Source organism: Mycoavidus cysteinexigens (assembly GCF_003966915.1).
In the GTDB taxonomy this organism is placed as follows: domain Bacteria; phylum Pseudomonadota; class Gammaproteobacteria; order Burkholderiales; family Burkholderiaceae; genus Mycoavidus; species Mycoavidus cysteinexigens.
The window spans coordinates 2,249,189-2,306,859 of record NZ_AP018150.1 but is presented as its reverse complement, the minus strand read 5'-3'; the positions used below and the strand labels follow the sequence as shown (position 1 = coordinate 2,306,859).

The window sequence follows — 57,671 nt, the reverse complement described above, 5'->3', positions numbered from 1 at the left end:
AACAGTCAGGACCTTTTTTTTCTGTTGTTCGCGCAAAAATTTGGCCAGTTTACCCGCGGTAGTGGTTTTACCCGCTCCTTGCAAGCCAGCCATTAAAATGATTGCAGGCGCTTTGACGGCAAGCTGCAACTCGGCCGTCTGGCTGGCATCATCACCGCCCATGATCGCCGTGAGCTCACGCTGCACCACGCCAACTAACGCTTGGCCTGGGGTTAAGCTGTCAAGCACCTCGGCGCCTAGGGCTTTTTCTTTAATGCGGGCGGTTAAGGCGCGCACAACGGGCAGCGCAACGTCGGCTTCAAGTAAAGCCAGGCGCACCTCGCGCAGCATTTGCTGGGTATTGGCTTCGGTTAAACGGGCTTCGCCGCGCAGCGTTTTAACAATGCGCGTCATGCGCTGAGTAAGGGTATCGAACATAGAAGCTAAGTGAGCAGTAGTGTTACAAACAACTTTTGAGAAATGAGCGACTCGGGTAAACTTAAGTTATGACTATTGTACTGTACGTATTGACAGCGGCCCTCTATGGTGGCCTAGCATCTGTAGCTTGGCGCCGGCATTGGCGTCAAGGGGGCGGCGCTGCTTATAGTAGCATGCCAGCGCAGCCGCGTTGGTGTCGCGAGCGCTTATTGTTGGCCAGCGCATTAAGCGCGCATGGGGGAGTACTATACACCACGATCTTTTTGTCCGATGCAATGATTTTTGGTTTTGCCTTTGCGGTATCCGCCATGTTGTGGCTGAGCATGGGCATTTACTGGCTTGAAAGCTTCTTTTTTGAGCTAGAAGGTTTGGCTTTATTGGCGCTGCCGCTGGCCTGTCTGGCCTCGTTATTGCCACTGGCATTTGGTGGCGTGCATTTATTGCCCTATGCGGCCACGCCATTGTTCAAATGGCATTTTGTCATGGCGAATGTCGCCTATGGTTTGCTCGCACTGATGGCGCTACATGCGTTGCTCATGCTGCTGGTTGAGCGCAGATTGCATCGTGTAGCCGGCGCGCCTTGTATCGCGCCGCACCAAAATTGGTTTGGCAATTGGCTTGATTCATTGCCGCCTTTGCTGACGCTTGAAAAATTATTATTTCGCTTGATGGGCGCCGGTTTTGTGCTGCTGACGCTGGCCTTGTTGTCGGGCATTCTTTTTAGTGAGCAGCTATTTGATCGCGCCTTGCGCTTTGATCATAAGACGGTTTTTGCCTGTTTATCGTGGGTTATGTTTGGCGTTATGTTAATCGGCCGAAGATTTTATGGCTGGCGTGGTCGCGTTGTATTACGTTGGATCTTAGCCGCCTTTGGGGTGCTCTTATTGGCTTATATAGGGAGCCATTTTGTCTTTGAAGTCCTGTTGTCGCGCCGAGTTGCATAGGTGCGCTTAGGGTCTGCTCAAGCGCGCGCGGGCCGGTGGCCCAACCCAAAGGCTGCCGCATCCACTCAAATGCTCATGGTGCATGAATAAAACTCAACCAAATGCTAAAGGACAGTGCGTGAATCTGCCGCTGAGGGTTAATCAACACGGTTGGCTTGAAACCACAGGGAGGCAAGTTTCGCCTAATTTTGATGCGCGGCCGCTTGGCATGACGCCGACGCTGATTGTGATTCACAACATCAGCTTGCCGCCAGGTGAATTTGGCGGATCGCAGATTGGGGATTTATTTTGCAATCGACTCGATTTTGCGGCGCATCCTTATTATGAAAAGATTCGAGGTTTGTGCGTATCAACCCATTTTCTGATTCGGCGTAACGGCGCATTGCAGCAATTTGTTTCCTGCGAGGATCGCGCCTGGCACGCGGGGTTGTCTAATTTCTTTGGGCGCGAGCGCTGCAATGATTTTTCGATCGGAATTGAACTTGAAGGAGCTGATACAGTCCCATTTGAAAGGGCTCAATATGCAAGGCTTGCAGAGTTAGTTAAAGTACTGATTGAGCACTACCCGATTGGCGCACTCGTCGGACATGAAGACATTGCTCCGGGGCGCAAGACGGATCCGGGGCCTTATTTCGATTGGCGGTGTTTACGCGATTTGAGCGGCCTGACGGATGACTATTTTCCTTATCAACAGCTAAACGCACGCTGACTCGCACGATGAAAGTGAACGCGGTACATAGAGTGAGTGACGAGCGTAGCGTGTAGCACGGAATTTGATTGAATGGTTCACTTGGGTGCATAACACAAACTTAAAAAAGTCAAGGACGTAAATAAAAAATAAAACAGTGTCCAGAGCTTAATAAATTCACTATACTTAGTATTCTAAGTTTTTCTTAGCACTATATATTGTGTTTCTTCTGTATTCTAGTCACTCTGCAATGCGCGCCAATCTATTGTTTAAACACTTGATAAAACAATGCTGGGTTCGTGTTTCGTACATTTTCTTGTCTTCATTCGTAGCCGCAAAGGCGTATCACTTTGAAGACAGTTTCTTATTTTCAGCCGCGGTTTTGCCGCGCTTTCATTCAATAGATTAGGAGTTTTGCCGATGCAAACCACCACTTATAAAGCCTCAACCGGAACGGACGAGCCGCTGAGCCGTTCTGCTAGCTCTCAAGGCATTCCGCAACATCAAAATGTGGCTCTGGTACAGACCGACACTTTAGCTGACTACAAGGTGATTCGTCGCAATGGCGCAGTAGTGGGATTTGAGCCCTCTAAAGTCGAAGTTGCGATGACTAAAGCTTTTTTGGCCGTAAACGGAGGGTCGGGTTCGGTCTCCGCGCGCGTGCGCGAGCAAGTGACTCAGCTCACGCAAAATGTGGTGCGCGCGCTGGTGCGCAGTCGGCCGGCTGGCGGCACGTTTCATATTGAGGATATTCAAGATCAAGTCGAGCTTGCATTGATGCGCGCTGGCGAGCATAACGTGGCCCGCGCCTACGTCTTGTATCGTGAGAAGCGGGCACAAGAGCGTGCGCTGAGCGCTCAGGCGCAGCCAAGCATGGAAGAAAGCATTCGGGTGACAGAGGGAGAATCGATGCGCCCGCTTGATTTGTCTGCGCTGAAAGCGTTGATTGCCTCTGCTTGCGCTGATTTAGGCAGCGCCGTGCAGGCCGAGCCGATTGTAACGGAAACCATTAAAAATCTTTACGATGGAGTGCCGCTTAGCCAAGTTTATGATTCAGCTATTCTTGCTGCGCGCACAATGATCGAAAAAGATCCGGCCTATAGTCAGGTGACCGCGCGTATTTTGCTGCACACGGTGCGTCGTGAAGTGCTCGCTGAAGAAGTGACGTCAGCTGAAATGGCTACCCGCTATGCCGAATATTTCCCACAATTTATTAAACGGGGCGTCGCAGCGGAACTACTGGATGACAAGCTATTACAGTTCGATCTAAAAAAACTAGGCGCAGCGCTTGATGCTAGCCGCGATTTGCAATTTGGCTATCTTGGGCTGCAAACGCTTTATGACCGCTACTTTTTGCACCATGAAGGGCGGCGCATTGAATTGCCACAAGCCTTTTTTATGCGAGTGGCAATGGGGCTCGCCCTGAATGAAATCGATCGTGAAGCGTGGGCTATTGAGTTTTACCATGTGTTGTCTCAATTTGATTTCATGAGTTCGACCCCAACCCTCTTTAATTCAGGGACACGTCGCGCGCAACTATCGTCATGTTATCTCACCACGGTAGAGGATGATCTAGATGGTATTTATGAGGCATTAAAAGAAAATGCCTTATTGTCAAAGTTTGCCGGCGGCTTGGGTAATGATTGGACGCAAGTACGCGCGCTAGGCTCGCATATCAAAGGCACAAATGGCAAGTCGCAGGGGGTGGTGCCTTTTCTAAAAGTGGTGAACGACACTGCGGTCGCGGTGAATCAAGGCGGTAAACGTAAAGGCGCAGTATGTGCTTATTTAGAAACCTGGCATTTAGATATTGAAGAGTTTCTTGAGCTGCGCAAAAATACAGGGGATGATCGCCGTCGTACGCACGATATGAATACTGCGAACTGGATTCCCGACCTGTTTATGAAGCGAGTACAGGAAGAGGCAGATTGGACCTTGTTTTCACCTTCAAGTTGCCCAGACTTGCACGAAAAATTTGGCGCTGAATTTGAAGCCGCTTATATCGGCTATGAAGCAAAAGCTGCGCGAGGCGAGCTTAAACTGTTTAAAAAAGTGCCGGCGATTCAATTGTGGCGCAAAATGTTGGGAATGCTATTTGAAACCGGCCATCCTTGGATTACCTTCAAAGATCCGTGCAATATCCGTTCTCCGCAGCAGCATATTGGCGTTGTGCATTCATCCAATTTGTGCACCGAGATTACGCTAAATACCAATGAGAGCGAAATTGCGGTATGCAATTTGGGTTCAGTCAATTTAGTGGCGCACCTGGTTCAGCGAGAGGATGGCAGCTTAGAGTTGAATCACGATAAGCTGAAAAAGACCATTCGAACCGCGATGCGTATGCTCGATAATGTCATTGACATTAACTATTACGCGGTGCAAAAGGCCCGCCATTCAAACTTGAAGCACCGGCCAGTAGGGCTTGGCATCATGGGGTTTCAAGATTGTTTGCATTTATTGCGCCTGCCATATGCTTCGCAGGCTGCCGTTGAATTTGCTGATCGTTCAATGGAAACCGTGTGTTACTACGCATATTGGGCTTCGACTGAGTTGGCCGCTGAGCGTGGCTGCTACTCAAGTTATCGGGGTTCATTGTGGGACCGAGGGATTTTGCCGCAAGATACAGTGCAACTGCTGGCGGAGGCGCGCGGTGGCTATGTCGAGGTTGATCAATCGAGTTCGCTAGACTGGGATGTGTTGCGTGGCCGCATTGCACAACATGGCATGCGCAATTCAAATTGTGTGGCGATAGCGCCAACCGCGACGATTTCAAACATTATTGGGGTGTCGGCATGTATTGAGCCGACCTTCCAAAATCTCTATGTGAAATCGAATCTGTCAGGGGAGTTCACGATCGTGAACGATTATCTCGTGCGCGATTTGAAAGAGCGTGGCCTGTGGGATGAAGTGATGGTCGCCGACTTGAAATATTTCGATGGCATGTTGGCTCGCATTGAACGGATTCCGGCTGAATTGCGCGCGCTGTACGCAACCGCTTTTGAAATGGATCCTAAATGGTTAGTTGAAGCGGCCTCACGCCGGCAAAAATGGATCGATCAAGCGCAATCTCTGAATATTTATATGGCGGGTGTTTCTGGCAAGCGACTGGAGGAAATTTATCGGCTCGCTTGGGTCCGCGGCTTAAAGACAACTTATTATCTACGTACCATGGCGGCTACTCATGTTGAGAAATCGACGGTGGCGCACGGCGCGCTGAATGCGGTGTCTGCGTTGATGCCTGATAGTCCTGCAGCAACGGAGCAAGAGTTGGCCCCAGTGTGCATGTTGCGGCCGGGCGATGCAGACTTTGCTGAGTGCGAAGCTTGCCAATAAAAAATGGCGCGCGCATTTTCACGAGCCACTTAGGTGCATAGAAGTGTTGTATGCAAGTTGCATACAACACTAAAAAAACGCTTTTCACAAGTGAACTCTTTTATCCCTTGTGAAAAGATGGTACAAACCGATTTATATCGATGGTGGAATTTATGCTTAACTGGGACGAAGAGATCACGACCAAAACTCCCGCAACTGGCGAGCCGCAATTTGTTTCGCCAAAATCACCCGCGCCGGCGCTGGATAGCGCAGTGCGCCAAGTGGATCAGCAAGCACGTGTAAGAGCTGCTGATAAGCGCATCATTAATGGCAAAACGGATGTAAACCAACTGGTTCCGTTTAAATACAAATGGGCCTGGGAAAAATATTTGTCTGGCTGCGCGAATCACTGGATGCCGCAAGAAATTAATATGTCGCGCGACATTGCTCTATGGAAAGATCCGAATGGTCTGACTGAAGATGAGCGCCGCGTAGTAAAACGGAACCTAGGCTTTTTCGTCACAGCGGACTCGCTGGCGGCAAATAATATTGTTCTAGGGACCTATCGCCACATTACCGCGCCTGAATGCCGTCAATATCTGTTGCGTCAAGCGTTTGAAGAAGCCATTCATACCCATGCATATCAATATATTGTTGAATCGCTGGGCCTCGATGAAGGGGAAATTTTTAATGCTTACCATGAGGTTCCGTCGATTCGCGCTAAAGACGAATTTCTGCTCCCGTTTATTCATACATTGACTGACCCGGCTTTCAAGACCGGCACCCCAGCGGCAGATCAAGCCTTGCTGAAATCGCTGATTATGTTTGCGTGCGTGATGGAAGGGCTGTTCTTTTACGTTGGCTTTACGCAGATTTTAGCTCTTGGTCGGCAAAACAAAATGACTGGGGCGGCCGAGCAATATCAATACATTTTGCGGGATGAATCATTACATTGTAATTTTGGCATTGATCTGATTAACCAGATTAAACTAGAGAATCCGCATTTATGGACTTCTGAATTTCACGCAGAAATTCGCGAACTGTTTAAGACTGCAGTAGATCTCGAATACCGTTATGCTGAAGATACAATGCCGCGTGGCGTGCTAGGTTTGAATGCCTCAATGTTTAAAAGCTACCTACGCTTTATTTGCAATCGACGGTGTACCCAAATTGGCCTTGAGCCGCTTTTTCCAAAAGAAGAGAATCCTTTTCCATGGATGAGTGAAATGATTGATTTAAAGAAAGAGCGTAATTTCTTTGAAACGCGAGTCATTGAGTATCAGACTGGCGGTGCGCTTAATTGGGAATCGTAACCCAGGCAAGATGGCGTTGAGCCTGACACATTACACCTCCTTCAAAGATTTTTATGAAAAAAAACACTCGGTTTTGCAATAGATTGATTCAGCAGTGGCCGGCCTGGGTGTCGGCATTTTTTTCGCATATAGGGTGCTCAAATGAGGCCATATATGCGCAGCCGTATTCATTAGCGTAAGCCAAAAAGAAAGCGTGCGCCGATGAATGGTTCGTTTTTCGTGAGGGCAGATAAGAAATGCATTTGCGAAAGTTGGACCTCAATCAAGAGTGTTATTTGTTCGACTCTTCTCTAAAACTTGAAGGAGAAAATAATGGTAACTGCTAAGAAAAAACCTGCCGTAGAAAAAACGGCTGCTAAACCCGCAACAAAGAAAGTTGCTGTGAAGAAAACGGCTACAGCTCAAAAAGCGGTCGCCAAGAAAAGTGTAGTGAAAAAAGCTCCGGCTAAAAAAACTGTCGCTAAAAAAGCTACTGTGAAAAAAGTAGTGGCGAAGAAGGCTCCAGTCAAGAAAGTTGTGGCTAAGAAAGTGGTAGCGAAAAAAGTTGCTGCGAAAAAAGTAGTGGCAAAGAAGGCTCCAGCCAAGAAAGTTGTGGCTAAGAAAGTGGTAGCGAAAAAAGTTGCGGCCAAGAAAGTTGCGGCCAAGAAAACCGTGGCAAAAAAGACCCCGGCCAAGAAAGTCGTCGCTAAAAAGGTTGCCGTGAAAAAAGTCGCAGCGAAAAAAACTGTGGCTAAAAAGGCGCCCGTGAAAAAAGTTGTCGCTAAGAAAGTCGCAGCGGTTAAAAAGGCGGTCGCGAAGAAAACTACCGCTGTAAAAACGGCCGTTGCTAAAAAAGTCGGTACGGTTAAAAAAGCGGTGACGCCGAAAAAAAGCGCAACGGCAACTAAGTCGACTACTGCAACCTCAGCGGCTACACCGGCAAACGCTACAGCAGGCGTCAAAACTACACTGAATCCGACTGCTGCTTGGCCGTTTCCAACCGGTGGCCGGCCGTAACGTTGGCCAGAGTAGGTGTAAGTTGATTTGCAGGCAGCTCACTGCACTAATTGATCGGATGCTGATTCGATCCTATATCCCGCTAGTCGGCGTTTGCCAGACAGCGGGATATTCTATCGCTAGAAAGCGGTTTCTTAGTGGGTGACGCGAGTAACGCCGCTGCCTGATACTAGGCGCACGCGTTCGCCAGCGCGAAATATCTCTGGCGTTGCTTCCTGCGTAATTGCGCGTATATCACCATTGTCAAGGCGTACGGTGATTTCCAGACCATTACGCTTGGCGACGCCTCCTTCTATGGCATTGCCTGCGACAACGCCGCCCAGCCCTCCCGCAATGCCTGTTAGCAGAGCGCCGCGTCCGCCGCCGATGCTACTGGCGGCAATTGCGCCTAAAGCGCCACCGCCGAGAGCGCCTAAGCCGCTTGGCTGGCCATTGTCAGCTTGGATCTTGACGGCGCGCACACTTTCAATGGTGCCTAGACGCACTGTTTGTTCACGTTGCGCCTGGCGAGCTGTATAGACATCGGCGGACGAGCTTTGTAAGGCGCAGCCCTGGAGCGCGAAGGACCCAGCTAGCAAAGCCGCCGCTGTAATGCGAATCACGTGTTTCATATATATATTCCCAAAAATTACTTACTGTAAGCTGTAAGAAAAAGTTTGTTTAAAATATTCATGGATTGTCTCCCAGCGGTGAGAGTAGCTTTGTGGGCCCTGATGAGCGGCTTTGATTGAACCCATCAGATTAGCGAGGCGGCCGGTTGTAGCCCAATCTAGGCCATGTTCAATCCCATAAAGCACTCCTCCTCGGAATGCATCACCGCAGCCAGTTGGGTCAATCACTTGCTCAACTGGAACGGCGGGAAGAGTAATAACATTCCCCTCATGATAAATCAACGCGCCTTGTTCGCCACGCGTGACAATCATCGCTTTCACTCGTGCGGCAATTTGCGCAATCGACCAACCGGTTTTATCGCTTAATAACTGTGCTTCATAATCGTTGAGGATGAGATAGGCGGAAAGTTCAATCATTTTTTGTAGTTCCGCGCCTTGGAACAGCGGCAGCCCCTGACCCGGATCAAACACAAAAGGAATGTCCGCCGCGGCAAACTGTTCTGTATGTTGGCGCATAGCGTCCCCCCCATCAGGCGCTACAATGCCAAGCGTGATGCCTTGCGTTTGGCTGATCTGGTTAACGTGCGCGTGCAACATTGCGCCAGCGTGAAAGGTCGTGATCTGATTATTTTCAAGATCAGTGGTGACCATAGCTTGCGCTGAATACATGCTCGGCAGTACGCGCAAATAATCCGTTGGAAGTTTAAGCTGCGCCAGATGGTCAAGGTAATCTTGCGCGTCTATTGCGCCCAGCGTAGCCATAATGTAAGGAGTGCCGCCTAATGCACTCAGACTATAAGCGATATTACCCGCACACCCCCCAAATTCGCGGCGCATCGTCGGGACTAGAAAGCTAAGATTGAGAATATGCGCCTGTTGCGGCAAAATATGTTCGCAAAAACGCCCCTCAAAGGTCATTAGTGTGTCATAGGCGAGCGAGCCGCAGATAAGGGTGCTCATAAAATTATCTCAAGGCGGCGAGTGCGGCCTCATAGTTAGGTTCATGCTTAATTTCAGAGACCCGTTCCGCGTGCAAAATTTGATTATTTTCATCCAGCACGAGTACGGCGCGCGCTGTCAAGCCAGCAAGTGGCGGGCTGGTTATTTCGACCCCATATTGCCGAGCGAACTCGGGATGGCGAAAGGTAGAGAGTGTCATCAGATGTTCGATGCCGGCAGTGCTACAAAAACGCGCGGCCGCAAATGGCAGATCGGCTGAGATCACCAACACGAGCGTATTCTTAAGCTGACTGGCCGCCTCATTAAAAGTGCGCGCCGAGGTTGCGCAAACAGGGGTATCCAGGCTTGGCACAATATTCAGGATTTTACGCTTGCCGGCGAAATCGGCCAGCTTAACTTCAGCTAAGTCTTTGCCGGTCAGCGTGAAAGGAGGGGCGATTTGATGTAGGGCTGGGAAAGTGCCATTGATCTCGACGGATGTGCCGCCTAAAGTGACTGTAGACATCGTAATTCTCCGATTGAAGCGTTATAAATGATCTGCGGGAAGTCGTTGTCCAGTTAGACACACCCAACCTTCCGCGGCGCGCCAGACCGATAACTTAAGCCAAGGCGCATAATAGGGTATGAGTTCATCTACCTGGTGCTCAAGGATGCCTGAAAGTGCAAGTTGCCCGCCTGGACGTATATTGGCGCATAACCTCGAGGCCATCTGTTTTAGCGGATTAGCCAAAATGTTGGCGATCACAAGATCGAATTGAGCGGGTTGAGCTTCATCAGGAAGATGATAGAGAACATCCGCTTGATTCTGTTCACTGTTGCGGCGCGCCGCGGCAATTGCTTGCGGGTCGATGTCGATGCCAACGACATGCGCTGCGCCGCATTTTTTAGCCAGGATCGCCAAAATCCCAGAGCCACAACCGTAATCAAGCACAGTATGGCCTGCCGTCACGGTTGCTTCAAGCCATTCCATGCATAGGCGCGTAGTGGGGTGACTGCCGGTGCCAAAAGCTAGCCCAGGATCTAGGGCGAGTAGCAGAGCATCTTCAGGCGCGCTTGGGGGCAATGCATGCCAGGAGGGGACGACCCAAATGCGTTGGCCGATTGGGATCGGCTCAAACTGCGCTTGGGTCAGTTGTACCCAGTCTTGCTGCGGTACTTCACGCACCTGATAAGGTGGTAGTGAGGTCAGACCAAGTTGATTGGCGGCAGCGCTAAGCAAAAGCGCAGCTTCATCGGACCCGGCAATGAGCACGCTTAACCGAGAAAGTTGCCACGCAACCTGAGTCGGCTCATAACCCGGCTCGCCAAACAGCGGCTTTTCGTCAAGCGTATCGGCGTGCGCATCTTCAAGGGTGACCGATAAAGCGCCTAACTCAAGCAGAATATCGGAAAGCGCTTGCGCATCTGTTTGCGCGAGCTCCACCACGAGTTCACGATAGCTCTGCGGATTCATGTTAAATGCTCTAAGTTAGGCCTTTTGAAGAGTCGCTTGGTGTTTAGCCGCGAGCTTATTTTCAAGATAATGAATGCTGGTGCCGCCTTCAACAAATTTGGCGTCAAGCATCAGTTCACGGTGTAACGGAATATTGGTGTGAATCCCTTCCACGACCATTTCAGAAAGCGCAATACTCATGCGGCTAATCGCTTGCTCGCGGGTGGCGCCATAGGCGATGACTTTGCCAATCATTGAGTCATAATGGGAAGGCACAAAATAACTGTGATAGGCATGTGAATCGACTCGAATGCCAGGTCCACCAGGCGCATGCCAGGATGTTATGCGGCCGGGCGAAGGGGTAAATTTATAGGCGTCCTCAGCATTGATCCGGCATTCAATCGCATGGCCTTTCAGAATCACTTCGCGTTGCTTAAAGCGTAGTTTTTCCCCCGCCGCCACGCGGATTTGTTCTTGTACGATGTCAATCCCAGTAATCATCTCTGTGACCGGGTGCTCAACCTGTACTCGCGTATTCATTTCAATGAAATAGAATTCGTTATTCTCGTATAAAAACTCAAAAGTGCCCGCGCCGAGATACCCCATTTTTTTACATGCGTCCACACAGCGATCCCCAATCCGCTCGATCAGGCGGCGCGAAATATGAGGCGCTGGTGCTTCTTCGATGACTTTTTGGTGACGTCGCTGCATTGAGCAATCGCGCTCACCTAGCCAGATTGCGTGCTTAAATGAATCGGCTAGTACTTGAATTTCGATATGGCGTGGGTTCTCCAAGAACTTTTCCATATACACATTAGGATTGCCGAATGCGCGTCCGGCTTCTTCGCGAGTCATATTGACGGCGTTAATGAGAGCGGCTTCCGTATGGACCACGCGCATGCCTCGTCCGCCACCTCCGCCCGCAGCTTTAATAATCACTGGATAGGTAATTTGGCGCGCAAGCTTGATGATTTCTTTCGGATCTTCAGGTAAAGCGCCTTCGGAGCCTGGCACACAAGGCACCCCGGCTTTAATCATGGTTTGCTTGGCAGATACTTTGTCGCCCATTAAACGAATGGTTTCCGGACGTGGCCCAATAAAAGTAAAGCCGGATTGTTCGACGCGCTCGGCAAAATCAGCATTTTCTGATAAAAAGCCATAGCCAGGGTGGATCGCTTCAGCATCGGTAACTTCAGCCGCGCTAATAATGGCGGGCATATTTAGATAGGATTGCGCGGAAGGAGCGGGTCCAATGCAGACGGCTTCATCGGCTAAACGCACATATTTCGCTTCTTTGTCTGCTTCAGAATAGACAACTACGGTTTTGACACCGAGCTCCCGGCAGGCGCGTTGAATGCGCAGCGCAATTTCGCCGCGATTGGCAATTAAGATTTTTTCAAACATATGACATTATTGGATTTTAGGCAATGACAAACAAGCGTTGCCCATATTCGACAGGTTGACCGTTCTCAGCCAGAATTTCTTTCACAATGCCTGTTTTATCGGCCTCAATTTCGTTGAGGAGCTTCATGGCTTCTATAATGCACAGGGTTTGTCCTTCTTTGACGCTATCGCCAATTTGCACAAAAGGATCTGCGCCTGGCGATGGGGAGCGGTAGAAAGTGCCTACCATCGGAGATTGAACGATATGACCCTGCACCACCTCGTTAACCGTCGCTTCTGCGTTTGACATTGGCGTGGCGCTAGCCGTCACTTCAGTCACGCTGGCTTGAATTGGCGCGTTGAATTGTGGCATGGATCCAGGCGCTTGCAAATAAACCGGCGCTGTATTTTTGACAATCCGAACCTTGCCTTCCCCTTCGGTGACTTCTAGTTCAGAGATGCAAGAGTCTGATACTAGGTCGATGAGTGTTTTGAGCTTACGTAAATCCATTGATAAGTTCCCATGAAAATAATGGCTGCCACAGCAGCGCATAATAACTAATTTAACTAATTAGGTAGGTTTCAGTTGATCAAGCGCAAATTCCAGCGCAAATAGATAACTGTGCCAGCCCAAGCCGCAAATCACGCCAAGCGCCTGACTTGAAAGAAATGATTGATGCCTAAATGCCTCACGGCGGTGAATATTCGATAAATGTACTTCGATAAATGGAATATCTACGCCAACCAACGCATCGCGTAGCGCTACGCTGGTGTGTGTAAGGCCGGCTGGATTGATAACAATGAAATCAATATTTTCCGCCTTGGCCTGGTGCACACGGTCAATTAATCCCCCTTCATGGTTGCTTTGGAAGGTTTCTACTGTAGCGTCTTCGGAGGCAGCGCGTTGTTGCAAGCGTTGGTTGATTTCGCTGAGTGTCAGGCGACCATATACCTCTGGCTCTCGCAAGCCGAGTAAATTGAGGTTAGGGCCATGCAACACGAGTAGCCGAGCAGTCATTTAATATCTAATTTAAGGAAATTGGGCGAACTTTACCGCCGAATAGCGAAGTTTGTCTAGTTTAATAAAAAAAAGTAGGCAGTAAATGACTCGATTAGGAGAGTTATATTTTGTACACTAGTCTGCTTAAATCGCTATTATAGATTATTAAGTTGTTGGCGGAACTCGGCGGCACTACGGCGACCTAATGCAGTATAGTGAATTTCTCCGGCTTGATTCAGAATCACTGTAAAAGGCAGTCCACCTTGAGCATTGCCGAAGCCGCGCGCCAATTCTATCCCACCGAAGCCGGCAATATAGAGTGGATAAGGTATTTTGGTTTTTTGCGTAAACTGTTCGACATGATTCGCTGAATCAACAGCGATACCGATAAACTGCAGGCCACTAGGCGCATATTCCTTATAAAGCATGGCAAGCGTTTCGATTTCTTGCACGCAATGCGCACACCAGGGAGCCCAGAAATGAATCACCAGGGGTTTGCCGCGGTATTGCTCAAAAGAGTGTGTGGAACGCGCAACGGCGTGTGCCGGCGGAATCGGCGCAGTAGAGTTTGACAATTGCGGCAATTGAGTCTGCCACCAACCGGTAGGAACGGGGCGCTGCGAGTTATCACGAGCGGCGGCGTAAAAGGGTGCACTTGCTATCAGCGCAGCAGCCCCTATCCATAAAGAGATAAAGAGAGATTTTCTAAACATTTCAATATGATACAGAAAATCTCGCCATCTGGCGTATGCGCCGAATAACTGCACAAACCTGCTTGTCTAAAAGTGAAATGGTGTGTGTAAATCGCACAGTTAGGCATACCGAGCCGATCAAAGTAAGCAATGGTCAGTAGTATTCTTTATGCCTATCAATCTGTGGGTAACTACCCTTGAAATTCTTTGCCAGAATCCATTTAACTCTGCTAGGATTCGTTCGAATGCTGTTTAAAACAAGTCATTTAATTTGAGAATATAAGCGTGGCTATTCCTGATCTCGCCCCTTTCTTGCTTGCTGTCACCGAAACCAATCCGTGTGGCGATAATCTTGAATATGATTCTCAGTTTCTGTATTTGGAAAAAGTGATTGAGGGTAAACCCGAAGTCCAGTATGGCGATACTGTAATGCAGGCGACAGCGCCAGATTGGAGGCAGGTTGAAGCTCTGGCCATAGAGCTACTGGTGCGTAGTCGGGATTTACGCATCGTTGCGCACTTAACGCAAGCATTACTGGCCCAGTATAGTTTTAGTGGCTTTGCCGTTGGCTTGGCGCTGCTCGAGGGTTTGCTTGAGCGCTACTGGCATGTGGTGCATCCGCAACTCGACAGCCAAGATGACAATGATCCCACTACGCGTTTAAACACGCTACTTTTTTTAATTAATGAAGATTTGCTGCGCGATGTGCGTAATGCGCCATTGCTTGTATCGAAGACGCAAGGCACGCTGAGTTTGCGTGATCTTGAATATGCATTGGGAGAACTCCCGCTGCCGCCAGATATGGCGCCTGCATCTTTGGCTTTGATTGAGAGTCAGCTTTCGCAGATGACCGAAGCCATATCAGCCATTGAAAAAATACTTGGGAGTATTGCGCACATTAGTCAAATAGTGATAGGGCAGGTCGGGGTTGTGCGGTCGATTGATTTCTCGCCTTTATTAAAAATACTAAAGTGTGCGCATGATTTTTTTAGTAAGCGGCTTAATCCGAATGCATCCAGGCAAGCAACTGCAGCATTGGCGCAGGATTCTGAATGCGACTCATTTGTCAATGATTTAAAAACACCGCGTTGTGCAATCACAACGCAAGAAGATGTCGTTGCTACAATTGATCGTATTTGTGCATACTACGAGATCAGAGAACCATCAAGTCCGGTTGCACTTTTATTAAGGCGCGCACAGCGTTTGGTCGGAAAAGATTTTATTGAGATCTTGCAGGACCTTGTGCCGGATGCATTACATCAAGCAAAACAGATTAGCGGTATCGATTAGCCCATATTAAAAAGACGATAGTAGAAAATTGTTTACTATCGTTTGTAGGTCGTCATTACTTAACAGTAAAGGAGGCATTGTGGTGAAAGAGAGCAGTCAGAAGTTTATCGCCCGGAATCGAGCACCTCGGGTGCAGATTGAGTATGACGTCGAAGTATATGGGGCTGAGAAAAAGGTTAATTTACCTTTTATCGCAGGCGTACTATCCGACTTGTCAGGTCAGCCAGCAGAACCATTGCCGCCGGTTGCAGAACGCAAACTCCTGGAAATCGATGTCGACAATTTCAATGAACGTCTAAAAGCAATTAAGCCGCGCGTAGCCACGCGTGTCGCCAATACCCTTACTGGCGAAGGAGAGTTGAGCGTAGAACTGACTTTCGAAAGCATGGAAGATTTTTCGCCGGCAGCCATTGCTAAAAAAGTAGATACGCTCAGGCAACTGCTTGAAGCACGTACCCAGCTTGCTAATTTATTGACCTATATGGATGGTAAAACCGGTGCTGAGGAGCTGATTGCCAATCTACTCAATGATCCGGCGTTAATGCAATCATTAGTTTCACAAGCAAAACCTCAACCTGTTAGCGAGGAGGCATGATTATGGCTGAGCAACTCGTGCAGGATCAGGTAGGCGCTGGTGAGAAACTGCTGGAAACAAATGAATTCGCCAGTTTGTTGCAAAAAGAATTTAGGCCAAGAACGGACAAAGCCAAAGAAGCCGTTGAACACGCGGTGCAAACATTGGCTGAGCAGGCATTGCGCGAGGCGAATGTCGTTTCTGGGAATGTCTTGTCGACGATCGAAGCGCTGATTGCCCAGATTGATCAGAAACTCACGGCGCAAATTAATTTGATTTTACATGCACCGGAATTTCAACAGGTTGAGAGTGCCTGGCGCGGCTTACATCATTTAGTCAGTAATACGGAGACTGATGAGACGCTGAAGATTCGGGTCATGAATATTTCAAAAAACGAGCTGGCTAAAACTTTAAAAAAATATAAAGGTACCGCTTGGGATCAAAGTCCGATTTTCAAGAAAATTTACGAAGAAGAATATGGTCAATTTGGCGGCGAGCCTTATGGCATGCTTGTTGCCGATTATTATTTTGATCATAGTAATCAAGACATTGAACTCTTGACACAAATCGCTAAGGTTTCTGCCGCTGCGCATACGCCTTTCATTACCGCTGCCGAGCCCTCGGTAATGCTGATGGATTCATGGCAGGAACTCGCCAATCCACGTGACTTGACAAAGATCTTTTCAACGCCAGAGCATGCCGCATGGCGTTCATTACGTGAATCGGAGGACTCGCGTTACGTGGGCTTGACGCTGCCACGCTTTTTAGCCCGTATCCCTTATGGCGTAAAAGGTGAGCCGGTTGAAGCGTTTAACTTTGAAGAAGATACGGCAGGCGCTGATAGCAGCAAATACACGTGGGCCAATTCGGCTTATGCAATGGCCACCAATATCACGCGCTCTTACAAAACTTACGGCTGGTGTTCGCGTATCCGTGGTATTGAATCAGGGGGCGCGGTTGAAGGGTTGCCGGTTCATGCATTTCCGACCGACGATGGCGGTGTCGATATGAAATGCCCAACTGAAATTGCCATCAGCGACCGGCGGGAAGCAGAATTAGCCAAAAATGGTTTTATGCCGTTAGTGCATAGAAAAAACTCTGATTTTGCCGCCTTTATCGGAGCTCAATCATTGCATAAACCGGCCGAATACGATGACCCGGATGCGACCGCGAATGCTAATCTGGCTGCTCGCTTACCTTATTTATTCGCTTGTTGCCGCTTTGCGCATTATCTTAAATGCATTGTGCGTGATAAGGTCGGCGCATTTAAAGAAAAAGAGGAAATGCAGCGTTGGCTGCAGAACTGGATTTTGCAGTATGTGGACGGTGATCCCGCCCATTCAACAGAGAGCACTAAAGCCCGTAAACCGTTGGCTAACGCCGAGGTGGAGCTGGAAGAAATCGAGGGTAACCCAGGCTATTATGCCGCCAAATTTTTCTTGCGTCCGCACTATCAACTGGAAGGGCTTACTGTTTCGCTGCGACTGGTATCTAAGCTGCCTTCACAAAAGGCCGCTTAGATCGGGCAAAAGCCCGTAAACAAGTAGATTTTTTTAAGGGGAGATTGGAATGGCAGCTGATATTTTTCTGAAGTTGGGTGATGTGAAGGGCGAGTCGATCGATCATACGCATAAAGACGAAATAGAGGTCCTGTCGTGGAGCTGGGGCGCAAATCAATCTGCAACTTTTCATGAGGGAACTGGCGGGGGCAGTGGGAAAGGCTCGATCAAAAATCTCTCGATCGCCAAGTATATGGATCAATCGAGTCCTACGTTGTTTCAATTATGTGTTTCAGGACAGCATATTGAAAGTGCGCAGCTGACTGTGCGTAAGGCAGGTGGTAAAAGCCCACTGGAATATTTTAAACTTAAACTGAAAAAAGTCCTGATCTCGTCCTATGCAACGGGCGGCAGTGGCGGGATGGATCGTATTACAGAAAATATTTCGCTTAATTTCGCTGAAGTTGAAGCTGTTTATCAGCCACAAGATACGACTGGAGCGAAAAAAGGCGGAGAAGTGACTGGAAAATGGAATATTCCAGCCAATGCTGAGGCCTAATTCATTGCTGGATTGTTTAACTGATCTTGACCCGGAAGCCAGGCAGGATGCCAAAGAGCGTCGTACGGTATCGCTGTCTGGGCTAAAACAAAGCATACAGCGGGACCTTAGCTGGCTACTCAATGCGACCTCTTTAAGTTCAGTTCAAGCTCTAGACAGTTATCCTTATGTCGCTGAATCCGTAATTAATTACGGATTTCAGGATATTGCTGGCAAAACAATTTTAGATCTTGATCTGGACACGATTGCCCAGTCTATCCGTAAGATGATTTGGGCATTTGAGCCGCGCCTGATCCGCCATACCGTGCGGGTCAGCTTCCTGTCTGATCATAAAAACCAGAAAACCATGCAGCAGCGTAACGTATTGCCTTTTTTGATTGAGGGTGATTTGCGCGCGCAATTATTTACTGAACGTCTTTATTTTAGAACCGAGCTGGATCTTGAAGCTGGCCAGGCTCGGGTATTTGAACAGGGCGCATAATGAATCCTACTTTACTCAAATACTATAGTCAGGAGCTTCAGTATTTGCGTGAGATAGGAGGAGAATTTGCCGAAGCATTTCCGAAAATCGCCGGCAGACTTGGCCTGGATAGTTTGGAGTGCGCGGATCCTAATGTAGAGCGATTATTAGAGGGCTTCAGTTTTTTGGCTGCGCGTGTGCAAATGAAGCTGGATGCACAATTTCCGCAGTTTACGCAGCAATTGATGGAGCTGATTTATCCGCACTATCTGGCACCCACGCCAGCGATGACTGTGGTGCAGCTACAGCCTGATCTCAGTCACCCCGGTTTGGCGGATGGCATTAAAGTGCCGCGCCAGAGTGCCTTGCACAGCGTCCTGGATAAACATAGTTCAACGCGGTGTGAATATCGTACCGGCCAGGATGTTACGCTCTGGCCGCTGGAGCTTACGCAAGCTCAATTTTTTACGCATAGCGAAATGCTGAGCAATCAAATTGTTCTGCCGCATAAGATTAAAGCCGGCATCCGCTTACGTCTGAAATTACATGGTGGACTTAAGTTTAATCAATTAAAAATTGAGAGCTTGCCTCTTTATTTGCAAGGTGCGGATGGCTTGGCAACGCGCATTTATGAATATTTTATCGGCGCGGCGCAAACCTGCATTATGTTGCCTGTGGAGCGTCCGGCAAAGTGGAGCCAAACATTACCCAAAAGCGCCGTGCGTCCGATGGGTTTTGACGAGACGGAGGCATTGCTGCCGCTGCATAAACAATCTTTTCAGGGGTATCGGTTACTGCAGGAGTATTTTGCGTTTCCGGCGCGGTTTTTATTTGTCGAAATAGCCGGCCTGCAGCCTGCGCTCAGTCGCTGTGCTGAGAGCGAAATTGAAATTTATGTGTTGCTTGACCGCACGGATGCATTACTGGAGCGCAGACTAGATGTATCAAATTTTGCGCTGCATTGTACGCCGGCAATCAATCTTTTTGCGCGCCGTACAGATCGTATCCCAGTGAATCTTACCCAGGCAGAATATCATGTGGTCGTAGATCGCACCCGGCCTCTGGATTTTGAGGTATATCAAATAGAAGAAGTCATAGGTCATGGTGTTGGGGCGGTGCCTGAACAAAAGTTCAGGCCTCTTTATGCTGCGCATGACCACCGCGCAGACCGGCAGCCTACCGCATTTTATCAGGTGCGACGTGAAAAACGTCGTCTGCCTACCCGGCAACAGCCTCAAGCATCTTCTGATTATCTTGGGAATGAAACGTTTATTTCATTGGTTGATAGTGCGCAGGCTCCATTTGATGATGAAGTCCGCCAGCTCGGTCTCAAAGTACTGTGCACAAATCGACATTTAGCGACTGATATTCTGCTCGGCGCAGGAACCACCGACTTTACGCTTGATGGGGAAGCGCCCCTTAAAGGGATTCGCTGCCTAGCGGGCCCTAGCGCGCCTTTACCGGCTTATGCCGAAGAGACTGCCTGGCGTTTGATTAACCATTTATCTTTAAATTACTCATCCTTGGTCGATGCGAAAGCAGGCGATGGCGTACAAGCGCTGCATGATTTACTGAATTTATATTGCCCGGCGCATGATATTGCGCTGCACCGACAAATCGAGGGTTTGCGTTCTTTGCAAGCGCGCCCGGTAACCCGACGTTTGCCTTCTCACGGGCCGATTATCTTTGGGCGTGGGTTTGAGTTAACTTTATTGTTTGATGAAGCTGAGTTTGAGGGGGCCAGCGCATTTTTATTTAGCGCCATACTCGCCCAATTTTTTGCTCAATATGTGTCTGTCAATTCATTTACTGAAACAGTTTTGAAAACCATCGCGCGCGGTGAAGTATTTCGCTGGCCAGCAAGGATAGGACGATGCCAGACACTTTGAAAAGGCTCGCTTATTTGGCGGAGAATATTCATCGCTTTGATTTTTTTCAAGCGTTGCGCCTGCTTGAGTGTCTTTCTGCGGAACAGCCCCGGCTGGGCGAATCGCTGCGCCCTGCCGAAGATAGCGTTCGCCTTGGGCAAAACGTTGAGCTGACTTTTGCACCTACTGCGCTGGCAGCCTTTGAATCTTGGCATGAGAATGAAGAGGCCGCCAGCCTTAAAGTCAATTTTTTTGGCCTATTCGGACCCAATGGCCCACTTCCTTTGCACCTGACTGAATATGCCCGGGATCGGGCGCGCAACGCTGGCGACAAAACTTTAGTAGGTTTTCTGGATATTTTTCATCACCGCATGCTGTCGCTATTTTTTCGGGCGTGGGCGGTGGCGCAGCCGGTTGTCAGTCTGGATCGCCCACAAAGTGATCGATTTTCAATTTATGTGCGTAGCTTACTCGGGATTGGCGGCGCTTCATCCCCCTTGCCCGATGCCATCCCAGTTTTTGCCAAATTACATCTGGCCGGCATTTTGGTTATGCCCACTCGTCATGCTTCTGGCTTACGGCAAATTCTGGCCAGTTTTTTTGCTTTGCCAACGGAGATTGAAGAAGCGGTGGGGGATTGGATCGAATTGCCGGATGATGCGCGGTCCTCATTGGGCGTCTCCGGCAATAATGCAGAATTGGGTATTTCAACCATTCTTGGCCGCCGTGTCTGGGATTGCCAGCATAAATTTCGCATTGTGCTAGGTCCTCTGGTCTGGGCTGACTATTTGCGGTTTTTGCCCGGTAGTGATGGGCTAAAACAATTAAGGGATTGGGTCGATTATTATATTCGTGATGGACTCAAGTGGGAGCTGAAACTGTATCTCAAAAAAGAGGAAGCGTTGCCCTTAAGACTTGGGCGACAGGCGCGGCTTGGTTACAGTAGTTGGCTAGCAAATCAACCGCTCCAGCAAGATCCTTTTATCATTTTTAAACCATCGACACTTTGTGCCGGGCAAGAGGTTCTTAATGCCAGAAATCAGCCGTTTAACTCTCTTTGGTAAATTAAATCCGCTGGCTTATCGCGCGGTGGAAAGTGGCACAGTTTTTTGTAAATTGCGCGGCAATCCTTATGTTGAGCTGAGCCATTGGCTGCACCAGATTTTGCAGCTTCAGGATTCTGATATCCACCGAATCATCCGCTATTTTGAGATTGATCTAGCCCATTTGGCGCGTGATATGACGCACGCGCTGGATCAGTTGCCGCGTGGTTCAACTTCAATTATGGATATTTCATCCCAAGTCGAAGAAGCGGTTGAGCGCGGTTGGGTATTGAGTTCATTAATGTTTGGCGCGACTCAGATCCGTACCGGCTATTTGCTTTTTGGGATTTTAAAAACCGCCTCTTTGCGTCATGCATTGTTCGCTATCTCACGGCAATTTGAAAAAATTAAACTGGATGATCTGGCGGATAATTTAACGCAAATCCTCAAAGAGTCTGTAGAAACCGGCACCGAACTGGATAATTTAACCGGCCAAGTGCCAACCGATGAACCCTATCCCGCTCCTGCTGCGCTAGGTAAACAGCAGGCGCTCAAACGCTTTACGATTGATCTCACCGAACAAGCGCGTAGCGGCAAGCTAGATCCGATTATCGGGCGTGCCCGGGAAATTCGCCAGGTGATTGATATTTTGATGCGCCGACGTCAAAACAATCCGATTCTGGTGGGTGAAGCGGGGGTTGGAAAAACCGCAGTGGTGGAGGGCCTGGCTCAAGCCATTGCGGCGGGCAATGTGCCTCCCCCATTGAAAGAGGTGACTTTACGCGTGCTCGATTTGGGTCTGCTTAAAGCCGGTGCCAGTATGAAAGGTGAGTTTGAAGAACGGCTGCGTCAGGTGATTGAGGAAGTCCAGACCTGTACCAAGCCTATCGTTCTTTTTATTGACGAAGCGCACACGTTGGTCGGTGCCGGAGGTATGGAAGGTACCGGGGATGCCGCCAATTTGCTTAAACCTGCTTTAGCACGTGGAACGCTTCGGACAGTGGCGGCGACAACCTGGGCTGAATATAAAAAGTACATTGAGAAAGATCCGGCACTAACCCGCCGATTCCAGGCCGTTACAGTGCTTGAGCCATCTGAAGAAGACGCCATTACGATGTTGCGTGGCATGGCGCTTATAATGGAAAAACACCACAAAGTGCAGGTACTTGATGAGGCGCTGAGCGCTGCTGTCAAGCTCTCGCATCGTTACATTCCGGCGCGCCAGCTACCTGATAAAGCGGTCAGTTTGCTGGATACTGCCTGTGCTCGTGTTGCCGTGAGCCAACACGCCACACCGGCGTCGATTGCGGCTTTGCATGAGCGCATGGCCATCTTGCAAAATGAACTTGAGATTCTGGAGCGGGAAACTGCCGCGGGCATTGATACGACGCAGCGGACCAAGCAGGTCGCTGAAAAATTACAGGTTGAACGCGATCATCTGGGTGAGCTTGAAGTGCGCTGGCAAGCTGAACAGCGCTGGGCTGAGCGTATTTTTGCGTTAAAAGCAAAGTTATCTGGCCTGATTCATACAACCGACACCGCGCCGGCGGCTTTGTCCAAGCCTGAGACCGAAGCTTGTTTGGCGGAACTCAGAACCTTGCAAAATGAGATGGCGCACTATCAAGCAGAAGAACCGCTGATCTTATTGACCGTGGATTATCAGGCCGTGGCGACAATCGTACAGGAGTGGACCGGCATCCCGGTTGGCCGTATGGTCAAAAATGATATTCAAAATGTTTTACATTTGGCTGAAATATTGAACCAACGCATCATCGGCCAAAACCATGCAATAGAAATGATCGCCAAGCGCATCCAAACGTCGCGCGCAGGGCTTGAACACCCCAATAAACCCATCGGCGTATTTATGCTCGCAGGTCCTTCTGGCGTCGGTAAGACAGAAACTGCGCTGGCCTTAGCCGAAGCGCTGTATGGCGGTGAACAAAATCTGACGACGATCAATATGAGTGAGTATCAGGAGGCGCATACCGTATCGTCGTTAAAAGGCGCGCCCCCTGGTTATGTGGGTTATGGCGAAGGCGGAGTATTGACCGAGGCCGTGCGGCGACGCCCTTATGGGGTGATATTGCTAGATGAAGTCGAAAAAGCGCATCCCGATGTACATGAAATTTTTTTCCAGGTCTTTGATAAAGGCTGGATGGAAGATGGCGAGGGTCGCGCAATCGATTTTAAAAACACTTTAATTCTTCTGACGACGAATGTAGGCAGCGAGCAGATTATGGATTTATGCCAGGATCCGGTCCGGCGCACAGAACCTGACAAGCTTGCCAAATCCTTACGCGGGGCGCTATTAGACGTTTTTCCGCCCGCTCTTTTGGGCCGCTTGGTGGTTATTCCTTATTATCCGCTGAATGAAGAAATGCTGGATTTGATTATTCGGCTGCAATTGCGCCGTATCGAGCAACGTGTGCGTGAACGCTACCAAATTCCTTTTACGGTCGATGATGAAGTGGTTAAATTAATCGCCGCTCGCTGTGAGGAGCTGGAAAGTGGGGGGCGCATGATTGACGCGATTTTAACCAATACTTTATTGCCGCATATTAGTAATGTCATGCTTAATGCGCAGTTAATGGGTGAGGGTTTAAGGTATGTGCATGTTTCTGTTAAAGAAAATGAATTTGCCTATGAGTTTGGCGCCGAAGGCCAAAGTGTTGCGCCAGCATTGATTGAAGGTGATCCGGCGTTGGCCTAGATACGATAGTGAGCATTTACTTTGGTTAAAAAGGAAATCACGTATGGCGCATCAAGTCACCATGGGCGCTATGTTGCAATGTAGCTGTGGCACGGCGCCGTCTAGCCTAAATGTCTTGCCGCTCAAGCGGGTTCTGGCCGAAGGGCCTCCTGCCGCGAATATTATGGATCATGCGCCAATGGTGAATATTATGCCCTTTGGCATGTGCAATTCGCTTGCCAATCCTACCGTTGCCTCAGCCACCGCGGCCGCAATGGGTGTTTTGACGCCAATGCCCTGTATTCCAATGACTGTCGCGCCATGGATTCCTGGCGCGCCTACGGTGCTGATTGCGAATCAACCTGCGCTAAATAATAATTCAAAGTGTCTGTGCACTTGGGGCGGTTCAATTAGCGTCACGAATCCGGCCACAGTGAAAACTCTTCTTCCTTAATTGAGCAAGCGATGCCGCCATCCCAGAAAAATCGTCAAATTGTGGTCAAAACTGCGCTGGGTGCTGATATTTTATTGTTTCATCAAATGCGCGGCGCTGAAGAGCTGGGTCGGCTCAGCGAATATCGGCTTGATCTATTAAGTCAAGATGATCGGATCGATTGCCATAAAATGCTGGGACACGATTTGTCTATATCAGTCAAGCTAGCGGCGGGTGGGGAGCGCCAATTTAATGGCATTGTTACGCAGTTTTCAATGATCCGTCCTGGCAATCCGGCGACGCAACAGCTGGCGCTTTATCAAGCAGCGGTTCGGCCGCGTTTGTGGCTTTTGACACGGGCTAAACATTGCCGGTTTTTTTGTGAGCAAAGCGTGCCTCAAATTCTGCTGCACATTTTGCAAGACTACAGTATTGATGTAAGCAATAAATGCTCGGCCAGTTATCCGCAACTGGCGCATTGCACGCAATACCGCGAAACGGATTTCAATTTTGTCAGCCGGTTGATGGAAAAAGAAGGCATTTATTATTATTTTGAGCAGCAAAATGGCAAACATACATTGATTTTATCTGATGCGCCAGACAGTCATAAAACGCTCCCTGATTATGCAGAAATAAAGTATCGCCCCTCAGTTGTCGCGCCACTCGAGCAAGAGTGTATTTATGATTGGAACGCAGGTTTTGAAATTCAAAGCTCAGCTTATGAGTTAAATGATTATTTTTTTGAAAAGCCTTCTTTAAGCAATCAGCAGGGTTTGCTCGCGCGCGCCAAACGCGCCGGACGAACTGAAAACTTGCCTGGCTTGATACAAGAACACCCGGGTGGCTATAGTCAAATTGAGCAGGGTGAGCGCTATGCGCGCGTAGGCGTTGAGGTTTGCCAAACGCGTATGGATTGCATCCGAGGCGCTACCACAGCGCGCGGTATTCGCCCGGGCGGACTTTTTGAGTTAAAAGAGCATCCGCGGAGCGATCTGAATGGTAAATATCTGATCGTTTCTGCACACTATGCGTTGCATTCTGATGCTTATACTTCAGTGAGCGAGACAGTGCCTGTAAGGCCTATTTTTGATTGTCAATTTACTGCCGTGCGTAAAGAAACCGGATTTCGGAGTGAGCGCATTACCCCCAAACCATTGTGCTGCGGACCACAAAGCGCGGTAGTGGTGGGGCCGGATAATGAAGAGATTTGGACGGACGAGTACGGGCGCGTTAAAGTTCAATTTCATTGGGAGCAGTTGCAACCTCCTGCTTCAGATAAAAAACTGCAGCGCTGTTGGGTACGCGTCTCGCAAAATTGGGCCGGCAAGCGCTGGGGTACCTTTTTCTTGCCGCGCGTTGGACAAGAAGTGATCGTGGATTTTCTGGAAGGCGATCCGGATCGACCTCTGGTGGTTGGCGCTTTTTACAATGCCAATACGATGCCGCCTTATAAACTGCCAGCCAATCGCGCTTTAACCACGATTAAGAGCCAGTCTAGCAAAGACGGTAGTGGCTCTAATGAATTACGTTTTAATGATACCAAAGGTGAAGAACAACTCTTTTTCCATGCAGAAAAAGATCATGAAACCTATGTTAAAAATGACTCTTTGTCATGGGTTGGGCACGATCATCATGAAATGGTGCAGGGCAGCCAATTCTTAAATGTGGCGGGGACACGACATCAGACCATAAAGGGCGAGTCCAACGAAAAAGTTGACGGTAATATTTCGCTGACGGCTGCGCAAAATATGCAGCAAAAAGTCGGCAAGAATTATGCGCTGGAGAGTAGCCAAAATATTCATCTTAAAGCCGGCATGAATCTGGTGATTGAGGCGGGACAAAGCATTACGCTTAAGGCAGGCGGTGCATTTATTGTGATCGGGCCAGTCAGTGTCGCCATTTCGGGCACTCCGATTCAATTGAATAGCGGCGGTAAGGCGGGAGCGGGGGTGGGAGCTTCACCCACCGCGCCGCTGGCAGCGCAAGAGGCGGATGATGGCACAAAAAAATTAAAATCCTGAAACGGGGCTAAAACCCAAAGAAGGCGCTTGATAAGATGTATAAATTAATATGCGGGGTAGCGGGATGATAGAAAATAATTTACTGGGAATTAACCTAGAAGAGGAGTGGATAAAAAGGTCTGGCGCGCAGAGGATGCTGGGTCCGTTAGCCAGCGCAAAAATTCTAGGAAATGATTTTATGCAGATGCGCTCTGGATTGAACCCAGTTTTGGATGAGCTTGCCCAGGCCACGTTGAATTTGATACCGCCGTTACCCGGACCCTTTGGGCCAAACCAGCATAGCGAGTTCTCGTCCGATTGGCTTGCCGCGTCAGCCTCGCCAAATGGCCTGACTGCATATTCAGAGCGTATTCCTGATAATTATAATCCGCTGACAAATACATTTTTTGCCTCAGCGCCTGATGCGGTTGCGCTGGCTACATCGTTTGATGATTTTTTATGATGCCGCTAGCGTAGCTAGGTTTTTCCTCTTCGTCCTTCTGATCATCACAGTTTTTTAACGACGCGTAAAATGACTTGGAATAATAAAGTAATCTGGTCTGAAGGCATGCTTTTACAGCCTCAGCACTTACAACAGCAGGATCGGTATTGGCGGGCTCAATTGGATGCGCGATGTGCCGGGTTGCAGCCATATGGTTATGGTTTTAGCGTACTTAAAATTGATGAACAACAGCTTAAGCTAGGTAAATTTTCGTTATTGGAATGTGCCGGTGTATTGGCGGATGGCACCTCCTTTAATTTACCGGCGGATGATGATTTGCCTGCCCCCATCGATATTCCGGAAACTGCGCGCGGTATTTTGGTCAACTTGGCCTTGCCTACAAGGCGCCCCGGTATTCCTGAGTCAGCCAATGAGGATCTGCAAGAGAACTTTGCGCGCTACCGTCTGGCTGAATTTGAGGCGACCAGCAGCCATCAGGAAGCAACGGGCGCTGTATTAATGCATGTGGGCAAATTGCGTTTTCAGTTGACGCTTGAAACTCAGGCGATGAATGCCTATACCTTGCTAGGCGTAGCCCGCCTTATCGAGCGCTTGCCGGATAACCAGGTGGTGCTTGATCCAACTTATATTGCGCCTTGTCTTGATTATCGTATTTCGCGGCGGCTTGCTTCATTTGTGGATGAATTTGTCGGGCTCTTGCATCAACGTGCTGAGGTGCTCGCCAATAGATTGGCACAGCCAGACTTGACTGGAGTAGCTGAAATTGCTGATTTCTTGATGTTGCAATTGGTGAACCGTAACGAGCCTTTATGGCTTCACTATTCGACCATGACCGGGTTGCATCCTGAATTACTGTATCAAAGCCTGCTTCAGTTAGCGGGTGAGTTGACTACTTTTAGCCGACCCAACAAGCGGCCTGGCGAATTTCCAATTTACCGGCACGATAAACTGCGAGAGACCTTTGAGCCGGTGATGGAAAGCCTGCGCTCTTCGCTCAGTATGGTGATGAACCCTAACGCCATTTTATTACCGCTTGAAGAACATAAATTCGGACTCAGGGTGGCGACTCTGTCTGATCCTGAATTATTTAAATCCGCCACTTTTGTGCTTGCCGTCAAAGCCAACCTACCTGCGCAAGTTATTCTCAATCGCTTTACTCAGCAAGTCAAAATCGGTCCGGTCGAGCGCATCCGGGATTTAGTCAACTTGCAACTACCGGGCATCAATCTGCGCGCCCTTTCTGTGGTGCCGCGTCAGTTACCGTTTCATGCCGGTTTTACCTATTTTGAGCTGGATCGTAGTGACGAGCTCTGGCATGAACTTACCGCTTCTGCTGGGCTGGCAGTGCACATTGTAGGAGAATTCCCTGGTCTGGAAGTAGAGCTCTGGGCAGTCCGGCTATAAAACCCGCGGTTTTTCCATAACAGCCTGAATAGCGAAGAAGGAAATTCATCTTGAATGATCATCAAATGTCTGCTTCTGAGGATTTGAGCGAAGCCTTGAAAATTTTTTTGCCCGGACATTCTGAGATGACGAATGGGTCGACTCAGGCTTTACATCTACCCGTGATGCCGCTCCCCGCGGGGGGACTTAATCCACTCATACATGCCGCTAATCCACTGCTTGAACTGGCGGTTTTGCTCAGTCTGCAAAGCATTCCTCCAAACGCTGAAGAGCTACGTTATCAAATCTGCCAAATGATCAAGGTTTTTGAGCAGGAAGGACGCGCTTCCAATATTGATATCGAAAAACTGGGCGCAGCCCGTTATTGTTTATGTACTTTTTTGGATGAGGTGATTGCAAGTACAGCTTGGGGTTCAGAGGGATGGTCAAGTCGCAGCCTTTTAGTTACCTTTCATAATGAAGCCTCTGGTGGTGAGCGCTTTTTCTTGATTCTGCAACGGCTGGCGCAACAACCAAGCGCTAATAAAGATGTCTTGGAATTGCTATATGTCATTTTGGCGCTTAATTTTGAGGGACGTTACCGGTTGCTTAATGATGGTCGGATGCAGCTCGATTTAATTCGGCGACGGTTAAAAGAGATGCTGTACTCCTCCCAAACTATAGCCGGTGCGAGCCATGCTCTGTCATTACATTGGCAGCCAGTTGGACATCAAGTTAAGCGGCGTTTGCGGCTATGGCCGGTATGGCTGACTGCAGTTTTAGCCGCTTTGGGCGTGGCGGCTTTTTATTTGATTTTTAATTTCTATTTGCAGCAGAAGGTGCAATCTATTGTTCACACTTTGCGTACCCAACATCTACGTGTCACGCCGGGAACAGATGAAGCGGGTGCGCCCGCCTTATCTGAGCCGGTTCGTCTTGAGTGGCCCAAGCTGGCAGCTTTGTTAAACCCAGAAATTGAGCAGGGTTTACTGAGTGTTGAGCAGACTGAAAATTATGCTCTGCTCACGATTAATGGCAATGGATTGTTCGCCTCTGGCAGTGCGGAAATTCAACCTATTTATTTATCGTTGTTATCTCATCTTGGCGATATTCTGAAAGGCATGCCAGGTCGGGTTGTAATAAGTGGCCACACCGATGACCGGCCACTTAGGCCAGGGCGCTTCCAATCGAATTGGCAGCTCTCACAGGCTCGCGCAGAAGCGGTGCGGGATTTGTTAATTTCCCGCTTCTGTGCGCCAGCCCGTTTTACCGCCCATGGGAGGGCAGACTCTGAGCCATTAGCGCCGAATAACACAGCCTCTAACCGGGCGCGAAATCGGCGCGTGAGCATTGCTATTTTTGCTCCGTAGACTAAACGTGGCTGTCTCATAACTGGTTGCATGGCGTAAAAAATTTATTTTATCTTTTAAGGAGTGACACGTCGAAAGGTGGCACAGGCCTTAACCAAGCCTGCCCAAACGGGAGACGTTCATATATATCTTTTATGGCACGATTGATGGAGTGGTTTAAGAAAAAACCTGCTGCGGAAAAAGTAGAGAAAGATCAACGCCCAGCACAATTAGGATTGCACAGAAAACACTTCCAACAGGCCTTAAAAGATTTGAGGAACGCGCACGAAACAAGGCATTGGCGACGGAATTATATCTATCAATTGCCCTGGTATGTCGTGATTGGCGCACCGCAAGCGGGTAAAACAACCATGCTGACGCATTCTGAACACAGCTTTTCGTCAGGCCAGCGACTTTACCCCCCACCTGCAGAAAATGACGATCATGCCTCACCCTGTGACTGGTGGTTGACGGAGGATGCGGTTTTGCTTGATACCCCAGGCATTTATATGGAACCAGACAAAGCGCATGAAAGTGGCTCATCAGAGTGGTTGGGTTTTTTGGATTTATTGCGCAAATATCGAACCCGTTGTCCATTAAATGGCGTGATTATTACCTTGTCCGCAATGGATTTGATGCAGGCTCATACGACACGTGGCAGCGCGCAAGCTACTTTACTGCGGCAACGGCTCAATGAGCTTCATGAGCGGCTGGGGGTACACCCTCCGATTTATCTGATGGTGACGAAATGTGATTTATTGGCTGGTTTTAATGAGTTTTTTGGTGATCTGAACAGCGATGAATGCACTCAAGTCTGGGGTCTCACTTTTCCAGTGACCTGTAAAACGGATATTAAAGTATTGCTGGATTCATTTTCTGGGGAATTTGGCGCACTGCATAAGCAATTGCAAATGCATGTTCTAACGCGCATGCAGCAAGAAACCAATGATCACCGGCGTGCCCTTATTTATAGTTTTCCGCAACAATTTGCCGGTTTGCAAAGCGCTTTGCGGCAATTTCTTGAAACGACTTTTGGTGCTTCGCGCTTTGAAGATCCAGCGGTGCTGAGTGGCGTTTACTTTACTAGCGCGATACAGCAAGGTCAACCCGTTTATCGAGTGATGAGTTCAGTTGCGGCGACCCTGGAATGGGTGCCACCGGTGACTAGCGCAGTGGATCTTGAGGAGCGCGCCTACTTTCTGACGCGCTTATGGCGTGAGGTCATTTTCCGCGAAGCCGGACGAGTTGGCGATAACCGCAGGCTGGAACGTCGTCGTCAATGGTTGCGGCGAGGCGCGCTAGGAGTGTCGATAGTAGCGCCTATCATTGCATGCGCGGTTATTTTGCTCGCTTACCAGCGCAATAGCCAGTCGATGGCACAGTTATCTGAAAGCGTCGTCAAACTAAAAAATAAAGTACAAAATGTGAGTAGCCAGAGTGATCTGCTGGTTTTATTACCGCTGTTTGACGAAGCGCGCGACTTGGCCAATGCCTATCGATTACAAAACCAAGCCGCCTCATTTTGGTCCCGGCGTGTGCTTTATCAAGACGATACTTTAGCCTACAACCTGGAATTAACCTATCAACAGCTCTTGCAAGAAGGGCTGTTGCCGTTACTCGTCCGTACTCTGGAAGATGAGCTACGGCGCGGCGAAGCAAATAGTCCCGATGAGCAATATCAGTTTTTGCGCGCTTATTTGATGTTAGGTGATCCGGCCCATTTTGATGCAGAGACAGTACGCATAACAGTCATTACAAAATGGCGGGAAAAATTTTTATACAATGCCAGCCAGGCGCAACAGAATGAGGTAGATGACCATTTGGCTGCGCTTTTGCGATCCGTTCAGTTTAAGGCTTCCCTGCCACTCAATAATGAGTTGATAGAGCAAGCCCGCGCTACGCTCGGGCATTTACCGCTGGCGCAACGTGTCTTTAATAATCTCAAGCGGCGTCTAGAAAAAACGAATCTACCCCCCTTTAGTCTGAGTGCGGCCGCTGGACGCAATGCATCACTTGCCTTGCTGCGTCATAGCGGCGCTTCTCTGGCGGATGGCGTGTCTGGTGTTTATACGCAAAAAGGGTACGCTCAATTCAGGGTTTTATGTGACGAAGCTGTGACTGAAGTTGAAAAAGCCAATTGGGTGCTTGGACAAAAGCAGGCGGATATCAGCACGGAAAATATCGCTGCACTGAAAATCACGCTGGCGCAGCTTTATTTTAAAGAATACATAGAGCAGTGGGATAATTTTCTAAAAGATATTGATCTACTTCCTTTTGAAAAACTTGCACAGGGTGCATCGATTGCGAATTTATTGGCTGCGGCTGACTCGCCATTGCGCTTATTGGTCAATGCGGCGGTGCAGGAAACCACGTTGGCTCAAACTGACGCTGCTAAAGCGCCAGCCTATGCGTTGGAGAATACAGTAGATACGCATTTTCAGGCCTTACATGATGTGGTGAAAAAAACCGAAGCTGCAGAACAAACGCCGTTGGCGCAAGTGCTAAGCATGCTCAAGGAGGTGGCGATGTTTCTGGATGCGGCAGATACGGCGCATGCCTATAACCTGCCAATACCCACGAGCAATGCTTTAAGTCAGCTCAGGCTCGCCATCCAGGGAATGCCTGCGCCACTGCCAAATGTGCTGGATGGCGTGGTGACAGATAGTATGGCATTACTAAAAGATGGTGAACGTGCGCGCTTAAATGCATTATGGATGACTAATATTGCGCCGTTTTGCCAGCAGGCCATCGGAGGCCGTTATCCGCTGGTGGCGAACTCCATGCATGATGTGACGCAAGAAGATTTCGCCAAAATTTTTGGGCCAGGGCGCTTGATTGACGATTTTTTCGAGAAAAATCTGAAGGCCTATGTTGATATGTCCAAACCTAAATGGCGTTGGCGCAACAATACGCTTGGCATTGCGGATGATGTCTTAATGCAATTTCAACGTGCAGCGCAGATTCGCGATGCGTTTTTTCAAGATGGAGGAAAAGCGGTCTCGATTCGCTTTAATCTGAAACTGGTCAATATCGATTCAACGATTGCCAAATTTACCCTTGAGCTGGATGGACAAAAGCTATTGGCGACCCATGGCGCGGCCCAGCCGGTTCAATTCCAGTGGCCCAGCGGTAACGGTACGGGATTAGCTCAGATGACATTCTTGCCGGCAAAAGACCAGAAAGATGTGATGAAAGACGGCCCTTGGGCTGTGCTGCGCTTGCTTGATACGGGGCGTCTGGAATCAACTCAGCAGGCGGATCGTTTTAAACTAACTTTTGATTCTGCTGGCCGTAAGGTTGTTTTTGAGTTGAATGCAAGTAGTGTGATCAATCCTTTTAAGCGGACTGTGTTTGAGAAATTTCGTTGCCCGGCGCATTTGTAAAGGGTGTCAGTTTTAATTAAGGTTATTTAAGTCTGACCAAATCTTTAGCGCTTCGTGCAGTATTTAAATACATGACTAGGAGAGGCGATGAATCAAATTGAAGAATTCAAAAAATTGGCATCGGAGTATGAGGTTAAGTTTACGCCTATGTTTCAAGATGAGGCGATTCGCGATATGGGTTATCAGGATCCATCAATTGATGGCTTGATTAAAGGTGTTTGTGCTGGAGTTGCTATAACTTCGATTAAAGCGAAACTAAAAGAACCACAAAGTATAAATTTATGGGAAAAATATCGTGACACGGTTAAGGCAGCTGAATATAGAGAGCTTTCGGAAGCTCTTCCTGGAGAAGATATTAATGAAACTTCCAGATATGGAGAGCTTTCGTTGTTTTTACCTCATCAATCTGATGCAATAGTATTGCTGACTGACTATTCTAGTCAACGTCAGGACCTTACAGAAAAATATAGAAAAAAAGAAGAGGAGATCGAAAAACGCTCGATGAATAAAGGGTTCGCAGGCTCTCTATTTGGAGTAAGCAAGGATAAAGAAAACGAATTCAATGAAAAGAAAAAAAAGGAATTATCTGAATTAGAGAAGGAGAAAAAAGAAAAGGATTCCTCTTTGAGGAAAAAAATGTTCCACTTGATGATTCCTACTACAACAGAAGAAAGTATTGATTTTATATCAAAAAACGTGTGCGACCCAGGTAATCACTACATGATAAGAGGAGCGATGATTCGCTCTGTTATAAATGAACATGTGAAATTTGATATGCCCTGTTTTGTTGTGATGCATTTCGAAAATGGGACCCACGGGGTTGCGGTATATAAAAATTCAGACAAAGATGGGGTTTCTTTTTTTGTTGATGCAAACTCTGGAGAATGGGTGGGTCGCTGGTCTAGGGTGCTAGATGTAATGGGTTATATGGCTATAAAGCAATATGAGGGAACCCTGATAGGGAAATGGGAATTTGTTCATTATAAGGTCGGATAAGGAAGGGCTATTACTAACCCTCCCTCTCCTAAGAACCGTGCAGGCGAGTCACCTCGCACACGGCTCAAGCCAAGAGTCCAGCGCTGGCTAAGGCACCGGGCAGTCTAACAAACTGGCTGCCTGAGCAATATACGCCTGGAGCCATTTCGCCCTTCTGGTAAAATCGAACCAGTTGACCTGGTTTCTTAATTCACCTGGGCGCGCAAGCGCACAACAAACCTAAACGGTCTGCCTCATCTGCTTTCCCGCGTATAACGGTTTGCCAAGATTTCTTGCCCACTCTGACCAAGAGCAAGTCTGCTCGCTTTCGCGCAAGAGAATGTTTCACTCTTTATCCCCCTCATTACAAGGCGGCCTTCGCTTTTTGCTCCTTCCTGTACCCGCAGCGCCAACAGCATTCCTCGCGGTTTGCCTACCATTTCTGGCAGCGTTACGGGCTTATCCTGTTCCGCTTGAATTTCAGTGCGAGTCGGATCCCTCTTCTTTGCCGGCGGTTGTTTGTCCATGTTGGCCGAACTTTGAGCGACCAAACCTAACCGCGTACCATTTTGGTTCAGGCCCAGCACCTTTGGCCTGTTCATTTTAACGACAATTACAGAGATTCACGTGTGTTGATCGTATTCGCACATCCCTAGCCCCTCTCCGCTTTAGTGCTAGCAGATTCGGCTTTGCCTCGCGGCTCGGCTTACCGATTACTCGGCGGTTACATTGTCATCGGAGCTTCACACCGGACCGTTGCCAGCCCCGCATGTCCGACTAGGGAACGATTGATGGAGCAATCGGTCTTATCTGGTTATATTTCTCCTGTAAGACAGAAATTCAAACGACTTTTCAGGTCGCACTAAAGTTTAAATGTCGTAATTTTTTTATGTTTATAAACTTCTATTCTATTTATAGGTGAATATTATTTATATGGAGATGTACAATGCTTCAAAAAGAGAAAGAGGTTAGAACAAGTCCAAGATTGTGCCACACGTTGGTTATGGATTTATTAATCACGAACGGCCTAACATGGCCATTGGAGGTATTACCCCGAAACAGAAGTTGGCCCTTGCAGCTTAACTTTCTACTTTTAAAAACTATTAAAAATGGGGGGGTACCGGTGGAATTAGGTGGTAAGAGTGAGGAGGATTGGCTTGCGGAAATCAAGAGCATGAATAACCCCCAATAAGTAGAGTGACTAACCTGTAATAGTTTGGAATTGACTTGATAAAACTCCTGCAGAATCGACTGATCTAGCTACACTTTTATTCCGTAACTTTTCAATAGCGGATGCCCTGGGAGTTGCTTGAATGCTACCGCACCTCGGGTACAATTCTGGGTTTATTCGTCTCTTAGACTGATCTGAGTTGAGCACAAACCTGATTCTTTATGCATATTCATATTCTCGGCATTTGCGGCACCTTCATGGGTGGGCTGGCGGTGTTGGCACGCCAAGCCGGTCATCGCGTGACCGGTTGCGATGCCCAAGTGTACCCGCCAATGAGCACGCAGCTTGCGGCGCAAGGCATTGAACTCATCGACGGTTACCAGGTTGACCAGCTGGCCTTAAATGCCGATCTTTATGTGATCGGGAATGTCGTGACGCGCGGCAACCCATTGCTGGAGGCGATTCTAGACCAAGGCTTGCCTTACACCTCAGGTCCGCAATGGCTGGGTGAACATGTGTTAGCGCAAAAATGGGTCTTGGCTGTAGCCGGCACACATGGCAAAACAACCACCGCGTCGATCTTGACTTGGTTGCTCGAAGAAGCGGGCTTGAACCCGGGCTTTCTAATCGGTGGCGTGCCGCTCAATTTGAATATCTCAGCCCGACTTACGCCCTCGAATTTTTTTGTGATCGAAGCCGATGAATACGATACGGCGTTTTTCGATAAGCGCTCTAAATTTATTCATTATCGTCCGCGCACGCTGGTGCTGAATAATCTCGAATACGATCATGCGGACATTTTCCCGGATCTGACTGCGATTGAAACCCAATTTCACCATTTAGTGCGGACTATCCCAGCGACGGGGCGGATGATTGTGAATGGCCGTGATGAAGCGCTAGCACGTGTGTTAAGCCGGGGCTGTTGGAGTGAAGTTGAAGCGTTTGGGAGCGCCGACGGCTGGCATGCGGAAGCGCTTGATGAGCGTGTGATGGATCAATCTTTTGCTGTGCATTGGCAGGCCCAGCGCGTCGCTACAGTTAATTGGCAGAGCTTGGGCGAACATAATCGGCTTAATGCCTTAGCGGCATTGGCGGCGGCCCGCCATGTCGGTGTAGCGCCGGCGACGGGCGCTGCAGCCTTGGCGCGTTTTGCTGGGGTTAAGCGTCGGATGGAAACCTATGGTAGCGTGGGTGGGGTCACAATTTATGATGATTTTGCGCATCATCCGAGCGCAATTAGCACCACTCTGGCCGGTTTACGGGCGCGGATTGGGACTCAGGCGCGCATTTTGGCGGTACTCGAAGCGCGCTCGAATACGATGAAATTGGGCGCGCTGAAAGCTCAATTGCCGGCGAGCCTGGCTCAAGCAGATCTGATTTTCGCATATGGGGCATCAGCGGGGCGCGACGCGCTCGGCTGGGATTTAGCCCAGACTCTAGCGCCGCTAGGCGAGCGCGTTTATCCTTTGCATGATCTTGAGGCGCTGGCGCGAGCGGTCACGCTGGTGGCGCGGCCGGGCGATCATATTGTGGTGATGAGCAACGGCAGCTTTGGCGGTATTCATGCGAAACTGCTTGCGAGACTTTCTAAAAAAGAGGGCGTGGCAAGCGATTTTGATTCAGGGAAGGTTGCGTGAACATTTTTTTTGAAGATTCCGGCAGCTTTAAGGCCGGCACTGTACTCTCTCAGCAAAATGAAACGTTGCAAGTCGAAGGACTCGGCGGGCGACGGATTAAAGTAAAAAGTAAAGACGTTCTACTCGAGTTTTCGGCGCCGTCAGCCGCTGCATTAATGCACTCTGCTGAGACCTGCGCCCAGACTATTGAACTGGATTTTTTGTGGGAATGCGCGGGGAGCGATGAATTTAACTTTGCGGTGCTCGCCGAGGAATATTTTGGCCCGCAGGTCACCTCGATTGAGCGGGCCGCGCTGGCCCTGCGCTTACATAGCGCGCCAGTCTATTTTCGTCGTAAAGGGCGCGGACACTATCAGCGTGCGCCAGAAGAGCAACTTAAAGCCGCCTTGGCCGCCCTTGAACGGCGCCGCCAACAGGCCGCGTTGCAAGCTACTTATGAAGCTGAATTAAAAGCGCATCGGCTACCAGCAGTTTTTGAGGACAAGGTTCTCACCTTCTTAATCAAGCCGGATAAAAATTCAATCGAATACAAAGCGGTGGAGGCTGCCGCCAGTGCTTGTGGCACTTCAGTTGCACAATTAATGCTCGATTGCGGCGCTCTTCCTTCTGCGCGCGCATTGCACGAGAGCCGTTTTTTGGCGGAGCATTTTCCACAGGGTACCGGCTTTGGCCCAGTGCCTGAAACTGCTGAGCCAGCAGCTGAGGGCCGCTGCGCCGAATTACCGGTCACTGAAATCCAAGCTTTCTCGATCGATGACATTAGCACGACTGAAATTGATGACGCTTTCTCGGTCGAATGGTTAGAACATGGCCGCTTGCGGATTGGGGTGCATATTGCAGTACCCGCACTTGGCATTGCGCGGGACGATATGATTGACTTGCAGGCGCGCACGCGTTTGTCGACCGTCTATGTGCCGGGCGACAAAATTACTATGCTGCCCGCTGAGCTGGTCGATAGATTTACTTTAAAGGAAGGCGGGTTAAGGCCAGTCCTGTCATTCTATACAATTGTTGATAGCGCAACGCAAGATATTGTGGCCACTGAGACGCGCCTCGAGCAGGTATTTATCGCGCACAATCTGCGCCATAATTGGCTGGATGCGATCGTAACGGCGGAGGCTATTGCAGCGGGCGAGGGTGACTATCTCTATAAAAAAGAGATCGCCGTACTGTGGCCATTTGCGCAAGCGCTTTACGAAAAGCGGCAGGCGGCCCGCATCAATTATGGACTCAAGCGCGAAACGCAGCGCTATACAGACTTTAATTTCGCCATCGACGGCGAATCAGTCTCGATCACTCCGCGCCGGCGTGGCTCCCCGCTTGATTTGATTGTCGCTGAGTTAGCGATTTTGGTGAACAGCAGTTGGGGTGCTGCATTGGCTAAATACGGTGTGCCAGGAATTTATCGGGCGCAGCGTTCATTTGGCGCTAATCGCACGCGGATGCAGATTGGCCCAGCACCCCATGAAGGACTCGGGGTTGAACAATATGCTTGGAGCACTTCGCCGTTGCGGCGCTATATCGATTTAGTGAATCAATGGCAACTTTTAGCTTGTACGCAGCATGGCGTGGCCGCTAAATTGGTGGCTCCATTTAAGCCCAAAGATGCGGATTTGTACGTGATTGTGCAAAATTTTGAAGAGATTTATCAAGCCTATGCAGATCACCAGAACCGCATGGAGCGTTTTTGGTGCTTGCGTTGGCTCAAGCAAGAAAAGCGCGAACGTATGCTTGCCGCGGTTGTAAAAGGAGACTTGGTTAGGTTTGACGAAATCCCGCTATTGCTGCATGTGCCTGGGCTTGGCGTGCATGCGCGCGATACTAAGCTGTGGCTCGATATTCTTGCGCTAGACGAGCTCACCCTTGAAGTTTCATGTCGCCTAGCGCAAGTGTTGGAGAGTAGTGAGGCGCAGACGAATCTATCTGGCGACACCGCGCTGAGCTGCTCGTAGGAATGCCATGTCGCTAATAGTTGAGCGCTATGCTGTGATTGGCAATCCGGTGCAACATAGCCAATCTCCGTGGATCCATGCTCGGTTTGCCGCGCAGACGGGTGAAAATCTCTGTTATACGCGCTTATGCGCGCCGTTTGATGGCTTTGCCGAAACGGTACGCGATTTTGTCGCGCGCGGCGGATGCGGATGCAATATCACCGTGCCGTTCAAACTTGATGCCTATGCGTTAGCGGATACCGTATCGCCTCGCGCTGCGGCTGCGGGTGCAGTCAATACCCTAAGAGTCAATGCGGATGGTTTCCTGTATGGTGACAATACCGACGGCGTTGGTCTGGTCCGAGATATTGAAGGTAACCTAGGAGTGGCGCTGGCAGGCCGCCGTGTTTTGCTGCTTGGCGCGGGTGGGGCAGCGCGTGGAGTTCTCTTGCCATTGCTGCAGGCTAAACTTGGCGAGATAGTGATGGTTAATCGTACGGCTGAGCGCGCGGCTGAGCTGGCCCATCATTTTGCGCAATTAGCCGCAGAAGTTGGATGCCAGCTTATTGGTGGAGGAGAAGCCGTGGCGCGTGGCGTGTTTGATGTTGTAATCAACGCTACAGCCGGCAGCCTTGCGGGTGAGCTGCCGATTTTCGATGCGCGCGCGCTGGGCACAAATACGCTTGCCTATGACATGATGTACGGGTCGCAACCGACGGTTTTTATGCACTATGCGCAACGCCATGGTGCGTTTACCGCAGATGGGCTAGGCATGCTGGTGGAACAAGCAGCCGAAGCGTTTTTTGTGTGGCGGGGAGTGCGACCTGAGAGCGCTTTAGTGCTGGCCGAATTGCGTGCATTGCTGGGTCGCAAGTGCATAGACTGAGCTCAATACTTTTTTATTAAAAATGCTCACGCTAGGCTAATGCGCCAAGCAAAATAATCCCAATCGTAATCGTAAGCGCGCCACCTAAGCGCGTTGCCATTTGCGCAAATGGCATCAATTGCAGGCGATGAGCGGCAGTTAAAATGGCTACATCCCCAATCCCTCCCATCCCACTGTGGCAGGCATTAATAATCGCCCCTTCAATCGGATACAAGCCGACCCAACGTCCAACAAAAAAGCCTACCATCGTCAAGGTCACGACGGTAACCACAATGGTGATGAGATTAGCCAGCGTGAACGCTGCGAGTAACTGGTCCCATGGCGCAATCGTAATGCCGATTGCAAACAACAAAGGATAAGTCACCGTCGTAGAGAAGAAATGATAAACCGTGCGCGCGCCATCTTCTAACTTAGGAGAAACCGCATAAGTCAATTTGGCGAGCACCGCCAAAAATAGCATGGCGACTGGCGCAGGCAGGCCAATCAATTGATGGATTAAGATGCCTAATATATATAAGCAAATGGCAATCATGCCAGCAGCCGCAAAATTTTCGACTGAAGCAGTAGGCAGATTGGCGTGGTTCGCCAAAACGCTATGGTCGCTTTTATGTAAGCGACCTCTGCCACTATAGCGATGATAGCGTTTACCGAATTGGTTAAGTAAGGCGGCGCAGATAATTGCAGTCAAGTTGCCCAGCATGACAGCCGGTACAATCTGAGCGAATAATTGCCCTTGTGGCAGGTGCAAAATCTCAGCGTAGCCAAGCGTTAGTGGAATGGCACCTTCGCCAATGCCGCCGGCCATAATCGGGACAACAATATAGAAGAACGTATGGTGCGCACCTAAACCGAGCGCCATCCCCGTCAGCGTGCCTACAATAGCAGCAGCGATCGAACCGATGGCTAACGGCACGAAAATTTTAGCAAAACCCTTAATTAGAGCCTGCCGGTCCATACTCAAGATACTGCCAACGACAACCGCGGCAATAAATAGATACAATACATTAGTTGCTTGCCAAAAGTCTGTAATTGATTGGATGAGTCCATTCGGCAGTAATTGATAATAAACCAGGCAGGAAGGTAAAAAGGTGGTCACAATAACCGGACCGCCAATTCTGCGCAAACCTGGAATGCGCGCGCCTAGCTCAGCGCAGGTAAAGCCTAACGCTGTGAGGATCGCAGCTATAACTGAAATATCCGTTGATGTTTTACCCAACGCAAATAAAGCGCCTAAGCAAATCATAGTGACGCAGTACACGGGAAGCGGCACAATGCCGACCCGTTTGTCCATCCAACGCCACCAGCGCAGCGCATACCGTGGCGAGCTAGATAAGAAACTATGGTTTTTAGGCCGGCTTATAAGTTGCTGGAAAAATTTGCGCATCAAGGCACATGCACCTAAAGAAAAAACCTTCATTACGGATTTCCTGCTGGGTCTATGTTTTCTATTTATAAGCTGCCCTAATGTGTAAAATAAAGCGTGATTCGCTATCAATTATAGTTTTGGCAAAGTTAGCTTACTTCACAAGGGTAACGTTCATAAATTAGCGGTGCTCACTAGGCAATGGTCATGCGCTCACGGTATTTGAACATGAGCGAGCCGATGCGCAGACAAACGAAGAGCGGTGTAGTGAGTTTTGCGGGCAGCTTGTTTATTTGTATCCCAAACCGATAAACTGTCTCGAATATCCAAGTTGTGGCGGCGCACGTTAACCTCTTTTTTGGTACAGGTAAGTTTTAGATGGAAACAATTAAAACCGGGCTTTTAGGTTTCGGCACTGTCGGTCAAAGTACGTTTGCTGTGCTCCAGCGCAATCAGGGAGAAATCAGTCGTCGGGCCGGACGCGGCATTGAGATCAAACGAATCGCTGTGCGCGATAACAACAAAGCGCGGGCAGTACTAGGCGAAACGGATGCAGTTCTGTTAGATACAGATGCTGAGGCATTGGTCTGCGATCCAACTTTAGATATCGTAATAGAAACTATCGGCGGCACGACGATTGCGCGTGAATTAGTATTGCGCGCATTAGCCAATCGCAAGCATGTGGTGACAGCCAATAAAGCTCTGCTTGCGGTGCATGGCGCCGAGATTTTCGCCATGGCGCACAAGCACGGGGTGATGGTGGCATTTGAAGCAGCCGTTGCCGGTGGTATCCCGATTATCAAAATTCTACGCGAAGGATTAAGCGCTAATCGAATTCAATGGATTGTCGGCATTATTAATGGCACTACAAATTTCATTCTGTCTGAAATGCGCGAGCATGGCATTGATTTTGAGACTGCCCTTGAGCGCGCTCAGCGCTTGGGCTATGCAGAAGCCGATCCGACCATGGATATTCAGGGCATCGATGCAGCTCATAAAATAGCCTTGATGAGTGCGCTTGCCTTCGGCGCGCCCGTCCAGTTTGACAGCGCATATATTGAGGGCATTAAAGGGTTGGCCCCGCTTGATATTCAGTATGCGGAAGAATTGGGTTATCGGATCAAGCTGCTTGGGATTACGCGACGGGTAGCAGATCGCATCGAGTTGCGCGTACATCCAACTTTGATCCCAACCCAACACCTGCTAGCTAATGTCGAAGGGGCGATGAACGCGGTCGTTGTGCAGGGCGATACAGTGGGCTCGACGCTTTACTATGGCAAAGGTGCGGGTGGCGAGCCAACCGCCTCTGCGGTGGTGGCTGATCTGATCGATGTGACTCGCTTACATACCGCAGATCAGAGTCAGCGCGTACCACCTCTTGCGTTTCAGCCGGATCAGTTATCCAACCTAGCAATTTTGCCAATCAGTGAAGTGAGGTGTTGCTATTATTTACGGTTGCGTGTGATGGACGTAAAAGGCGTATTAGCTAATATTACAAAGATTCTTGCTGATAACGATGTATCCATTGATGCTTTATTACAAAAAAAATCACGCCTGCCTGATCCAGTGGGCGCTAATGAGACAGACGATTTAATCGTGATTACTCATCTGGCCGTTGAAAAGCAAATAAATGCCGCGCTAGAGCAGATGAGCGCCTTGATGACAGTCATGCCGCAGATTACAAAACTGCGGATTGAAACATTAAATGAAGGGTGTTAGTGTATGAATTATATTTCCACCCGTGGGGCTTGCGCAAACGAGCGCCGGACTTTTACTGACATTTTACTGGCAGGCTTAGCCGCAGATGGCGGATTATATTTACCTGCGGTTTATCCTTCGATTACACCGGACGAACTTGAGCATTGGCGAAATCTGTCATATGCAGACCTGGCATATGAAGTTCTCGCTAAATTCTGTGATGATATTCCCGCCAAAGATCTGCGGGAGTTAACTCGCCGTACTTATACTGCGCAGATATATCGCCATGCGCGTGAGTCCGAGAAGGCTGAGCAAATTACGCCGCTTAAGGCTTTAGGCATTGAAAACGGAGCGCCCCTTTACCTGCTTGAGCTCTCGAATGGCCCGACGCTGGCGTTTAAGGATTTAGCCATGCAGTTGCTGGGCCGGCTGTTTGAATATACGCTGGCCCAGTCAGGCGCACAGCTCAATATTCTCGGCGCGACTTCGGGCGATACCGGCAGCGCGGCTGAATATGCGATGCGTGGCAAGCAAGGAGTTCGGGTTTTTATGCTCTCTCCTCACCAAAAGATGAGTTCGTTCCAAAGCGCACAGATGTATAGCCTGCAAGACCCGAATATCTTTAACCTTGCCGTGACGGGGGTATTTGATGATTGCCAGGATTTGGTAAAAGCAGTCTCCAATGATCATGTGTTCAAAGCCCAATATAAGATTGGTACAGTCAATTCGATTAATTGGGCGCGTGTGGTTGCGCAAATTGTTTATTACGTTAAGGGTTGGCTTGCGGCCACTCAACCGGCTGCGACAAAATTAGGTCAGACATCTGGGCCTGAGGCGTTGCCCAAAGTGTCATTTTGTGTGCCATCGGGTAATTTCGGCAATGTCTGTGCCGGCCATATTGCGCGTATGATGGGTTTGCCGATCGATAAACTGGTTGTCGCGACGAATGAAAATGATGTGCTAGATGAATTTTTTCGCACAGGCGTTTACCGTATCCGCGATGCTGCAGGCACCTATCATACGAGCAGCCCGAGCATGGATATTTCAAAGGCGTCGAATTTTGAGCGCTTTGTATTTGATTTGCTGGGACGTGATGCGGCGCGGGTGCGGCACCTATTTCATCAACTGGAAGCAAATAAAGGCTTTGACTTATCCGGCAGTGGTGATTTTGCGCGCATTCACCAGTTTGGTTTTGTTTCAGGCCGTAGCTCACATCAAGAGCGTATGGCAACCATTCAGCAGACCTATGCGCGCTACGCAACGATGATTGATACGCATACTGCTGATGGCTTGACAGTCGCGCGCCGTTATCTAGAGCCTGGTGTACCGATGGTGGTGCTTGAAACCGCGCAACCCGTTAAATTCAGTGCGGCTATGCGCGAAGCGCTAGGGCGAGACCCCGAGAGGCCGGCTGCATTCGCCAAGATTGAAGAGTTACCGATGCGCTTTGAGGTCGTGCCGCCGGATGCGCAGATTCTGAAAGAGTTTATTGCTGCGCATACGGGATAAGCCAGTGAGCTTGCTGTTGTCGTTATGAGGCATTTGAATTCTCTCCCGCAATCAAAATATGCATCTTTTTGCGCGTCGGTTCAGGCAATCGAATGAGCATGCACTGAAGGATAAAAAACCGGCCAGCCTGGCGCAAATAGAGATTGCGTAAACCAGTAAGAAAACAGCGGGGAATATTCATCAGGATAGAGAAAAGGTACCACGCCTCTCAGATCCACTTAAGCGTGGATAAGCAAACGAATAACACGATTGGATGCTTGTGCACTAAAAATTGCGGCGGGCCAGAGACATGCATCTGGCCCGCCGTTTGAAACAAAGATAAAAGCGATAGAGATTAAGCAGCCAGTAACGAGCGCAACACAAAAGGCAAAATCCCGCCATGCTGATAATAATCCACCTCAATCGGCGTATCGATGCGCAGCAACAAAGGTACGTGTTGTAACGCGCCATTTGCGCGGCGGATGGTGAGCGTTACCTGTTGCTGCGGTTTTATGTGGGCGAAACCCTCAATATCAAAGCTTTCATTGCCCTGAAGGTTTAAGGTTTGCGCGTTTACGCCAGGCATGAATTGCAGTGGCAAAACTCCCATACCCACTAAATTTGAGCGATGAATTCGCTCAAAGCTACAGGCAATCACTGCCTTTACGCCGAGTAATTGAGTGCCTTTGGCGGCCCAGTCGCGCGAGGAACCTGTGCCGTACTCTTCACCACCAAAGATAACTGTTGGCACATCTTCATCAAGATAGCGCATAGCGGCATCGTAAATGGAGAGCAATTCTCCGCTCGGCTGATGCAGCGTAATGCCTCCCTCAACCCGCGTACCGTCCACCTGGAGGGGCACCATCAAATTTTTGATGCGGACATTGGCAAAGGTGCCGCGCATCATAATTTCATGGTTGCCGCGGCGTGAACCATAGCTGTTGAAATCAGCTTTAAGCACGCCATTTTTTTGCAGCCATAAGCCAGCCGGAGAAGTTTCTTTGATTGCGCCAGCCGGACTGATATGGTCAGTGGTGACTGAGTCACCAAAAATGCCGAGTGCGCGCGCGTTCTTGACGCTAGATTGAGGCGCTGCAGGTTGCATACTAAAATCAGTAAAGAAGGGCGGTTGCGCAATGTAAGTTGACTTAGGCCAGTTATACACTTGGCCTTCAGTGCCTTCAATTTTGCTCCACAAATCGCCTTTTTGGGTGAGCTGGGCGTAGTTTTTTCTAAACACTTCCGCATTTAGCGCGACCTTGAATAATTGATGGATTTCATCGTTTGAAGGCCAGATATCTTTAAGATAAATATCTCGCACTTTTCCATCTTGATCGGTGCCCTGGCCAAGCGGTTCAGTGATTAAATCGCGCATGACTGTGCCAGCGATTGCATAGGCTACGACGAGTGGCGGCGAAGTAAGGAAGTTGGCCCGCAGGTTGGGATGAATGCGGGCTTCGAAGTTGCGATTGCCTGATAACACCGCGGCTGCGACAATATCGTGCGCAATGATGGCTTCATTGAGTGCTGGTGTGAGATCGCCGGCATTGCCAATGCAGGTGGTGCAACCATACGCCGCTAGAGTAAAGCCCAGTTTTTCAAGATAAGGCAGTAAGCCTGCGGCAGTTAAATATTCAGTGACGACACGTGAGCCAGGCGCGAGCGAAGTCTTAATATGAGGCGCAACGCTTAGGCCCATTTCAACCGCTTTCTTGGCCAGTAAACCAGCAGCCAGGAGTACGCTTGGGTTTGAAGTGTTCGTACAGGACGTAATGGCGGCAATTAAAATATCCCCATTACTAATTTTGACGCCGTCACGGTTCGTATAAACCTGTTCGAGCGCGTTTTTATCTTTAGAAAAGCCGTTCTCGCTGACCGGTTTTGAGAATAAATCAGTAAACGTTTGTTTCACTTGATCCAACTCAATCCGATCTTGCGGGCGTTTAGGGCCAGCGAGTGAAGGGCTTACCGTAGCTAAATCAAGCGTGATGACGCGCGTGTAGTCAATTTCACCCGCCTGCGGCATGCCATAGAGGTGTTGCGCTTTGAAATAATTGCGTAAAGCGTGGATTTCTTCTTGCGTGCGGCCGGTGTTTTCAAAATATTCGATGGTCTTATCATCCACTGGAAAGAAGCCCATCGTCGCGCCGTATTCGGGCGCCATATTGCTAAGGGTGGCGCGGTCAGGCACTGTAATTGAAGCGGCTCCTGTGCCAAAGAACTCAACAAATTTACCCACGACTTTTTCTTTGCGCAAAAGCTCGGTGACGGTGAGCACTAGATCCGTTGCAGTGACACCTTCACGCAATTGGCCTTTTAACTCAAAGCCAATCACATCCGGAGTCAGAAAATAGACAGGCTGACCTAGCATTGCTGCTTCTGCCTCAATCCCACCTACCCCCCAACCGACGACGCCAATACCGTTGATCATTGTGGTATGGCTATCAGTACCCACCAGCGTATCAGGATAATAAATAGCGTTAGGCCCCGCCTCAGTCTGAATTTTCTGATGATGTACGCCACGCGCGAGATATTCGAGATTTACTTGATGAACAATGCCAATGCCAGGTGGCACGACATGAAATGTATCAAACGCTTGCATCCCCCATTTCATGAACTGGTAGCGCTCCTGATTGCGCTGAAACTCCAGCTTCATATTTAAATCGAGGGCATCGCTACGGCGAAAATAATCGATTTGAACTGAGTGATCGACCACTAAATCAACGGGCACCAAGGGCTCGATCAATTTGGGGTCACGCCCCATGTGTTGAGCGACATCACGCATTGCAGCAATGTCAGCTAGCAGCGGCACGCCTGTGAAATCTTGCAAAACAACACGCGCCACAACCAGTGGAATTTCTTCAGTGCGGGTCGCCTTGGGTTGCCAATTCGCGAGTTGTTCAATATGCGCGCGCGTAATTTTGCGGTCATCATAATTGCGCAATACGGATTCAAGCACCAGCCTGATTGAGACTGGCAAGCGCTCGAGCTTAAGATTAAGCGCCTGACCTAGCTGTGGCAGTGAGTAAAACTGACCGATTTGAGTGCCGCTATCGAATTCTTTAAGTGTGTTGTAGAGAGAATGAGCCATTTTGTCCTTATTCGCGGAAATCGCCAATCATCTGCGCCGCTTTCCCCCAGTGCTGATGCACGGTGCTTTTATAGCAGTGTGCATCAGCCTGAGAAGAGGCCGGCTCTCTGATTTGCGAACAACCTGTTTAACGAGTTTTGCGAATTGCCTCCGCCTGGGTTGGCGCGGGAACGTCCCGCGCAATCATTTCGGGTGACCTGCATTCGTCAGCAAGGCGTTGTTTATACTGACCTTTGTCATTGAAAAGCATCGCTTTGGAGGGAATCACCACCCAATTCATCCCGCTGGCTGCATCATAAAAGCGATCAGCGCCTGTACTGGTCTGGACGCGCGGCAGTCGGTAGTTCTTGCGATTCCAGCGCATAGTAAGGATTTGATCGCGCCGCATATCGCCGGTGATCCAGAGCGGCTGGTTGCCTTTGCAGAGCCATTTCACTGACTGAGCGGTAGCGACTTTTGCTTTAGCCGCCGCCGCATTTTTTTTGTGTGCAGCTTGCTTGCGCAAGCGTTCGGCTGTTGCGGATGCGTTTGAGGAGGTTGCGGCTGGAGTGGCTCGTGTAACCGTATCGCTTGCTAGGGCCACGGGGGCGCTAGCGAAGAGATAAGTAAGGGCAACAATGACTAGGTTTCTCATACAGGTCTCCTTTTATACCGTTTATTTCAAACAATATTGACTACCCAAGCAGATGTTTTACGCCATTTTGTTCTTCGAGCAATTCTTGCAACGCAAGATCCATCCGCTCGCGTGAAAACGTATCGATCTCAAGGTCTGAGACTACAGTGTAGTCTCCATTTGCGGTCGTCACTGGAAAACCGTAGAGCAGACCTTCAGGAATGCCATAAGCCCCATTGGAAGGAATGCCCATCGTGACCCAACGCCCGTTGCTGCCTAATGCCCAGTCGCGCATATGATCAATCGCGGCGTTCGCGGCAGAAGCGGCTGACGATAAGCCGCGCGCTTCGATCACAGCAGTTCCGCGTTGCGCTACAGTAGGAATAAAGACCGTGCGATTCCAGGCCTCATCATTGAGCATTTGCTGCAAACTGGCGCCTTTAACTGTAGCGAAACGAAAATCCGGGTACATCGTAGGCGAATGGTTGCCCCAGACAATTACTTTCTCGATTTCTGCGATGGGCTGTTTTGATTGAGCAGCAAGCTGCGCTAAAGCGCGATTATGGTCAAGGCGCATCATTGAGGTGAAGTTTTTCTGCGGTAAATCGGGTGCAGACTTCATAGCGATATATGCATTGGTATTCGCTGGGTTGCCGACAACTAAGATTTTTACATTGCGACTGGCCATTTCGTTTAGAGCGCGACCTTGTACCGTAAAAATTTCGGCATTTGCGCTTAGGAGATCTTTACGCTCCATTCCCTTGGAACGGGGGCGCGCTCCAACTAACAATGCGTAATCAATATCTTTAAAAGCAATTTTAGGATCATCTGTAATAATAATGTCTTGCAACAGTTCAAAGGCGCAATCTTCAAGCTCCATGACCACGCCTTTCACAGCAGCTTGCGCCTGCGGCAAATCTAATAGCTGCAAAATAACGGGCTGATCTTTACCTAGTAAATCGCCATTGGCGATACGAAAGAGCAGCGAGTAAGCAATTTGTCCGGCAGCGCCGGAAATGGCGATACGCTTTGCAGGTTTAGACATAATTATTTCCTGAGAGAGTCATTAAAACAATCCGCGTGTAAAACCGGCGCGGCGCTTGATATCGGTCCCAAGTCTAAAAGCCGCTGTTTTGAAAGTCAATATTATCATGTGTCTTATATAAGACATATCAATTGAAACAGGAGTGGACGGTATGAATGCGCTGTGCTCCAATACTAGAATGAATCGTAGCTCAACCATTTTATCCAAAAGCCCTGCTGAAATTGCGAGCAGTGAGCAGATAGGGCTGCCGCACGCGCCTACTTTTAGTCCTCTTTATCAACAAATTAAAGCGCTGATTACGCAGAGTCTAGAGGCGGGCGAGTGGAAGCCAGGCGCACCCATTCCAAGCGAGGTTGAGCTTGCTGCGCGCTATAAGGTCAGTCAAGGCACCGTACGCAAGGCAATCAGTGTGCTGGCGGCTGAAAATTTGCTGGTCCGTCGACAGGGCAAAGGCACTTTTGTGGCGACCCATAGCGAAGCACGCGCACAGTTCCGTTTTTTGCGCTTACTCTCGGAAGAGGGGGCGTCGACCGCTTACGCAAGTCATTTGCTGGAGTGTCGGCGCTTGCGTGCGCCGGCCGAGATTGCGCGACCGCTTGAGCTCAAACCTAATGAGCCAGTGATATTAATCAAACGTACTTTGCAGTTTGGTGAATTAGTTGCCGTATTCGATGAAATTTGGTTGCCAGGCAATCTATTTCGAGGGCTAACGCCAGAGCGATTGGCGGCGTACCATGGGCCGCTTTATGGCCTCTTTGAGACAGAGTTTGGCACGCGCATGATCCGCGCTTCAGAGAAAATTCGTGCATTAGCAGCGGATGCGGTGGTCGCAGCAGCGCTTAGGGTTGCGCCAGGTCACCCGCTGTTAAATGTAGAGCGAGTGTCTTACACCTATGGTGACAAGCCAGTTGAAGTGCGGCGTGGTTGGTATGTGACGGATACGTTTTATTATCAGAATGACTTAAGCTAATTTTGAATGATTCTATCGAGCTTGAAAGTTAAGAGCCGTGGCTATATCGATTGAGCTACTAAAGCAATCAACTAAAAAATATAAAAAATTTTAAACCAATATAGCCATTCGGCTAGCTGTAAATCATTTGGCGTACACAAGATAATAACGGTATCCGTGATCGTAGTTATTGTTGCGCCAAATAAGATGAAAAAGTTATCTATGCCGCATGATGCGCTGTTTAAGTCTTTTTTAAAAGATATTGATATAGCGCAAGAGTTTTTGCAGCTTCATTTGCCATGCTATCTACAAAAAGAATGTGATTTCAATACGCTACAACTGGTTTCAGGCGCTTTTGTGCAAAGTAATCTCAGCCAGCGTTTTGCCGATATAGTGTATTCAGTGAGTAGCCCAGACGGGCAAGACAAGCTGTATATCTTAATGGAACACGAGAGTACCGCCAGCGCTCTTCCGCCGTTCAAGCTTTCAAGTTACTTAAACGGCATCATGCAGCAGCATCTTGAACAAGGTCATAAACAACTACCGGCTGTATTTGAGATGATTTTTTACCGGGGCGAACGGCCTTATCCTGGACCTACGAATTATTTGAATTGTTTTAAGCGTAAGCAGTTAGCACAAAAACGCTTGGGGCTGCCTGCATCGGTCCAAATTCTAGATCTATCCACTATTCCAGACGAAGAAATAAAGCGCTATAAACGTATGGCGGCGCTAACCTTAGCGCAAAAATACATAGGCACGCAGAATTTAATGCAGTTTGCACCGCAGTTAGCCGAACTGTTGCAATGCTACCCTTTACCGGTTGAAAAATTGAGGCAGTTAATCTACTATTTAGTTGAAGAAGGCCGTGGCGATGATGGGCGGTTTTTACAGTTCTTGATGGAAAACGTAAGACAATGTCGAGAGGATGAAGAGATGAAAACATTAGGGCAATTTTTGCGAGATGAAGGGCGCGAGGAAGGGCGCGAGGAAGGGCGGAGAGAAGGCTGGCGAGAGGGCCAGCGCGAAGGCGAGCAACTAAAAGCGTTTGCCATCGCTCAAAATCTGCAGAATCTAGGATTAGGATTAGATACGATTAAAAAAGTCACGGGTCTTTCCGACCTTAAAGGACTCGCATAAATATATTTCAATATTAATATTTATTAATCCAAAGGCGGGCTGGCTGGAGAGCATCAAAACTCAGTAATTATTTGAATTGTTTTAAGCGTAAGCAGTTAGCGAAAAAAATACATAGATAGGCACGCAGAGTTTAATGCAGTTTACGCCTCAGTTAGCCGAACTGTTGCAATGCTAACCCTTTCTGGTTGGAAAGCTGAGGCGGTTAATCTACTATTTAGTTGAAGAAGGCTGCGGCGATGAGGGGCGGTTTCTACAGTTCTTGATGGAAAACGTAAGACAATGTCGTGAGGATGAAGAGATGAAAACACTAGGGCAATTTTTGCGAGATGAAGGGCGAGAAAAAGGGCGGAGAGAAGGCCAGCGCGAAGGCGAGCAACTAAAAGCGTTTGCCATCGCTCAAAATCTGCAGAATCTAGGATTAGAGTTAGATACAATTAAAAAAATCACGGGTCTTTCTGATCTGAAAGGGCTAACATAAATTCTTCGAGCTTTGGGTCGCCCAAGAGATTTTAATTTATAGATCGCTTATTCATACCAAGCTTTATCGCTTGTTGACCCTCTATTTACAAGAGTTTTGTACGCAGACTTGAGCCATGCGAAGCCTTCCCAGTGTCAGATAAGCGAAAAACGCGTTAAAATCTCGGGCTGTGGATTCAATGAGGTTTAACCGTATGGCTGAAATTAGAAAAAAATCAAGGCCGGAATTCCGTAATATTGGGATCGGACAGATACTCAGTTACCGGCTTCCGTTGCCAGGGATCGTGTCAATTTTGCACCGTATTAGCGGTGCACTGCTTTTTCTTTCTTTGCCGTTTTCTCTGTATTTGTTTCAGCAAAGCTTAACTTCAGCGCAGAGCTTTGAGGCGCTAAAGAGTTTTGCGAGTGGCGCACTGGTTAAATTAAGCCTTTTATTGGTTATTTGGGCTTTTGTATTTCATTGTTTTGCCGGTCTTCGTCATTTGCTGATGGACCTGCATTACGGGGTGGCTAAAGCCTCTAGCAAAAAAACGGCGGCGGTCGTATGTGCCCTCTCGTCAATAGTCACCTTTGCTATTGCGCTCAAACTATTCGGAATTTTTTAAATGGCAACGCACAATAATTTTGGCCCAAAGCGACTTGTGGTTGGCGCGCATTATGGTTTGCGTGACTGGCTAGCGCAGCGGGTGAGCGCCGCCGTGATGGCTATTTATGCGCTGATTCTACTCATTTGGTTTTTTGCGGCGAAAAATTTTTCCTATGAGGGTTGGACCTCGATTTTTGCGGCGCCATGGATGAAAGCGGCCACTTTGGTTGCGCTGCTGGCGCTTTTTTATCACGCTTGGGTGGGCATGCGTGATATTTGGATGGATTATGTAAAACCGCTTAGCGTGCGGCTAACGCTGCAAGTGTTGACGATCGTGTGGCTACTGACCTGTGCAGGTTACGCCGTGCAGATTCTGTGGAGAGTATAAGAATGGTCGCAGTTAAGAGTACGTTGCCCCGTCGCCGTTTTGATGTAGTGATTGTCGGTGCGGGAGGCTCGGGTATGCGTGCCTCGTTGCAATTGGCGCAGGCAGGTTTGTCGGTTGCCGTATTATCTAAGGTATTTCCAACTCGCTCGCATACGGTTGCCGCTCAGGGTGGAATTGGCGCTTCGTTAGGCAATATGAGCGAAGACAATTGGCATTATCATTTTTACGACACCATTAAAGGCTCGGATTGGCTCGGCGATCAAGACGCGATTGAATTTATGTGTCGTGAGGCGCCCCGCGCAGTGTATGAGCTTGAGCATTTTGGTATGCCGTTTGATCGTAACCCGGATGGCACGATCTACCAGCGTCCGTTTGGCGGGCATACCGCAAATTATGGCGAGAAACCTGTGCAACGTGCTTGCGCTGCGGCGGATCGGACTGGGCACGCATTGCTTCATACGCTTTACCAACAGAACGTCAAAGCGAAAACCCAGTTTTTTGTTGAATGGATGGCGCTTGATCTCATCCGCGATCAAGAAGGGAATGTGCTTGGCGTGACTGCGCTCGAAATGGAAACGGGCGAGGTTTATATTTTAGAAGCCAAGTGCACGCTCTTTGCAACAGGCGGCGCAGGTCGCATTTATGCGGCTTCAACGAATGCATTTATTAATACCGGCGATGGTCTTGGGATGGCGGCCCGGGCGGGTGTCCCACTCCAGGATATGGAGTTCTGGCAGTTCCATCCAACTGGTGTGGCTGGCGCTGGCGTGCTCATTACTGAAGGGGTGCGTGGTGAGGGCGGAATTTTGCGTAATGCCCATGGCGAACGGTTTATGGAGCGTTATGCTCCGACTTTGAAAGATTTAGCGCCACGTGATTTTGTTTCGCGGGCGATGGACCAAGAAATTAAAGAAGGTCGGGGGTGTGGCCCACGGCGGGACCACGTGCTATTAGATCTATCCCATATCGGGGCTGAGACAATCGTTAAAAGATTGCCGTCAATCCGTGAAATCGCCCTGAAATTCGCTAATGTGGATTGTATTTTAGAGGCGATTCCAGTCGTGCCTACGATCCATTATCAAATGGGCGGTATTCCGACTAACATTAACGGTCAAGTGGTCGCCGGAAATGGCGATAACCAAGCCCCAATTAATGGTTTTTACGCGGTCGGCGAATGTTCGTGCGTATCCGTACATGGCGCGAATCGCCTTGGCACCAATTCGTTGCTGGATTTGGTGGTGTTTGGTCGAGCCGCGGGCAACCATATTATTAAGCAAGTGAGCGCCCAACGTGAACATAAGCCGTTGCCAGCAGATGCCGCTGAGCGCGCGATGGCGCGTTTAGCTAAGCTTGAGGCAAGTACTACTGGCGAATATACGCAGCATATTGCGGGTGATATTCGTCAGACTATGCAAGACCATGTGGGTGTTTTCCGCACCAATGATCTATTGGCGGAGGGCGTTGCAAAGATGACTGAGCTGGCCGAGCGCGTGCAGCATGTCCATTTGCGAGATAAATCAAAAGTATTTAATACAGCACGGGTTGAAGCCCTGGAATTGGCTAATTTGATTGAAGTGGCGCGGGCCACAACGACTTCAGCCGAAGCGCGCAAAGAAAGCCGTGGCGCACATGCGCACCGCGATTATCCAGAGCGCGACGATGTTAATTGGATGCACCATACTCTTTGGCATAGCGCGGATAATCGTTTGGACTATAAACCCGTGCAAATGAAGCCGCTGACAGTTGAAACTGTCCCGCCCAAAGCGCGCACTTTTTGAGCATGACCATTTTTGCTAGATAGGCCGGACCTAAGCATCAAGCATAACAAGCTTAGACAGTGTGTGGGTGCTTTAAGTTAGGCTAACGGGAATTCGAGATGACAAAACGTATTTTTGAGATTTATCGCTACGATCCAGACCAAGACGCGGCGCCGCGGATGCAGACTTACGAGCTTGAGCTCGATGCGCACGACAAAATGCTGCTCGATGCGTTGATCAAGCTGAAATCCATTGATGAGTCGCTGGCGTTTCGTCGCTCATGCCGCGAAGGCGTATGTGGCTCGGATGCAATGAATATTAATGGCAAGAATGGTCTGGCCTGCCTGACTAATATGAATGAGCTGCCGCAGCGCATTACGCTCAGACCGCTGCCGGGCTTACCTGTCGTGCGCGATTTGATTTGCGATTTTACACATTTCTTTGATCAATACCATTCAATCAAGCCTTATTTGATTAATGATGAACCCTTGCCGGAGAAAGAGCGTTTACAATCACCGCAAGAGCGTAATGAATTGGATGGACTGTACGAATGTATTTTATGCGCTAGTTGTTCGACCTCTTGCCCGAGTTTTTGGTGGAATCCAGACAAGTTCGTCGGACCCGCCGGCTTATTGCAGGCGTATCGCTTTATCGCAGACAGTCGGGATCAAGCCACTGGGGAACGCTTAGATAATCTAGAGGACCCTTATCGCTTATTCCGTTGCCACACCATTATGAATTGTGTTGACGTTTGCCCGAAGGGGCTGAACCCGACGAAGGCGATTGGTAAAATCAAAGAACTCATGGTGCGCCGTGCAATCTAACGCCGTGCAATCTAAGTATCAGTTTCGAGCCGCTAGCTAAAATGGAAAGTGTGTCCCATCAAGCAGACCCAGTGCAACGCGCTCGCTTGCGTTGGCGGGCGCGGCGCGGGCTGCTTGAAAACGATCTCATCATTGAACGTTTCTTTAGTCGTTATGAGCACGGCCTAAGCAATGCAGAAGTGGGAGCGTTAACTCGGCTATTGGAGCTTAGCGATAGCGATTTGTTAGACTTACTCCTTGCCCGAGCGCAGCCGCAGGGTGAGCTCGCCAGTCCAGACGGATTACATGTGTTAGCGTTATTACGCGCTAGTTAAATTGACCATGTACTCTAGTTTCTTTGTAGGGCCTAAGCAGGTCCACGATTTGCTTTTTTTGCAATATCCGCTATGCCATTTTTTAACTCGAGGACGCTTATGACTCCATCCGATGTAAAAGCGACGCTTTCTTTTAGCGATGGCTCGCCCAGTGTTGAGCTGCCAATTTACCAGGGCACCCTTGGTCCCGATGCGATTGATATTCGTAAGCTATATGGCCAGACTGGAAAATTTACGTACGATCCCGGTTTTATGTCCACGGCAGCGTGTAATTCAGCCATTACCTATATCGATGGCGAGAAAGGCGAACTTCTGCATCGCGGCTATCCGATTGAGCAACTTGCGGTGCATGGCGATTTCTTAGACGTTTGCCATTTACTGTTAAAAGGCGATTTGCCCAATTTGGAACAGAAGCGGGAATTTAGCGAGCTTGTCACTAAGCATACGATGGTGCACGAGCAAATGCAGTTTTTTTTCCGGGGCTTTCGGCGCGACTCCCATCCTATGGCCGTATTAACGGGTTGTGTTGGCGCTCTATCTGCGTTTTATCATGACTCATTAAATATCAATGATGCGCGCCACCGCGAAGTATCGGCCATCCGGCTTATCGCTAAGCTGCCAACATTGGTTGCGATGGCGTATAAATATAATACTGGGATGCCGTTTGTATACCCGCTCAATGAGCTGTCTTATAGCGCTAATTTTATGCGCATGATGTTCGCCAATCCGTGCGAAGAATATAAGATCAACGATGTTTTGGTGCGCGCCCTTGATCGCATTTTGATTTTACATGCCGACCATGAGCAAAATGCTTCAACCTCAACGGTACGTTTGGCTGGGTCCTCTGGCGCTAATCCATTTGCTTGCGTGGCGGCAGGTATTGCGTGTTTATGGGGGCCAGCGCATGGTGGGGCGAATGAAGCCGCGCTGAATATGCTAGAAGAAATTGGCTCGCCAGAGCGGATTCCAGAGTTCATTCGTCAGGTTAAAGATAAGCAATCAAGCGTAAAATTAATGGGTTTTGGCCATCGCGTCTATAAAAACTATGATCCACGCGCTAAACTCATGCGCGAGACCTGCCATGATGTACTGGAAGAGTTAGGCTTGCATGACGAGCCGCTCTTCAAATTGGCAATGGAGCTAGAAAAAATTGCGCTCGAAGACGAATATTTTGTTTCGCGCAAACTCTATCCTAATGTCGATTTCTATTCAGGGATTGTGCAACGTGCATTGGGGATTCCAACTTCGATGTTTACTTGCATCTTCGCTATGGCGCGTACGATTGGTTGGATTGCTCAATGGAATGAAATGATTTCTGAGCCGGACCAAAAAATTGGCCGGCCACGTCAGCTCTTTGTTGGGCAGACCCCGCGTGAAGCCAAACCGATTGAGCAGCGGTAGCGATAAAATGACTAAAATCGCAGTCTTGGCAGGAGATGGGATCGGCCCGGAGATTGTGGCGCAAGCGCTCAAGGTTCTAGAGGCGCTTGATGTCTCTTTTGACTTTGAGCCAGCGCCAGTGGGTGGCGCAGGTTATGCTGTGGCTGGACATCCCCTGCCGGCTGCAACGCTAGCGTTGGCGCAGGCTGCAGATGCGGTTTTATTTGGCGCTGTGGGCGATTGGAAATACGATACTCTGCCGCGTGAATTACGCCCTGAACAAGCCATTTTAGGTTTGCGCAAGCATTTGCAATTATTTGCCAATTTACGTCCGGCGGTTCTCTACGCAGAACTTGCGTCGGCTTCGTCTTTGAAGCCAGAAATTGTCGCTGACCTTGATATTTTAATTGTGCGCGAATTGAGCGGCGATATTTATTTTGGTCAGCCGCGCGGGATCCGGCTGGTACTGGATGGCGCTTTTAAAGATTGCCGTGAAGGCTTTGATACGATGCGTTACAGCGAGTCCGAAGTACGCCGGATTGCTCAGGTCGCGTTTCAGGCCGCACAAAAACGCAGTAAGCGGCTGACGAGTGTGGATAAAGCCAATGTGCTTGAGACCTCTCAACTGTGGCGTGAAACCGTGATTGACGTGGCACGGGACTACCCAGATGTTGAGCTATCGCATCTGTATGTCGATAATGCTGCGATGCAGTTGGTGCGGGCGCCCAAGGCATTCGACGTGATTGTGACCGGCAATTTATTTGGAGATATTCTTTCTGATCAAGCGGCGATGTTAACCGGCTCGATTGGGATGCTGCCGTCTGCTTCGCTGAGCGCTGGCCATAAAGGGCTGTATGAGCCGGCGCACGGTTCGGCGCCGGATATAGCTGGTCAGGATTTGGCCAATCCGTTGGCGACGATTTTATCGGCGGCGATGATGTTGCGCTATTCATTGCAGCAGCCACAGCAGGCGGATCGGATTGAGGCTGCGGTCAAAAAGGTCTTGGCGCAAGGATTGCGTACCGCGGATATTTGGACCCCGGGTACACATAAAGTGGGTACTCAAGCAATGGGTGATGCAGTGGTTAAGGCACTGGCGTAGCTTGAGCGAGTGGGTGTGGAATGAGTAAAAAAATGAAAACTGTTGGCTTGGTGGGTTGGCGCGGCATGGTGGGCTCAGTTTTGCTGCAGCGCATGTGCGAAGAAAATGATTTTGCATT

General features: G+C 49.2%; 51 protein-coding genes and 1 pseudogene (2 of these 52 running past the window's edge). 37 read left to right on the top strand and 15 right to left on the bottom strand.

Annotated features, from left to right (window positions below):
• On the bottom strand, positions 1-417 hold the beginning of the coding sequence (ffh, locus tag MCB1EB_RS09780) for a signal recognition particle protein (RefSeq protein ID WP_045364734.1). It extends 948 nt beyond the left edge of the window; only the first 417 of its 1,365 coding nucleotides appear in the window; the start codon lies at positions 415-417; its stop codon lies beyond the left edge, outside the window.
• A gap of 68 nt (positions 418-485) precedes the next feature.
• On the opposite strand from ffh, the gene MCB1EB_RS09775 reads away from it, so the two are divergent.
• From MCB1EB_RS09775 to MCB1EB_RS09755, 5 genes are all read left to right on the top strand, one after another.
• Positions 486-1,361, top strand: a complete 876-nt coding sequence (locus MCB1EB_RS09775) for a cytochrome C assembly family protein (protein WP_045364737.1) — start codon at positions 486-488, stop codon at positions 1,359-1,361.
• Between the two features lie 82 nt (positions 1,362-1,443).
• Entirely contained in the window at positions 1,444-2,070 is a 627-nt protein-coding gene (ampD, locus tag MCB1EB_RS09770; protein ID WP_045364738.1) for a 1,6-anhydro-N-acetylmuramyl-L-alanine amidase AmpD, read from the top strand.
• Between the two features lie 399 nt (positions 2,071-2,469).
• The gene (locus MCB1EB_RS09765; RefSeq protein ID WP_081953558.1) at positions 2,470-5,382 is read left to right on the top strand and encodes a ribonucleoside-diphosphate reductase subunit alpha; all 2,913 of its coding nucleotides are present in this window, start codon (positions 2,470-2,472) and stop codon (positions 5,380-5,382) included.
• A gap of 140 nt (positions 5,383-5,522) precedes the next feature.
• Positions 5,523-6,674 carry a ribonucleotide-diphosphate reductase subunit beta gene (locus MCB1EB_RS09760; protein ID WP_045364740.1) on the top strand — a complete coding sequence of 384 codons (1,152 nt, stop codon included), beginning with the start codon at positions 5,523-5,525 and terminating at the stop codon, positions 6,672-6,674.
• A gap of 312 nt (positions 6,675-6,986) precedes the next feature.
• Positions 6,987-7,670 (top strand): histone H1-like DNA-binding protein, encoded by a 684-nt coding sequence (locus tag MCB1EB_RS09755; protein ID WP_045364742.1) that lies wholly within the window; start codon positions 6,987-6,989, stop codon positions 7,668-7,670.
• 134 nt (positions 7,671-7,804) lie between these two features.
• Here the strand turns inward: MCB1EB_RS09755 and MCB1EB_RS09750 are convergent, their stop codons facing one another.
• The 8 genes from MCB1EB_RS09750 to MCB1EB_RS09715 all read right to left on the bottom strand — a co-directional run bounded on the left by MCB1EB_RS09750 (position 7,805) and on the right by MCB1EB_RS09715 (position 13,769).
• Positions 7,805-8,281 carry an outer membrane lipoprotein gene (locus MCB1EB_RS09750; RefSeq protein ID WP_045364743.1) on the bottom strand — a complete coding sequence of 159 codons (477 nt, stop codon included), beginning with the start codon at positions 8,279-8,281 and terminating at the stop codon, positions 7,805-7,807.
• Between the two features lie 21 nt (positions 8,282-8,302).
• Positions 8,303-9,241: a carbohydrate kinase family protein gene (locus MCB1EB_RS09745; protein ID WP_045364750.1), complete on the bottom strand. Its 939-nt coding sequence runs from the start codon at positions 9,239-9,241 to the stop codon at positions 8,303-8,305.
• Positions 9,242-9,245: 4 nt separating this feature from the next.
• Complete coding sequence (tpx, locus tag MCB1EB_RS09740; RefSeq protein ID WP_045364753.1) at positions 9,246-9,746, bottom strand: thiol peroxidase; 501 nt, start codon at positions 9,744-9,746, stop codon at positions 9,246-9,248.
• Between the two features lie 21 nt (positions 9,747-9,767).
• Positions 9,768-10,694 (bottom strand): 50S ribosomal protein L11 methyltransferase, encoded by a 927-nt coding sequence (prmA, locus tag MCB1EB_RS09735; protein ID WP_045364756.1) that lies wholly within the window; start codon positions 10,692-10,694, stop codon positions 9,768-9,770.
• A 15-nt stretch (positions 10,695-10,709) separates the two neighbouring features.
• A complete protein-coding gene (gene accC, locus MCB1EB_RS09730; RefSeq protein ID WP_045364759.1) occupies positions 10,710-12,077 on the bottom strand; it encodes an acetyl-CoA carboxylase biotin carboxylase subunit in 1,368 nt (455 codons plus the stop codon).
• A 16-nt stretch (positions 12,078-12,093) separates the two neighbouring features.
• Complete coding sequence (gene accB, locus MCB1EB_RS09725; RefSeq protein ID WP_026921373.1) at positions 12,094-12,567, bottom strand: acetyl-CoA carboxylase biotin carboxyl carrier protein; 474 nt, start codon at positions 12,565-12,567, stop codon at positions 12,094-12,096.
• Between the two features lie 60 nt (positions 12,568-12,627).
• Entirely contained in the window at positions 12,628-13,074 is a 447-nt protein-coding gene (gene aroQ, locus MCB1EB_RS09720; RefSeq protein ID WP_045364762.1) for a type II 3-dehydroquinate dehydratase, read from the bottom strand.
• A gap of 137 nt (positions 13,075-13,211) precedes the next feature.
• Positions 13,212-13,769, bottom strand: a complete 558-nt coding sequence (locus MCB1EB_RS09715; RefSeq protein WP_126354016.1) for a TlpA family protein disulfide reductase — start codon at positions 13,767-13,769, stop codon at positions 13,212-13,214.
• Positions 13,770-14,033: 264 nt separating this feature from the next.
• Here MCB1EB_RS09715 and tssA point away from each other — a divergent pair, with 264 nt between their 5' ends.
• The 15 genes from tssA (at position 14,034) to MCB1EB_RS09640 (ending at position 33,737) form a co-directional block, all read left to right on the top strand.
• The gene (tssA, locus tag MCB1EB_RS09710) at positions 14,034-15,038 is read left to right on the top strand and encodes a type VI secretion system protein TssA (RefSeq protein WP_045364766.1); all 1,005 of its coding nucleotides are present in this window, start codon (positions 14,034-14,036) and stop codon (positions 15,036-15,038) included.
• A 79-nt stretch (positions 15,039-15,117) separates the two neighbouring features.
• Entirely contained in the window at positions 15,118-15,633 is a 516-nt protein-coding gene (gene tssB, locus MCB1EB_RS09705) for a type VI secretion system contractile sheath small subunit (protein WP_045364769.1), read from the top strand.
• Between the two features lie 2 nt (positions 15,634-15,635).
• A complete protein-coding gene (gene tssC / locus MCB1EB_RS09700; protein ID WP_045366324.1) occupies positions 15,636-17,132 on the top strand; it encodes a type VI secretion system contractile sheath large subunit in 1,497 nt (498 codons plus the stop codon).
• Between the two features lie 49 nt (positions 17,133-17,181).
• The gene (locus MCB1EB_RS09695) at positions 17,182-17,670 is read left to right on the top strand and encodes an Hcp family type VI secretion system effector (protein ID WP_026921368.1); all 489 of its coding nucleotides are present in this window, start codon (positions 17,182-17,184) and stop codon (positions 17,668-17,670) included.
• Positions 17,657-18,151: a type VI secretion system baseplate subunit TssE gene (gene tssE, locus MCB1EB_RS09690; RefSeq protein ID WP_045364772.1), complete on the top strand. Its 495-nt coding sequence runs from the start codon at positions 17,657-17,659 to the stop codon at positions 18,149-18,151. The genes MCB1EB_RS09695 and tssE overlap by 14 nt, the downstream gene beginning before the upstream one ends.
• The gene (gene tssF / locus MCB1EB_RS09685; RefSeq protein WP_045364774.1) at positions 18,151-20,019 is read left to right on the top strand and encodes a type VI secretion system baseplate subunit TssF; all 1,869 of its coding nucleotides are present in this window, start codon (positions 18,151-18,153) and stop codon (positions 20,017-20,019) included. Before tssE ends, tssF begins: the two co-directional genes overlap by 1 nt.
• Entirely contained in the window at positions 20,004-21,062 is a 1,059-nt protein-coding gene (gene tssG / locus MCB1EB_RS09680; protein WP_045364777.1) for a type VI secretion system baseplate subunit TssG, read from the top strand. The genes tssF and tssG overlap by 16 nt, the downstream gene beginning before the upstream one ends.
• Positions 21,028-23,751 carry a type VI secretion system ATPase TssH gene (tssH, locus tag MCB1EB_RS09675; protein ID WP_045364780.1) on the top strand — a complete coding sequence of 908 codons (2,724 nt, stop codon included), beginning with the start codon at positions 21,028-21,030 and terminating at the stop codon, positions 23,749-23,751. Before tssG ends, tssH begins: the two co-directional genes overlap by 35 nt.
• A gap of 43 nt (positions 23,752-23,794) precedes the next feature.
• The gene (locus MCB1EB_RS09670) at positions 23,795-24,184 is read left to right on the top strand and encodes a DUF4280 domain-containing protein (protein WP_045364785.1); all 390 of its coding nucleotides are present in this window, start codon (positions 23,795-23,797) and stop codon (positions 24,182-24,184) included.
• Between the two features lie 11 nt (positions 24,185-24,195).
• Positions 24,196-26,184, top strand: coding sequence for a type VI secretion system Vgr family protein (locus MCB1EB_RS09665; protein ID WP_045364788.1), 1,989 nt, complete (start codon positions 24,196-24,198; stop codon positions 26,182-26,184).
• 64 nt (positions 26,185-26,248) lie between these two features.
• Positions 26,249-26,626, top strand: coding sequence for a hypothetical protein (locus tag MCB1EB_RS09660; RefSeq protein ID WP_126354015.1), 378 nt, complete (start codon positions 26,249-26,251; stop codon positions 26,624-26,626).
• Positions 26,627-26,695: 69 nt separating this feature from the next.
• Entirely contained in the window at positions 26,696-28,030 is a 1,335-nt protein-coding gene (gene tssK / locus MCB1EB_RS09655) for a type VI secretion system baseplate subunit TssK (protein WP_045364794.1), read from the top strand.
• A gap of 50 nt (positions 28,031-28,080) precedes the next feature.
• Entirely contained in the window at positions 28,081-29,379 is a 1,299-nt protein-coding gene (gene icmH / locus MCB1EB_RS09650; protein WP_126354014.1) for a type IVB secretion system protein IcmH/DotU, read from the top strand.
• Between the two features lie 146 nt (positions 29,380-29,525).
• Positions 29,526-32,741 carry a type VI secretion system membrane subunit TssM gene (gene tssM / locus MCB1EB_RS09645; RefSeq protein WP_052393985.1) on the top strand — a complete coding sequence of 1,072 codons (3,216 nt, stop codon included), beginning with the start codon at positions 29,526-29,528 and terminating at the stop codon, positions 32,739-32,741.
• Positions 32,742-32,828: 87 nt separating this feature from the next.
• Positions 32,829-33,737 carry a hypothetical protein gene (locus MCB1EB_RS09640; protein WP_045364797.1) on the top strand — a complete coding sequence of 303 codons (909 nt, stop codon included), beginning with the start codon at positions 32,829-32,831 and terminating at the stop codon, positions 33,735-33,737.
• Between the two features lie 233 nt (positions 33,738-33,970).
• Here the strand turns inward: MCB1EB_RS09640 and MCB1EB_RS12125 are convergent, their stop codons facing one another.
• Complete coding sequence (locus MCB1EB_RS12125) at positions 33,971-34,318, bottom strand: hypothetical protein (RefSeq protein WP_161566174.1); 348 nt, start codon at positions 34,316-34,318, stop codon at positions 33,971-33,973.
• A 366-nt stretch (positions 34,319-34,684) separates the two neighbouring features.
• Here MCB1EB_RS12125 and MCB1EB_RS09635 point away from each other — a divergent pair.
• The 4 genes and pseudogenes from MCB1EB_RS09635 to aroE all read left to right on the top strand — a co-directional run.
• Positions 34,685-34,799 (top strand): annotated as a pseudogene (locus MCB1EB_RS09635) (integrase core domain-containing protein); the annotation flags it as partial.
• Positions 34,800-35,108: 309 nt separating this feature from the next.
• Positions 35,109-36,524 (top strand): UDP-N-acetylmuramate:L-alanyl-gamma-D-glutamyl-meso-diaminopimelate ligase, encoded by a 1,416-nt coding sequence (gene mpl, locus MCB1EB_RS09630; RefSeq protein WP_045364802.1) that lies wholly within the window; start codon positions 35,109-35,111, stop codon positions 36,522-36,524.
• Positions 36,521-38,476 carry a ribonuclease catalytic domain-containing protein gene (locus MCB1EB_RS09625; protein WP_052393986.1) on the top strand — a complete coding sequence of 652 codons (1,956 nt, stop codon included), beginning with the start codon at positions 36,521-36,523 and terminating at the stop codon, positions 38,474-38,476. The genes mpl and MCB1EB_RS09625 overlap by 4 nt, the downstream gene beginning before the upstream one ends.
• Positions 38,477-38,483: 7 nt before the next feature.
• Positions 38,484-39,341 carry a shikimate dehydrogenase gene (gene aroE / locus MCB1EB_RS09620; RefSeq protein ID WP_045364806.1) on the top strand — a complete coding sequence of 286 codons (858 nt, stop codon included), beginning with the start codon at positions 38,484-38,486 and terminating at the stop codon, positions 39,339-39,341.
• A gap of 31 nt (positions 39,342-39,372) precedes the next feature.
• Here aroE and MCB1EB_RS09615 read toward each other — a convergent pair whose 3' ends face one another.
• Positions 39,373-40,758 carry a 2-hydroxycarboxylate transporter family protein gene (locus tag MCB1EB_RS09615; RefSeq protein ID WP_232034104.1) on the bottom strand — a complete coding sequence of 462 codons (1,386 nt, stop codon included), beginning with the start codon at positions 40,756-40,758 and terminating at the stop codon, positions 39,373-39,375.
• Between the two features lie 159 nt (positions 40,759-40,917).
• Positions 40,918-41,049, bottom strand: coding sequence for a hypothetical protein (locus MCB1EB_RS12550; protein ID WP_269471764.1), 132 nt, complete (start codon positions 41,047-41,049; stop codon positions 40,918-40,920).
• A 33-nt stretch (positions 41,050-41,082) separates the two neighbouring features.
• Between MCB1EB_RS12550 and MCB1EB_RS09610 the strand changes: the two genes are divergently transcribed.
• Together MCB1EB_RS09610 and thrC are read left to right on the top strand one after the other, a co-directional pair.
• Entirely contained in the window at positions 41,083-42,423 is a 1,341-nt protein-coding gene (locus MCB1EB_RS09610; RefSeq protein WP_045364812.1) for a homoserine dehydrogenase, read from the top strand.
• A gap of 3 nt (positions 42,424-42,426) precedes the next feature.
• Entirely contained in the window at positions 42,427-43,911 is a 1,485-nt protein-coding gene (thrC, locus tag MCB1EB_RS09605; protein ID WP_045364815.1) for a threonine synthase, read from the top strand.
• Positions 43,912-44,245: 334 nt separating this feature from the next.
• Here the strand turns inward: thrC and acnA are convergent, their stop codons facing one another.
• From acnA to MCB1EB_RS09590, 3 genes are all read right to left on the bottom strand, one after another.
• The gene (acnA, locus tag MCB1EB_RS09600) at positions 44,246-46,981 is read right to left on the bottom strand and encodes an aconitate hydratase AcnA (protein WP_045364818.1); all 2,736 of its coding nucleotides are present in this window, start codon (positions 46,979-46,981) and stop codon (positions 44,246-44,248) included.
• Positions 46,982-47,108: 127 nt separating this feature from the next.
• Positions 47,109-47,615 (bottom strand): hypothetical protein, encoded by a 507-nt coding sequence (locus MCB1EB_RS09595; protein ID WP_045364821.1) that lies wholly within the window; start codon positions 47,613-47,615, stop codon positions 47,109-47,111.
• Positions 47,616-47,655: 40 nt separating this feature from the next.
• Positions 47,656-48,639, bottom strand: a complete 984-nt coding sequence (locus tag MCB1EB_RS09590; RefSeq protein WP_045364823.1) for a malate dehydrogenase — start codon at positions 48,637-48,639, stop codon at positions 47,656-47,658.
• 151 nt (positions 48,640-48,790) lie between these two features.
• Here MCB1EB_RS09590 and MCB1EB_RS09585 point away from each other — a divergent pair, with 151 nt between their 5' ends.
• The 11 genes from MCB1EB_RS09585 to asd form a co-directional block, all read left to right on the top strand.
• Positions 48,791-49,609 (top strand): GntR family transcriptional regulator, encoded by an 819-nt coding sequence (locus tag MCB1EB_RS09585; protein WP_081953561.1) that lies wholly within the window; start codon positions 48,791-48,793, stop codon positions 49,607-49,609.
• Between the two features lie 186 nt (positions 49,610-49,795).
• A complete protein-coding gene (locus MCB1EB_RS09580; protein ID WP_045364826.1) occupies positions 49,796-50,725 on the top strand; it encodes an Rpn family recombination-promoting nuclease/putative transposase in 930 nt (309 codons plus the stop codon).
• A 298-nt stretch (positions 50,726-51,023) separates the two neighbouring features.
• Positions 51,024-51,203 carry an Rpn/YhgA-type helix-turn-helix domain-containing protein gene (locus MCB1EB_RS09575; RefSeq protein ID WP_152034324.1) on the top strand — a complete coding sequence of 60 codons (180 nt, stop codon included), beginning with the start codon at positions 51,024-51,026 and terminating at the stop codon, positions 51,201-51,203.
• A 193-nt stretch (positions 51,204-51,396) separates the two neighbouring features.
• Positions 51,397-51,807, top strand: coding sequence for a succinate dehydrogenase, cytochrome b556 subunit (gene sdhC, locus MCB1EB_RS09570; RefSeq protein WP_026921348.1), 411 nt, complete (start codon positions 51,397-51,399; stop codon positions 51,805-51,807).
• Positions 51,808-52,176 carry a succinate dehydrogenase, hydrophobic membrane anchor protein gene (gene sdhD / locus MCB1EB_RS09565; RefSeq protein ID WP_026921347.1) on the top strand — a complete coding sequence of 123 codons (369 nt, stop codon included), beginning with the start codon at positions 51,808-51,810 and terminating at the stop codon, positions 52,174-52,176. It begins immediately after the preceding gene.
• Positions 52,177-52,178: 2 nt separating this feature from the next.
• Positions 52,179-53,954 (top strand): succinate dehydrogenase flavoprotein subunit, encoded by a 1,776-nt coding sequence (gene sdhA, locus MCB1EB_RS09560; protein WP_045364830.1) that lies wholly within the window; start codon positions 52,179-52,181, stop codon positions 53,952-53,954.
• 98 nt (positions 53,955-54,052) lie between these two features.
• Positions 54,053-54,757 (top strand): succinate dehydrogenase iron-sulfur subunit, encoded by a 705-nt coding sequence (locus MCB1EB_RS09555; protein ID WP_026921345.1) that lies wholly within the window; start codon positions 54,053-54,055, stop codon positions 54,755-54,757.
• A gap of 41 nt (positions 54,758-54,798) precedes the next feature.
• Positions 54,799-55,071: a succinate dehydrogenase assembly factor 2 gene (locus tag MCB1EB_RS09550; protein ID WP_045364833.1), complete on the top strand. Its 273-nt coding sequence runs from the start codon at positions 54,799-54,801 to the stop codon at positions 55,069-55,071.
• A gap of 99 nt (positions 55,072-55,170) precedes the next feature.
• Positions 55,171-56,472: a citrate synthase gene (locus MCB1EB_RS09545; RefSeq protein WP_026921343.1), complete on the top strand. Its 1,302-nt coding sequence runs from the start codon at positions 55,171-55,173 to the stop codon at positions 56,470-56,472.
• A gap of 7 nt (positions 56,473-56,479) precedes the next feature.
• Positions 56,480-57,553, top strand: a complete 1,074-nt coding sequence (gene leuB, locus MCB1EB_RS09540) for a 3-isopropylmalate dehydrogenase (RefSeq protein ID WP_045366343.1) — start codon at positions 56,480-56,482, stop codon at positions 57,551-57,553.
• A 32-nt stretch (positions 57,554-57,585) separates the two neighbouring features.
• Positions 57,586-57,671 carry the 5' portion of an aspartate-semialdehyde dehydrogenase gene (asd, locus tag MCB1EB_RS09535; RefSeq protein ID WP_081953607.1) on the top strand. The gene runs 1,042 nt beyond the window's last position, so the window shows 86 of its 1,128 coding nt (coding positions 1-86); it begins with the start codon at positions 57,586-57,588; its stop codon lies beyond the right edge, outside the window.

What these genes read in the sequence shown, in the direction of transcription:
- MCB1EB_RS09775 (WP_045364737.1), top strand. Translation starts at nt 486, where the DNA reads ATGACTATTGTACTGTACGTATTGACAGCGGCCCTCTATGGTGGCCTA.
- ampD (WP_045364738.1), top strand. Translation starts at nt 1,444, where the DNA reads ATGAATAAAACTCAACCAAATGCTAAAGGACAGTGCGTGAATCTGCCG.
- MCB1EB_RS09765 (WP_081953558.1), top strand. Translation starts at nt 2,470, where the DNA reads ATGCAAACCACCACTTATAAAGCCTCAACCGGAACGGACGAGCCGCTG.
- MCB1EB_RS09760 (WP_045364740.1), top strand. Translation starts at nt 5,523, where the DNA reads ATGGTGGAATTTATGCTTAACTGGGACGAAGAGATCACGACCAAAACT.
- MCB1EB_RS09755 (WP_045364742.1), top strand. Translation starts at nt 6,987, where the DNA reads ATGGTAACTGCTAAGAAAAAACCTGCCGTAGAAAAAACGGCTGCTAAA.
- MCB1EB_RS09750 (WP_045364743.1), bottom strand. Translation starts at nt 8,281, where the DNA reads ATGAAACACGTGATTCGCATTACAGCGGCGGCTTTGCTAGCTGGGTCC.
- MCB1EB_RS09745 (WP_045364750.1), bottom strand. Translation starts at nt 9,241, where the DNA reads ATGAGCACCCTTATCTGCGGCTCGCTCGCCTATGACACACTAATGACC.
- tpx (WP_045364753.1), bottom strand. Translation starts at nt 9,746, where the DNA reads ATGTCTACAGTCACTTTAGGCGGCACATCCGTCGAGATCAATGGCACT.
- prmA (WP_045364756.1), bottom strand. Translation starts at nt 10,694, where the DNA reads ATGAATCCGCAGAGCTATCGTGAACTCGTGGTGGAGCTCGCGCAAACA.
- accC (WP_045364759.1), bottom strand. Translation starts at nt 12,077, where the DNA reads ATGTTTGAAAAAATCTTAATTGCCAATCGCGGCGAAATTGCGCTGCGC.
- accB (WP_026921373.1), bottom strand. Translation starts at nt 12,567, where the DNA reads ATGGATTTACGTAAGCTCAAAACACTCATCGACCTAGTATCAGACTCT.
- aroQ (WP_045364762.1), bottom strand. Translation starts at nt 13,074, where the DNA reads ATGACTGCTCGGCTACTCGTGTTGCATGGCCCTAACCTCAATTTACTC.
- MCB1EB_RS09715 (WP_126354016.1), bottom strand. Translation starts at nt 13,769, where the DNA reads ATGTTTAGAAAATCTCTCTTTATCTCTTTATGGATAGGGGCTGCTGCG.
- tssC (WP_045366324.1), top strand. Translation starts at nt 15,636, where the DNA reads ATGGCTGAGCAACTCGTGCAGGATCAGGTAGGCGCTGGTGAGAAACTG.
- MCB1EB_RS09695 (WP_026921368.1), top strand. Translation starts at nt 17,182, where the DNA reads ATGGCAGCTGATATTTTTCTGAAGTTGGGTGATGTGAAGGGCGAGTCG.
- tssE (WP_045364772.1), top strand. Translation starts at nt 17,657, where the DNA reads ATGCTGAGGCCTAATTCATTGCTGGATTGTTTAACTGATCTTGACCCG.
- tssF (WP_045364774.1), top strand. Translation starts at nt 18,151, where the DNA reads ATGAATCCTACTTTACTCAAATACTATAGTCAGGAGCTTCAGTATTTG.
- tssG (WP_045364777.1), top strand. Translation starts at nt 20,004, where the DNA reads ATGCCAGACACTTTGAAAAGGCTCGCTTATTTGGCGGAGAATATTCAT.
- tssH (WP_045364780.1), top strand. Translation starts at nt 21,028, where the DNA reads ATGCCAGAAATCAGCCGTTTAACTCTCTTTGGTAAATTAAATCCGCTG.
- MCB1EB_RS09670 (WP_045364785.1), top strand. Translation starts at nt 23,795, where the DNA reads ATGGCGCATCAAGTCACCATGGGCGCTATGTTGCAATGTAGCTGTGGC.
- MCB1EB_RS09665 (WP_045364788.1), top strand. Translation starts at nt 24,196, where the DNA reads ATGCCGCCATCCCAGAAAAATCGTCAAATTGTGGTCAAAACTGCGCTG.
- MCB1EB_RS09660 (WP_126354015.1), top strand. Translation starts at nt 26,249, where the DNA reads ATGATAGAAAATAATTTACTGGGAATTAACCTAGAAGAGGAGTGGATA.
- tssK (WP_045364794.1), top strand. Translation starts at nt 26,696, where the DNA reads ATGACTTGGAATAATAAAGTAATCTGGTCTGAAGGCATGCTTTTACAG.
- tssM (WP_052393985.1), top strand. Translation starts at nt 29,526, where the DNA reads ATGGAGTGGTTTAAGAAAAAACCTGCTGCGGAAAAAGTAGAGAAAGAT.
- MCB1EB_RS09640 (WP_045364797.1), top strand. Translation starts at nt 32,829, where the DNA reads ATGAATCAAATTGAAGAATTCAAAAAATTGGCATCGGAGTATGAGGTT.
- MCB1EB_RS12125 (WP_161566174.1), bottom strand. Translation starts at nt 34,318, where the DNA reads ATGAACAGGCCAAAGGTGCTGGGCCTGAACCAAAATGGTACGCGGTTA.
- mpl (WP_045364802.1), top strand. Translation starts at nt 35,109, where the DNA reads ATGCATATTCATATTCTCGGCATTTGCGGCACCTTCATGGGTGGGCTG.
- aroE (WP_045364806.1), top strand. Translation starts at nt 38,484, where the DNA reads ATGTCGCTAATAGTTGAGCGCTATGCTGTGATTGGCAATCCGGTGCAA.
- MCB1EB_RS09615 (WP_232034104.1), bottom strand. Translation starts at nt 40,758, where the DNA reads ATGAAGGTTTTTTCTTTAGGTGCATGTGCCTTGATGCGCAAATTTTTC.
- MCB1EB_RS09610 (WP_045364812.1), top strand. Translation starts at nt 41,083, where the DNA reads ATGGAAACAATTAAAACCGGGCTTTTAGGTTTCGGCACTGTCGGTCAA.
- thrC (WP_045364815.1), top strand. Translation starts at nt 42,427, where the DNA reads ATGAATTATATTTCCACCCGTGGGGCTTGCGCAAACGAGCGCCGGACT.
- acnA (WP_045364818.1), bottom strand. Translation starts at nt 46,981, where the DNA reads ATGGCTCATTCTCTCTACAACACACTTAAAGAATTCGATAGCGGCACT.
- MCB1EB_RS09595 (WP_045364821.1), bottom strand. Translation starts at nt 47,615, where the DNA reads ATGAGAAACCTAGTCATTGTTGCCCTTACTTATCTCTTCGCTAGCGCC.
- MCB1EB_RS09590 (WP_045364823.1), bottom strand. Translation starts at nt 48,639, where the DNA reads ATGTCTAAACCTGCAAAGCGTATCGCCATTTCCGGCGCTGCCGGACAA.
- MCB1EB_RS09585 (WP_081953561.1), top strand. Translation starts at nt 48,791, where the DNA reads ATGAATGCGCTGTGCTCCAATACTAGAATGAATCGTAGCTCAACCATT.
- MCB1EB_RS09580 (WP_045364826.1), top strand. Translation starts at nt 49,796, where the DNA reads ATGAAAAAGTTATCTATGCCGCATGATGCGCTGTTTAAGTCTTTTTTA.
- MCB1EB_RS09575 (WP_152034324.1), top strand. Translation starts at nt 51,024, where the DNA reads ATGAAAACACTAGGGCAATTTTTGCGAGATGAAGGGCGAGAAAAAGGG.
- sdhC (WP_026921348.1), top strand. Translation starts at nt 51,397, where the DNA reads ATGGCTGAAATTAGAAAAAAATCAAGGCCGGAATTCCGTAATATTGGG.
- sdhD (WP_026921347.1), top strand. Translation starts at nt 51,808, where the DNA reads ATGGCAACGCACAATAATTTTGGCCCAAAGCGACTTGTGGTTGGCGCG.
- sdhA (WP_045364830.1), top strand. Translation starts at nt 52,179, where the DNA reads ATGGTCGCAGTTAAGAGTACGTTGCCCCGTCGCCGTTTTGATGTAGTG.
- MCB1EB_RS09555 (WP_026921345.1), top strand. Translation starts at nt 54,053, where the DNA reads ATGACAAAACGTATTTTTGAGATTTATCGCTACGATCCAGACCAAGAC.
- MCB1EB_RS09550 (WP_045364833.1), top strand. Translation starts at nt 54,799, where the DNA reads ATGGAAAGTGTGTCCCATCAAGCAGACCCAGTGCAACGCGCTCGCTTG.
- MCB1EB_RS09545 (WP_026921343.1), top strand. Translation starts at nt 55,171, where the DNA reads ATGACTCCATCCGATGTAAAAGCGACGCTTTCTTTTAGCGATGGCTCG.
- leuB (WP_045366343.1), top strand. Translation starts at nt 56,480, where the DNA reads ATGACTAAAATCGCAGTCTTGGCAGGAGATGGGATCGGCCCGGAGATT.